The 57,671-nt window shown below is 69.4% G+C and carries 37 protein-coding genes, 1 tRNA gene and 1 pseudogene (1 of these 39 running past the window's edge); 18 read left to right on the top strand and 21 right to left on the bottom strand.

Annotation, left to right across the window (positions count from 1 at the left end; translation table 11 throughout):
- A protein-coding gene (locus ACLJRL_RS16100; protein ID WP_410656973.1) for a GlxA family transcriptional regulator crosses the window boundary here: on the top strand, positions 1–751 show its 3' portion. The gene continues 245 nt to the left of window position 1, outside the view; 751 of the gene's 996 nt are visible here — the last part of the coding sequence; its start codon lies off the left edge, out of view; the stop codon is at positions 749–751.
- On the opposite strand, the gene ACLJRL_RS16095 is transcribed toward ACLJRL_RS16100, so the two are convergent.
- Positions 748–1,548, bottom strand: coding sequence for a phytanoyl-CoA dioxygenase family protein (locus ACLJRL_RS16095; protein WP_410656972.1), 801 nt, complete (start codon positions 1,546–1,548; stop codon positions 748–750). The genes ACLJRL_RS16100 and ACLJRL_RS16095 overlap by 4 nt on opposite strands.
- 417 nt (positions 1,549–1,965) lie before the next feature.
- Positions 1,966–2,448, bottom strand: a complete 483-nt coding sequence (locus ACLJRL_RS16090; RefSeq protein ID WP_410656971.1) for a pyridoxamine 5'-phosphate oxidase family protein — start codon at positions 2,446–2,448, stop codon at positions 1,966–1,968.
- Between the two features lie 141 nt (positions 2,449–2,589).
- Between ACLJRL_RS16090 and ACLJRL_RS16085 the strand changes: the two genes are divergently transcribed.
- The 4 genes from ACLJRL_RS16085 to ACLJRL_RS16070 are packed head-to-tail and all read left to right on the top strand — an operon-like array spanning position 2,590 to position 14,946.
- Entirely contained in the window at positions 2,590–5,364 is a 2,775-nt protein-coding gene (locus tag ACLJRL_RS16085; RefSeq protein ID WP_410656970.1) for an amino acid adenylation domain-containing protein, read from the top strand.
- Positions 5,364–8,525: a non-ribosomal peptide synthetase gene (locus ACLJRL_RS16080; protein WP_410656969.1), complete on the top strand. Its 3,162-nt coding sequence runs from the start codon at positions 5,364–5,366 to the stop codon at positions 8,523–8,525. The genes ACLJRL_RS16085 and ACLJRL_RS16080 overlap by 1 nt, the downstream gene beginning before the upstream one ends.
- A complete protein-coding gene (locus ACLJRL_RS16075) occupies positions 8,522–14,755 on the top strand; it encodes an amino acid adenylation domain-containing protein (protein ID WP_410656968.1) in 6,234 nt (2,077 codons plus the stop codon). The genes ACLJRL_RS16080 and ACLJRL_RS16075 overlap by 4 nt, the downstream gene beginning before the upstream one ends.
- On the top strand, positions 14,752–14,946 hold the full coding sequence (locus ACLJRL_RS16070) for an MbtH family protein (RefSeq protein WP_410656967.1): 195 nt from the start codon (positions 14,752–14,754) through the stop codon (positions 14,944–14,946). Before ACLJRL_RS16075 ends, ACLJRL_RS16070 begins: the two co-directional genes overlap by 4 nt.
- Positions 14,947–14,980: 34 nt before the next feature.
- Here the strand turns inward: ACLJRL_RS16070 and ACLJRL_RS16065 are convergent, their stop codons facing one another.
- On the bottom strand, positions 14,981–16,270 hold the full coding sequence (locus tag ACLJRL_RS16065; RefSeq protein ID WP_410656966.1) for an MFS transporter: 1,290 nt from the start codon (positions 16,268–16,270) through the stop codon (positions 14,981–14,983).
- Between the two features lie 201 nt (positions 16,271–16,471).
- Between ACLJRL_RS16065 and ACLJRL_RS16060 the strand changes: the two genes are divergently transcribed.
- Positions 16,472–23,572: an amino acid adenylation domain-containing protein gene (locus tag ACLJRL_RS16060; RefSeq protein WP_410656965.1), complete on the top strand. Its 7,101-nt coding sequence runs from the start codon at positions 16,472–16,474 to the stop codon at positions 23,570–23,572.
- 624 nt (positions 23,573–24,196) lie between these two features.
- Here ACLJRL_RS16060 and ACLJRL_RS16055 read toward each other — a convergent pair.
- Positions 24,197–27,034 carry a BTAD domain-containing putative transcriptional regulator gene (locus ACLJRL_RS16055; protein ID WP_410656964.1) on the bottom strand — a complete coding sequence of 946 codons (2,838 nt, stop codon included), beginning with the start codon at positions 27,032–27,034 and terminating at the stop codon, positions 24,197–24,199.
- 222 nt (positions 27,035–27,256) lie between these two features.
- Here ACLJRL_RS16055 and ACLJRL_RS16050 point away from each other — a divergent pair, with 222 nt between their 5' ends.
- The 4 genes from ACLJRL_RS16050 (at position 27,257) to ACLJRL_RS16035 (ending at position 30,534) form a co-directional block, all read left to right on the top strand.
- Positions 27,257–27,823 carry a hypothetical protein gene (locus tag ACLJRL_RS16050; RefSeq protein ID WP_410656963.1) on the top strand — a complete coding sequence of 189 codons (567 nt, stop codon included), beginning with the start codon at positions 27,257–27,259 and terminating at the stop codon, positions 27,821–27,823.
- 251 nt (positions 27,824–28,074) lie between these two features.
- Entirely contained in the window at positions 28,075–28,314 is a 240-nt protein-coding gene (locus ACLJRL_RS16045) for an RGCVC family protein (protein ID WP_410656962.1), read from the top strand.
- Positions 28,315–28,593: 279 nt separating this feature from the next.
- Positions 28,594–29,907: a hypothetical protein gene (locus ACLJRL_RS16040; RefSeq protein WP_410656961.1), complete on the top strand. Its 1,314-nt coding sequence runs from the start codon at positions 28,594–28,596 to the stop codon at positions 29,905–29,907.
- Between the two features lie 207 nt (positions 29,908–30,114).
- Positions 30,115–30,534 carry a hypothetical protein gene (locus tag ACLJRL_RS16035; protein ID WP_410656960.1) on the top strand — a complete coding sequence of 140 codons (420 nt, stop codon included), beginning with the start codon at positions 30,115–30,117 and terminating at the stop codon, positions 30,532–30,534.
- A 414-nt stretch (positions 30,535–30,948) separates the two neighbouring features.
- On the opposite strand, the pseudogene ACLJRL_RS16030 reads toward ACLJRL_RS16035, so the two are convergent.
- The 5 genes and pseudogenes from ACLJRL_RS16030 to ACLJRL_RS16010 form a co-directional block, all read right to left on the bottom strand.
- Positions 30,949–31,578: pseudogene (locus ACLJRL_RS16030) on the bottom strand (alpha/beta fold hydrolase); the annotation flags it as partial.
- Positions 31,579–31,617: 39 nt separating this feature from the next.
- Complete coding sequence (locus tag ACLJRL_RS16025; RefSeq protein WP_410656959.1) at positions 31,618–32,301, bottom strand: glycosyltransferase; 684 nt, start codon at positions 32,299–32,301, stop codon at positions 31,618–31,620.
- Positions 32,302–32,309: 8 nt separating this feature from the next.
- Complete coding sequence (locus ACLJRL_RS16020; protein WP_410656958.1) at positions 32,310–33,590, bottom strand: PIG-L family deacetylase; 1,281 nt, start codon at positions 33,588–33,590, stop codon at positions 32,310–32,312.
- Complete coding sequence (locus ACLJRL_RS16015) at positions 33,587–34,582, bottom strand: acyl-CoA dehydrogenase family protein (protein ID WP_410656957.1); 996 nt, start codon at positions 34,580–34,582, stop codon at positions 33,587–33,589. The genes ACLJRL_RS16020 and ACLJRL_RS16015 overlap by 4 nt, the downstream gene beginning before the upstream one ends.
- A gap of 14 nt (positions 34,583–34,596) precedes the next feature.
- The gene (locus ACLJRL_RS16010) at positions 34,597–36,672 is read right to left on the bottom strand and encodes a catalase (RefSeq protein WP_410656956.1); all 2,076 of its coding nucleotides are present in this window, start codon (positions 36,670–36,672) and stop codon (positions 34,597–34,599) included.
- Positions 36,673–36,752: 80 nt separating this feature from the next.
- On the opposite strand from ACLJRL_RS16010, the gene ACLJRL_RS16005 reads away from it, so the two are divergent.
- The 3 genes from ACLJRL_RS16005 to ACLJRL_RS15995 are packed head-to-tail and all read left to right on the top strand — an operon-like array spanning position 36,753 to position 39,619.
- Entirely contained in the window at positions 36,753–36,887 is a 135-nt protein-coding gene (locus tag ACLJRL_RS16005) for a hypothetical protein (RefSeq protein WP_410656955.1), read from the top strand.
- A 37-nt stretch (positions 36,888–36,924) separates the two neighbouring features.
- The gene (locus ACLJRL_RS16000) at positions 36,925–38,001 is read left to right on the top strand and encodes an NAD-dependent epimerase/dehydratase family protein (RefSeq protein ID WP_410656954.1); all 1,077 of its coding nucleotides are present in this window, start codon (positions 36,925–36,927) and stop codon (positions 37,999–38,001) included.
- A 25-nt stretch (positions 38,002–38,026) separates the two neighbouring features.
- The gene (locus ACLJRL_RS15995) at positions 38,027–39,619 is read left to right on the top strand and encodes a phytoene desaturase family protein (protein ID WP_410656953.1); all 1,593 of its coding nucleotides are present in this window, start codon (positions 38,027–38,029) and stop codon (positions 39,617–39,619) included.
- Here the strand turns inward: ACLJRL_RS15995 and ACLJRL_RS15990 are convergent.
- The gene (locus tag ACLJRL_RS15990) at positions 39,610–40,071 is read right to left on the bottom strand and encodes an SRPBCC family protein (protein ID WP_410656952.1); all 462 of its coding nucleotides are present in this window, start codon (positions 40,069–40,071) and stop codon (positions 39,610–39,612) included. The two genes, ACLJRL_RS15995 and ACLJRL_RS15990, sit on opposite strands and share 10 nt — an antisense overlap.
- 445 nt (positions 40,072–40,516) lie before the next feature.
- The gene (locus ACLJRL_RS15985; RefSeq protein ID WP_410656951.1) at positions 40,517–40,909 is read right to left on the bottom strand and encodes a winged helix-turn-helix transcriptional regulator; all 393 of its coding nucleotides are present in this window, start codon (positions 40,907–40,909) and stop codon (positions 40,517–40,519) included.
- 123 nt (positions 40,910–41,032) lie between these two features.
- Here ACLJRL_RS15985 and ACLJRL_RS15980 point away from each other — a divergent pair, with 123 nt between their 5' ends.
- Positions 41,033–41,866 carry an enoyl-CoA hydratase/isomerase family protein gene (locus tag ACLJRL_RS15980; protein WP_410656950.1) on the top strand — a complete coding sequence of 278 codons (834 nt, stop codon included), beginning with the start codon at positions 41,033–41,035 and terminating at the stop codon, positions 41,864–41,866.
- A gap of 256 nt (positions 41,867–42,122) precedes the next feature.
- On the opposite strand, the gene ACLJRL_RS15975 is transcribed toward ACLJRL_RS15980, so the two are convergent.
- Positions 42,123–43,244 carry an epoxide hydrolase family protein gene (locus ACLJRL_RS15975; protein WP_410656949.1) on the bottom strand — a complete coding sequence of 374 codons (1,122 nt, stop codon included), beginning with the start codon at positions 43,242–43,244 and terminating at the stop codon, positions 42,123–42,125.
- 499 nt (positions 43,245–43,743) lie between these two features.
- Here ACLJRL_RS15975 and ACLJRL_RS15970 point away from each other — a divergent pair, with 499 nt between their 5' ends.
- From ACLJRL_RS15970 to ACLJRL_RS15960, 3 genes are all read left to right on the top strand, one after another.
- Complete coding sequence (locus tag ACLJRL_RS15970) at positions 43,744–44,328, top strand: CGNR zinc finger domain-containing protein (RefSeq protein ID WP_410656948.1); 585 nt, start codon at positions 43,744–43,746, stop codon at positions 44,326–44,328.
- Between the two features lie 331 nt (positions 44,329–44,659).
- Positions 44,660–45,946, top strand: a complete 1,287-nt coding sequence (locus ACLJRL_RS15965) for a HEAT repeat domain-containing protein (RefSeq protein WP_410657432.1) — start codon at positions 44,660–44,662, stop codon at positions 45,944–45,946.
- A 145-nt stretch (positions 45,947–46,091) separates the two neighbouring features.
- Positions 46,092–47,153 (top strand): LysR family transcriptional regulator, encoded by a 1,062-nt coding sequence (locus ACLJRL_RS15960; RefSeq protein WP_410656947.1) that lies wholly within the window; start codon positions 46,092–46,094, stop codon positions 47,151–47,153.
- Here the strand turns inward: ACLJRL_RS15960 and ACLJRL_RS15955 are convergent.
- The 5 genes from ACLJRL_RS15955 to ACLJRL_RS15935 are packed head-to-tail and all read right to left on the bottom strand — an operon-like array spanning position 47,146 to position 52,271.
- On the bottom strand, positions 47,146–47,964 hold the full coding sequence (locus tag ACLJRL_RS15955; RefSeq protein WP_410656946.1) for a carbohydrate ABC transporter permease: 819 nt from the start codon (positions 47,962–47,964) through the stop codon (positions 47,146–47,148). The two genes, ACLJRL_RS15960 and ACLJRL_RS15955, sit on opposite strands and share 8 nt — an antisense overlap.
- Before the next feature lie 9 nt (positions 47,965–47,973).
- Positions 47,974–48,912, bottom strand: coding sequence for a carbohydrate ABC transporter permease (locus ACLJRL_RS15950; protein WP_410656945.1), 939 nt, complete (start codon positions 48,910–48,912; stop codon positions 47,974–47,976).
- A gap of 7 nt (positions 48,913–48,919) precedes the next feature.
- The gene (locus tag ACLJRL_RS15945; protein WP_410656944.1) at positions 48,920–49,759 is read right to left on the bottom strand and encodes a metallophosphoesterase family protein; all 840 of its coding nucleotides are present in this window, start codon (positions 49,757–49,759) and stop codon (positions 48,920–48,922) included.
- Positions 49,756–51,138, bottom strand: coding sequence for an ABC transporter substrate-binding protein (locus ACLJRL_RS15940; protein WP_410656943.1), 1,383 nt, complete (start codon positions 51,136–51,138; stop codon positions 49,756–49,758). Before ACLJRL_RS15940 ends, ACLJRL_RS15945 begins: the two co-directional genes overlap by 4 nt.
- A gap of 26 nt (positions 51,139–51,164) precedes the next feature.
- Positions 51,165–52,271, bottom strand: a complete 1,107-nt coding sequence (locus tag ACLJRL_RS15935; RefSeq protein ID WP_410656942.1) for an ABC transporter ATP-binding protein — start codon at positions 52,269–52,271, stop codon at positions 51,165–51,167.
- A 540-nt stretch (positions 52,272–52,811) separates the two neighbouring features.
- On the opposite strand from ACLJRL_RS15935, the gene ACLJRL_RS15930 reads away from it, so the two are divergent.
- The gene (locus tag ACLJRL_RS15930; RefSeq protein ID WP_410656941.1) at positions 52,812–53,084 is read left to right on the top strand and encodes a GlsB/YeaQ/YmgE family stress response membrane protein; all 273 of its coding nucleotides are present in this window, start codon (positions 52,812–52,814) and stop codon (positions 53,082–53,084) included.
- A 289-nt stretch (positions 53,085–53,373) separates the two neighbouring features.
- Here the strand turns inward: ACLJRL_RS15930 and ACLJRL_RS15925 are convergent, their stop codons facing one another.
- The 4 genes from ACLJRL_RS15925 to ACLJRL_RS15910 form a co-directional block, all read right to left on the bottom strand.
- Positions 53,374–54,648: an amidase family protein gene (locus ACLJRL_RS15925; RefSeq protein WP_410656940.1), complete on the bottom strand. Its 1,275-nt coding sequence runs from the start codon at positions 54,646–54,648 to the stop codon at positions 53,374–53,376.
- Positions 54,649–54,775: 127 nt separating this feature from the next.
- Positions 54,776–54,849, bottom strand: a tRNA-Pro gene (locus tag ACLJRL_RS15920).
- Positions 54,850–54,988: 139 nt separating this feature from the next.
- Positions 54,989–56,158 (bottom strand): alginate lyase family protein, encoded by a 1,170-nt coding sequence (locus ACLJRL_RS15915; protein ID WP_410656939.1) that lies wholly within the window; start codon positions 56,156–56,158, stop codon positions 54,989–54,991.
- Positions 56,159–56,314: 156 nt separating this feature from the next.
- Positions 56,315–57,340 (bottom strand): lactonase family protein, encoded by a 1,026-nt coding sequence (locus ACLJRL_RS15910; protein ID WP_410656938.1) that lies wholly within the window; start codon positions 57,338–57,340, stop codon positions 56,315–56,317.
- Between the last annotated feature and the right edge of the window lie 331 nt (positions 57,341–57,671).

Genomic DNA, 57,671 nt, shown 5'->3' with positions numbered 1-57,671 from the left:
GGTGCCGGACGAGGTACTCAGCGAAGGCGCGCCGGTCTCGCCCGAGCTGATCAGCGCGTTGCGCCGCGCCCACGCAGCGGGGGCCCGGATGGTGTCCCTGTGCTCTGGCGCCTTCGCGCTGGCCGAGGCCGGGCTGCTCGACGGCCGCCGCGCCACCTCGCACTGGATGCACACCGCCGCGCTGGCCGAGCGCTTTCCGCAGGTCGAGGTCGACGACTCCGTGCTCTACGTGGACGACGGCGACGTGCTCACCAGCGCCGGCATGACCGCCGGTCTCGACCTGTGCCTGCACCTGGTCCGCCGTGACCTCGGGGCGCATGTGGCCAACCAGCTGGCCCGCCGGATGGTCGTGCCCGCGCACCGGACCGGCGGTCAGGCTCAGTTCATCGATCTCTCGGTCCCCGCCACCGACGATCAGGGGCTGGCGCCGGTACTCGACTGGGCAAGGGCGCACCTCGACCGCCCGCTGACGATCGAAGATCTCGCGCGGCGCGCCATGATGAGCCGCCGGACCTTTTACCGGCGCCTCCAGCAGGCCACCGGTACGACACCACTTCAATGGCTGCTCGCTCAGCGCCTTTCCCAAGCGCAGAGCCTGCTGGAATCGACCGACTTCCCCGTGGAGCGGATCGCGGAGCTCAGTGGTTTCGGCACGGCGAACAACCTGCGCCACCACTTCCTCAAACAGGTCGGCGTCTCGCCGGGCGCCTACCGGAACGCGTTTCCGAGGCAGCCTCAAATCGCCGGTTAGAGAGGGCTCGTGTCGGGATCCACCAGGAAATCCGGCCTCGTCGCGTGCGTCGGCGCGTTATCCACCGAGTTGTAGGTGACGAAGAGGATTGATCGCCGGTCGTTCGAGTGGTTGTTCGACGAGGAATGCACGATGCACGGATGGAACGCGGTTATGGTGCCCGGCAGGCCGGTGAACTGGGACATCGGATAGTCGGCCAGCAGGCCGCCGATCAACTCCGGCGGAACGGCATGTGACAGGTTCGACGACACATCATCTTTCCAGTTCGATGTCCGATTCTCCTTCCGGCTCACCGACTCGAGGACGCCGAGCCGGTGGGTTCCGTCGAGGACTCGCAAGGGCCCGTTGCTCTCATGCGCCTCGTCCAGGTTGATCGCGATGGTCACCGCATCCGGCGACGGCATGCCGTCCTCATGCAACCAGAAGGCGAAGTCCTGGTGCCACGGCCACTCACGGCCCTCGCGTGCCGCCTTGATGTTGGCTTTGAACTGGTAGACATAGACCCTGGAGCCGATCAGGGTCTCCGCGAGGTCGACCAGGATCCGGCTGCGCACCAGGGCGGCGCAGGCTTCGTCGTATCGGTGGCAGCCGTGCACTCCACGCGCGACATCGCTGCCGTCCTCATACACGACCTCCGGCTGACGCAACCGCGAAATCTCCTCGATCCGCTGCTTGACCTCAGCGAGCAGGTCGGCGGGGAAAGGCTGCCGATATTCGCACCAACCCTGATTTTGGTAATCGAATGCGGCCCGTGTCAGGGTATCCGCATTGCTCACTTCATTCTTTACCGGGGACATGAGACGTCCTTTCTGTGTGCGAGCGGAGGTAAAGACTTCGGCGAGTGCCGGACCGCCGGCCACCGCCCGGTGCTCTGGTACGGGTGGCCGTTCGGGCCTGCCGAATGTCAACTCCCGCTGTTTCCTCCTCATATAAGGACGCACTCATCACGTAATGGGTGAAATTCCGACACCCATACTCCAGTGATCTTCCGGGATCCTCTTCTCCCTGCGTGCGGTGCGGTTCGCACTACCGAAACGCGCCCTGCCGGACAGCATTAATAGGGATGTGCGTCCTGTCGGATTGCGTTTTCGGGCATAGCTCGAGCGCGACGGCCGCTTTCGCGGTGGTCAGGAGGGGTGGTTCAAGCTGGAGTACGTGAAGGCCACCTTGAGGGACTCAGAGTCCCTCAAGGTGGCCTTCACGACACGCGACAGCTAGAGGCGCACCGACACACGGTGGTCGGAAGTGCGGCCGTGCACGGAGCACGGCTCACTGGACGCTTGTGGACAGAGCATGAAATGTTCGGTCACCGTTGCCCGGTACGCCCGGTAGCGGCCAGGCGGCCGGAAAACCTCCGGTCCCTTGCTGAACGGCGCCGCGCCCAGGTAGATCTCCAGGCCCCGGTCCAGTTCGGCTCCGGTCAGCTCACCCGCGGTGGCGGCCATGTACACCGCCTCGTCGGAGCCCGGCTCCTGCTGTGAGTTGAACACCACGATGCCGACCTGGGGCCGCACCGCGATGTTGCGGACCTGCGTCGCCTCGGGTGAGGAGATCCAGTAGAACGCCGAGTAGCCGTCGGCCACGTAGAAGACCGGCGACGCCCAGGGCTCGCCGTCCGTGTTCGCGGTTCCCAGTGTCATAAAGCGGTTGCCGTCGATGATCGCCCGACCCTTGGCTTCAAGATCCCCGGTGTCCATGGCGTAAACCGTACAGCCGCCGTGGACGCGCCGGGATCAAACAGCCTCCGGGGCGGCGCCACATGGTCAGCAGCACGAGAGAAGACCGCGGGAACTCCTCGCGCGACGATCAAGGCTCGAAGAGATGCGGAAGGAAACGCGGTGGATGTACGGCAGGCCGTCTCTGGGGGCCAGAACGATCCGGACGGCGGCGCGCGCCCGGTGCACGAGGCGGTGGCGCACTGGAGCAGGCACGCCCCGAACGCCCCCGCACTCACCTGTGCCGACGGCACCCTCTCCTACCGCGACCTCGACGAGCGTGCCAACCGGCTCGCCCACCATCTCCGTGGCCTCGGCGTGGACCGCGGCGTCATCGTCGCGATCCATCTCGAGCGGAGCCTGGATCACTACGTGGCACTGCTCGGCGTACTCCGCGCCGGCGGCGCCGCGCTGCCGCTGGACACCGGCTATCCCGTCACCCGCCTGCGGTACATGCTCGAGGACAGCGGTGCGCGGACACTCATCACGCGGGGCTCGGCACTCGCCGAGGGGCCGTTGACGGTCGTGAACCCCCACACCGACGCCGCGGACATCGCCGCACACCCGGCCACGGAGCCACCCGAGCGAGCAGGCGCCGCGGACCTGGCGTACGTCATGTACACCTCCGCGTCGACGGGGGCGCCGAAGGGCGTCCAGCTCGAGCACGGTGGAATCACGAACCTGTGCCGCCGGCACGTCGCCGCACTCGGGCTGACCGCGGCCGACCGAGGCTCGCTTGCCGCTCCGCTGAGCTTCGACGCGTCGATCCTCGACCTGTGGCCGCTGCTCTCCGTGGGCGGGCACGGCATCGCGGTGTCCGATGAGGACCGGGCCGATCCGGAAAGACTCGTCACGACGTTGCGGGACAACGAGGTGACGTTGTGCTTCCTGACCACCGCGCTCGCCGAGATCCTGCTGGCACAGCCGGACCTGACAACGCTGTCCTTGCGGTACCTGGTGACCGGGGGAGAGGCGTTGCGCCGACGGCCACGGCCAGGCCTGCCGTTCCGGTTGGTCAATATCTACGGCCCGACCGAGACGACGGTGTACGTCACGTCGGCGGTGGTCGCCGACTCCGCGACGGGCGACGGGCCGATCCCCATCGGCCGTCCGCTCGGCGGCGTGGCCGTGCGGCTGCTGGACCCGCACGGCCGGCCGGTGCCCGACGGCGAGACAGGCGAGATCGTCGTCGCCAGTGCCGGTGTCTCCCGCGGTTACCTCGGTCAGCCCGCGCTCACCGCGCGGCGGTTCGGTGTGGACGGTGCGCTGCGGACCTACCGGACGGGCGATCTCGCGAAGCGGAACGCCGAAGGTGACCTCGAGTTCGTCGGCCGCGTCGACCGGCAGGTCAAGATCCGCGGGCACCGCATCGAACCCGACGAGATCGAACGTGTCCTGCTGCGGCACCCGAGTGTGCGGCAGGCCGCCGTGGTCGCCGTGCGGCCCTCGCCGGAGACCGCTCAGCTGGTCGCCTACATCGAGCCGGATCCGGGCCGGGCGCCGGCCCGGGCGGGCTGGTCGACGCAGCCGGGCCCGGCCGGGAGCGAGGTCGCGACCGTGGCCACGGTCCGGGCGTTGGCGGCGGGTTCGGTGCTCGAGATCGGCCCGGGTGTGGCCGGGCTGAGTGCCGCGTGCGACTCGCATGAGCGGCTGGCGTCGCTAGCCGGACCGGCGGCGATGTCCCGAGAGGGCGTGGATGCCGTGCTCATCGACGCCCACGGACCGGGGCTCGGCACGGTGGACGACCTGCTCGGTGCGATCACCAGGGCGACGGAGCTGACCTCGGACGGTGGCACGGTGGTACTCACCGGTGTGCGTTCGTTGCCCGTGCTCCCAGCCGCCTGCTGCGCGGCCGAGCTGTCGGTGGCCCCGGACGACATGACCACGGACGAACTCCGCTGGCGGGTGCGTGGCCGGCTTCACGCCGACGCCGCGCCCGCGATCCATCCCGCGGCCTTCCTCGCCCTCGACGCGGGTTCGGTGGACATCGTCCCGCGCTTCGACCGGGAGGGGCCGGGCCGGTTCGACGTGCTCGTCCGGGTGGGTGAGGTACCGCCCGCGCCGGAGTTCACCTGGCTCGACTGGCAGGACGACGGGCTGGACCTGGCCGCGATCCGGCGGCTGCTGCGCGCGGGCACAGCGCGGGCACTCGGCGTTCGGTCCATTCCCCATGCGGAGGTCTCGGCGTGGTTCGCCGCATGGCGGGGTACCGAAGAGCAGGCGTGCGCCGGTGATCTGAGGCCCCGGCTGCGGCCCGTCGCCGGTGCGCCGTCGCCGGTCGACCTCCGCGCGCTCACCATCGGGCTCCCTTATCGCGTGCGGTTGAGCTGGGCGGCCGGTCGGGCGGACGGCACGCTGGACGCGGTTTGGCTGGCCGACTCCGTGCCGGAACCCGTCCGCGTGCCGTGGCCGGCTCCGGCCTCGGCATGCGACGCGCTCGCCAAGAGCGCGCCGGACGAGCAACGCGACGAGGCGCTGCGGCGCGAGTTGCGGGACGCGTTGGCCGCCCGGTTCGTGCAGCACGAGATGCCGGAGCTCATCGTCGTGCTGGACCGGCTTCCGCTGACCCCGGTGGGCAAGGTCGACCGCGGCGCGCTGCCGCCACCGCACTGGCTGGGTGGGCGACGGCAGTCCTCGGCCGAACCGAGGACGCCGAGGGAAGAGGCGGTGACCAGGCTGGCGGAGCAGGTGCTCGGCCGTGCGGGCGTCGGCCGCGACGACGACCTCCGCTCGTACGGGGCGCACTCGCTCACACTGGCGCAGCTCTCGGCACGCCTCATGGACCGGTTCGAGGTGCGGGTCTCCGTCCGGGAGCTGCTCGCGGAGCCCACCGTCGCGGCGATCGCCGGCCGGCTAGAGAGTCTCCCGGCCGGACTCGACCGGCTGAAGGTGGCGTGATGGACGCTCCGCTGTCTTTCGCGCAGGAGCGGCTGTGGTTTCTCGACCAGCTGCATCCCGGCGCCACCGGCTACAACATCCCGTCCGCGCACCGGATCCGCGGTCCGCTGGACGTGGACCTCCTGACCCGCGCGCTGACCGAGGTGGTCCGACGGCACGAGGTGATGCGGTCCACTGTGGACGAGGGACCTGGTGGCCGGCCGGTCCACCGGGTCGCGCGGGCCGAACCCGTCAAGCTGCCGGTCACGCTCGTCGACGTCGACACGCCCGAACGGCTGCCGGCGCGGGTGGCCGAGCTGGCCAGGGAACACGTGCTCCAGCCGTTCGACCTGCGCCGCGGACCGCTCATGCGTGCCGAGCTGTTCCGGCTCGACGAGGACGACCACGTACTGCTGGTGTGCCTGCACCACCTGGTTTCCGACCACTGGACGCTTTCCCTGTTGCTCCGCGAACTGTCCGAGCTGTACACGGCATTCCTGCTCGACTTCGGTTCGCCGCTGCCCGAACCGTCCGTTCAGTACGGCGACTTCACGCGGTGGCAACGGGAAGCGGTCAACGAACCGGTGCTGGACGCGCAACTGCGGCACTGGCGCGAACGGCTGTCCGGGTGCGAACCACTCGAACTGCTCACCGATCGCCCCCGGCCGCCGGTGCAGTGCTGGGACGGCGCCCGCGTTCGGCACCGCATGCCCGCTCGGGTACTCGACGGTGTGCGGGACATGGCCGTGAGCCATGACGTCACCCTCTTCGCCGCCGTGGCTGCCGGGTTGTCGGCGCTGCTGGCCCACCACACCGGTCAGACCGACATCGTGTTCGCCGCGGCCATGGCCCATCGCGACCGCCCCGAGTTCGAGGATCTGCTGGGGTTCTTCGTCAACACCGTGGTGTTGCGTAACGACCTGACCGGTGATCCGGCCTTCGGCGAGCTACTCGGCAGGGTCCAGGAAACGACACTGCAGGCGGGGGAGAACCAGGACCTGCCGTTCGAGCGGCTGGCGGATCTGCAGGGAGCCGACCGCGACCTGAGCAGGCCGCCGCTGGTCAATGTCGTGATCTCGTTCCTGAACACCCCGGCCGATCCACTGCGGCTGCCCGGTTCGGTGGTCACCGAGTTCGTGTTCGACCCCGGTGTCGTCAAGTTCGAGCTCGACTTCATGGTGTTCGAGGCGGACGGCGAACTGGTCGTGGACGTCGACTATCGCCGGGACCTGTTCGAGCGGTCCACAGTGGAACGTCTGCTGCTGCACCTGGAGCGCGTTCTCGTCGACGCGGCCCGGGATCCGTCCCGGCCGGTGTCGGCGTTGTCGCTGCTGCCCCCCGAGGAGGAAGCCCGACTGCTGGTGTGGGGCAACGCGTCCACCCCGCTGCCCGCCGCGTCGGCGACCATGGTGGAGCTGTTCGCGGAGCAGGTCGCGATCCGGCCGGAGGCCCCCGCGGTGCGGTGCGGCACCGAGGCACTGAGCTATGCCGAACTCGACGCGCGGGCCGCGCTGGTCGCCGACGCCGTGCGTGCGCACGCGACCGAAGGGCCGTTGTGCGTGGGTGTCTGCCTGGACCGTTCGATCGACCAGGTCGCCGCCCTCCTGGGCATTCTCCGGGCGGGAGGCCACTACCTGCCGCTCGACCCGGGTTATCCGGCCGACCGGCTCGGCTATCTGCTCGGCGACGCCGGCGCCGGCGTGATCGTCACCAGCACCGAGTTCGCGGACCGGACGGCGGGCTGGGGCGGGCCCTCGGTCCTCCTGGACGACTTAGACGACCTCGCCGACCTCGCCGACCTCGACACCGTCACCGAAGGAGTTCCCGCGGTGGCGCAGGGCCCGGAAGACCTGGCGTACGTCATGTACACCTCCGGTTCGACCGGGCGGCCCAAGGGCGTCCGGGTGCCGCAGCGCGCGGTGGTGCGACTCGTGCACGAGACCGACTTCGTGCGACTCGGCCCGGGTGACCGAGTCGCCCACAGCAGCAGCATCTCCTTCGACGCCGCGACCTTCGAGATCTGGGGCGCGTTGCTCACCGGCGCCGAGCTGGTCATCCTGCCCAAGGACACGGTGGTCGAGCCCGCGGCGCTGGCACACGGGCTCCGTGAGCACCGCGTCACGGTGCTGTGGATGACTTCGTCACTGTTCAACCACACGGTCGGCGAGGTGCCGGACGCCGTCGCAGGGGTCGGCACGGTGATCGTCGGCGGCGAGGCACTCGACCCCGCCGTGATCCGGGCCGTGCTGTCCGCCGGGAACGCGCCGGGGCGGTTGCTCAACGGCTACGGCCCCACCGAGAACACCACGTTCAGCACCACCCATCTGATCACCCACGTGCCGGAGGGCGCCGTCTCGGTGCCGATCGGCAGGCCGATCCGCGGCACCCGTTGTTACGTGACGGACTCCGAGCTCGGGCTGGTGCCCGTAGGTGTGCCGGGCGAGCTGTGCGTCGCGGGCTCCGGCCTGGCACAAGGCTATGTCGGTGCCCCGGAGCTGACGGCGGACAGGTTCGTGCCCGATCCCCACGGCGCGCCCGGTGACCTGCTCTACCGCACCGGCGACCTGGTCAGGTGGCGAACCGACGGGACACTGGAGTTCCTCGGCCGGCGCGACGACCAGGTCAAGATCCGGGGGTACCGCGTCGAACTGGGCGAGATCGAGGCGCGGCTGACGGCCTGCCCCGGCGTCCGCGCCGCGCTCGTCCTCGTCCGGCCGTCGGACGGCGGGCCACGTGTGGTCGCCTACGCGGTCGCGGCGGACCTCGCGGCCACTCTGTCCACAAAGGACCTTCAGGACGGCCTGGCGGAGACTCTGCCCGGCTACATGGTGCCGAGCGACATCGTGCTGCTCGACCGGTTCCCGTTGAACGCCAACGGGAAGGTCGACCGGGCGCGGCTGCCGGAGCCCGCGCTGGCCGAACGCCCGACGGACTTCGTCGCACCGCGGACCGAACTGGAGACGACGGTCTGCCAGGTCTGGGCGGAACTCCTCGGCGTCGCCGAGGTCGGCGCCACCGCCAACTTCTTCCGTCTGGGCGGCAATTCTCTGCTCGCCACCCGCACGGTCAGCCGCCTGCGCCGCGAGCTCGGCGTGCGGATGAGCGTGCGGACGCTGTTCGACCATCCCACAGCCGCGGAGTTCGCCGCGGCCGTGCACGAGATCAGGGAGCTACGGACATGAGCGCGACGAAGGCCGGCGGCACCGCCGCGCACGACGTCCCGGCGGCGAGCACCCAGGAACGGATGTGGTTCGCCGAGCGGATGGAACCCGGGGACGGGCTCTACAACATGCCGGTCGCTTTCCGGGTGCACGGACGCCTTTCGGCGGAGGCGCTGGAGCGGGCCGTCGCGGTGGTCGTCGAACGCCACGAGATCCTGCGCACCTCCTTCGCCGAACGGGACGGCCGGCTCCACCAGCACGTGGAAGACCCGTGGGCCCCCGCGGTCGAGCGGGTCGACCTCCGCGGAGAACCCGCGGCGGAGGAGAGGCTTTCCGCGTGGCTGCGGGACTTCGGGCGCCGCCCGTTCGACCTCGACCACGCCCGCCTCTTCCGCGTCGGGCTGGCCGACCTCGACGACCGGCAACAGGTGCTGGTCGTGTGCGCCCACCACATGGTCTGGGACGGCGCCTCCACCCGGCTCTTCCTTCGCGAGGTGGAGGACTGCTACGACGCGGTGGCCGAGCCGCTCACCGAAATCCCCCGGGTCGCGGAGGCACTCCCGCTGCCCACACTCTTTCTCGGCCAGGCGGCGAAGACTCCCGACGAGACCGCCGTGGTCTTCGCGGACACCTCGCTGCGCTACGCCGAACTCGACCGGCGCGCCCGTGCCGTGGCGGGTTCCCTCACCGGCCGCGGCCTCGGCCGCGGCGACCTGGTCGGGGTCTACCTCAACCGCTCGGCGGACCTGGTGCCGACGTTGCTCGGTGTGCTGCTCTCCGGCGCGGCCTACGTGCCGCTGGACCCGATCTACCCGCCCGGGCGCATCGCCGGGATGATCGAGGACGCCGAGGTGAAACTGCTCCTCACCGACGGGCCGCTGCCCGCCGAGATCACCGCGACCGCCGTCGAGACGGCCCACGTCGACGACGTGCTCACCGGCCCGCCGGTCGCCGACGCCGCCGTCCTGACCGGCGACGACATCGCCTACGTCATCTACACCTCGGGCTCGACCGGACGCCCCAAGGGAGTGCGCGTCACCCACCGAGGCCTGGCGAACCTGCTGCGTTCGATGGCCGACCGGCCGGGGTTCGGCGACCAGGACACGATGCTGGCCCTCACCACCGTCTGCTTCGACATCGCCGCGCTCGAGCTGTTCCTCCCGCTGATCACCGGCGGCACGGTCGAGGTCGCGAGCGCGGAGGCCGCCCGGGACGGCGAGCTGCTCGTCCGGCACCTGGAGCGGTCGAGGCCGACCCACGTACAGGCGACACCCGCCACCTGGCGCATGCTGCTCGCCGCGGGCTGGCAGGGCGACCGGGGACTGACCGTCTTCTGCGGCGGTGAGGCACTGCCCCGTACGCTCGCCGACGACCTGCTCCCGCGCGCCCGTGCCGTGTGGAACCTCTACGGGCCGACGGAAACCACCATCTGGTCGACCGCGAGCCGGGTGACGGCCGGCCCGATCACCCTCGGCGAGCCCGTCGCCAACACCACCCTGCACGTCCTGGACGAGGGCATGCGGCCGGTGCCCTCCGGTGAACCCGGCGAGCTGTGGATCGGCGGCGACGGCGTCGCCGCCGGCTACCTGCGGCGCCCCGAGCTGACCGCCGAGCGGTTCCGCGAGGACGCGGCCGGCGACGTGCTCTACCGCACCGGGGACCTGGTCCGGGTCCTGCCCGGCGGGCACCTCGAATACGTCAACCGGGTGGACAACCAGATCAAGCTGCACGGGTTCCGGATCGAGCCCGGCGAGATCGAGTCGCTGCTGCGGGGCCATTCCGGGATCGCCGACGCGGTGGTCCTGCTCGACGAGGGCGACAAGCTGACCGCCTACCTCGACTGCGCTGGCCCGCCGCCGACCGCCGTGGAACTCCGCTCCTTCCTCGGCAGCGACCTGCCCGAGTACATGATCCCGGCCGCCTACCGCGTCGTGGACGCGTTTCCCTTGACCCGTAACGGAAAGGTCGACCGGAATGCGCTACGCGCGCAGGGCGGGCAGCTCCCGGCCGCCCCGCGCGCCGAGCTCGAGACGCCGACCGAGCGTCTGGTCGGCGACGTCTTCGCCGCGGTGCTCCAGTGCCCGGCGCCCGGCGCGGACGAGTCGTTCTTCGAGCTGGGCGGGCATTCGTTGCTGCTGGCCCGCTTCACCGCCGAGATCGCCGCCCGAACCGGGATCGCACTCTCGATCGCGGACGTGTACCGCCTGTCCCGGCCCCGGGAGCTGGCCGCCCACCTGGACTCGGTGATCGGCGACGAGATCGCCGCGCCCATCGCCTCGTCCACCGCGCCGGGTACGCCGGCGTCCAGCATGCAGGAACAGATGTGGCTGGCCGAGCAGATGGACACCACCGGCCCCGCCTACAACATCCCGCTCACCTGGCGGATCACCGGTGACCTCGATCCCGATGCCCTGCGGGCCGCCTTCGCCGCGGTGATCGAACGGCACGAGATCCTGCGGTCGGCGTTCCAGCAGCACGGCGGGCGGCTCCACCAGGTGGTCACCGAACCGTGGATCCCGGACATCGAGGTGACCACGCTCGGCTCGTCCGTCGCGGAGGAGATCGCCGCGCTCGTCGACAAGGAGGCGGAGACCCCCTTCGACCTCGCGGCCGGGCGGCCGCTTCGCGCGCGCCTGATCTCCACCGCTCCCGCGGAACACGTCCTGATCCTTTGCCTGCACCACATCGCGTTCGACGCCCAGTCGCTGCCGGTGCTTCAGCGCGACCTCGACAACGCGTACCGGGGCGCTCTCGGTCTCCCCGTCGACGACCTTCCGTCGCCGGTCCAGTTCTCCGAAGTCGCGCAGCGGCAACGCGAGGAGCTCGGCGACCCCGACGGTGAGGACATGCTCGGCTACTGGGCCGAGCAGCTCGCGGGCGCGCCGGAAACGACCGATCTCGGCGTGCCGCCACGACGTCCCGAAGCGCACGGCACCGTCCACGTCCCGTTCTCCGCCGACTTCGTCGCGCGCACCGCCGAGCTCTGCGACGAACACCGCACGTCCTGGTACATGGTGGCCGTGGCGGCGGTGGCGACATGGCTGCACGGCAGCGCGAACCACGACGACGTCACCTTTGGTCTGCCCGTGGCCAACCGTCGGTCCGAGGATCTCGAGGACGTGCTGGGCCCGTGCCTCAACACGGTGCTGCTGCGTTCGCGGACCACGGCGGGCGCGACGTTCGCGGACGTGCTGAGCGACGTCCGCGACAGCATGCTCGACGCCTTCGAGTACGAGGCGGCACCGCTGCCCGCCGTCCTCGACCGGCTGCGCCCGCGGCGCCGAGAGGGCCACACCCCCTTCCTCGACGTCATGCTCAACCTCGTCTCCGGCCGTCTCACGGGGCACGCGCTCGGCCCGGCCACGGCGACCCCGCTGCCGTTCGACCGTTGGCACCACGAGACGAAGTTCGGCCTCACGGTCACCTTCGTCGAGGAGGACGACAAGCTGACCGCCGTGCTGACCTATCGCGGCGACCGGCACCCGGCGGCGCGGGCACGACGCCTGGCGGCTCGGCTCGGCCATGTGCTCGACCGGGTCGACGCGCTCGTGGACCGGCCGCTCACCGAACTGCTGCCGTCGGGCCGCGCCCAGTTCCGCGACTTCGCGCTGAAGCAGTCCGACGAGCGGGAAAGCGTGGGCGGCCGGGCAGATCTCGAACAGTGGACGACGCGACTGTCGGGCGCGCCGGTCTTTCCCGCGCTGACCCCGCCCTTGTTGGAGGCGCGGCCGGGATCGGTGCCGATCCCGCTGAAGCCCGCGGCGCTGGATGGGCTGCGGTCGGTGCGCACCGAGCACGGCGTGTCCTGGTTCATGGTGGCCGCCACCGCGCTCGCCGCTCTGCTGCATCGCTGGACCGGTCAGGAGGACGTCACCTTCGGCTGCCCGGTGGCCGACCGCGTCGAGCTGCCAGACGTACTCGGGCCCTGCTTGAACACCGTCGTGCTGCGCTCGCAATTCGACGAGGATTCCTCGCTGGCCGACCTGCTGCATGCCATGCGGGACACCGTGCTGGACGCGTTCGAAAACCCGTCGGTGCCGTTCGAGGACATCGTCGACCGGTTGAACCCGCCCCGTCGCCCCGGCTGGACACCCTACGTCGACGTGATGCTCGCGGTGACCGCCGGCGCCGACGAGCCGGTGACGATCGGCGGGCTGGGACTCGACCCGATCGAGCTGGATCACGATGGCGCGGGCTACGCCGGAAAGTTCGCCCTGACGGTCGGCTTCGAAGAGATCGGCGGGCAGCTGCGGGGCACGATGCTGTACCGGGGCGACCGGATCACCGGGGGCGAGGCGCGGCGGATGGCGGGCTGGCTGGGCCGGCTGTTCGACTCCTTCGCCGACGTCCTGCACCAGCCGGTGCGCACCCTCGATGTGGTCGACGATCACGAGCGAACCGAGCTGCGGCGCTGGGAGCAGGCGGCTCCGGCCGGACCGGCGACCACGGTGGCGGCGCTGTTCGCCGACCAGGTCGCCGAGCGCCCGCAGGCCCCGGCGGTCCGATCCGGTAAGGGCGTGCGCACCTACCGCGCGCTCGACGACCGCGCCGAGGCCCTCGCCGCGGTGCTGCGGCCGCACGCCCGTGGTGCGCGGCCGGCGGTGGCGTTTCTGCTGCCCCGCGGTGAAGATCTGATCGTGTGCCTGCTCGCGGCGTGGAAGGCCGGGTTCATCCCGTGCCCGCTGGATCCGGTGTACCCGGCCGGCCGGATCGGCTTCATCCTCGGCGACCTCGACGCGTGCGCCGTGGTGACCGACGATCCGGCGGCCGCCGGGATTCCGGACGGCGTCCCGGTGATCGACATCGCGACCGTGCCGGTGGCCACCGATCAGCCGGCCTCGGCGCTACCGGATCCCGACTCGACGGCCTACGTGCTCTACACCTCGGGTAGCACCGGGGAACCGAAGGGCGTGGAGTACAGCCACCGCGGTCTCGCCGAGGTGACCCGCTGGCACATCACCGAGTTCGACGTGCGGCCGGAGGACCGGGTCAGCCAGATCCACAGCGTCGCCTTCGACACCAGCCAGCACGAGATCTGGCCGACCCTGTGCGGGGGAGCGGAGCTGGTGCCCTACGAGCGCTCGGTGGTCGCGCCCGAGCTCGCGACCTGGCTCGACGAGCTCGAGGTGACGATGTTCTTCGTGCCGACCCCGCTGGGTGAGGCGCTGTGGGCGGCGGGTGCCGAGCTGCCCGCACTGCGATGGATGATCTTCGCGGGCTCGCCGCTGACCCAGCTGCCGCCCGAGACGGGGTACCGGATCTGCGACGCCTATGGCCCCACCGAAACGTTCATCACGACGTCACACCTGCTGGAGCCGTCCGCGGCCACCGTGCTCAACTGCATCGGCCGTCCCACCCCCGGGGTGCGCACCTACGTCCTCGACGACGCCGGGCAGCGGTGCCCGATCGGCTTCCCGGGGGAGTTGTACGTCGGCGGCTCGACTGTCGCAAAGGGATACTGGAACCGCGAAGAGCTGACACAGCAACGGTTTTCCACGCACAACCCGGATGGTGAGCCGGACTGGGTGTACCGGACCGGGGACCAGTGCCGGTGGCTGCCGGACGGCACGCTGGAGTACCTCGGGCGCGGCGACCGGCAGCTCAAGATCCGTGGCTACCGGGTCGAGCCCCAGGAGATCGAGGCTCAGCTGCACCGTGATCCGCTGGTGGCCAAGGCGGTGGTGCGCGGTTACCCGGGTGAGGCCGCGCCGCTGGTGGCCTACCTGATCGCGGCCGACGGTCAACCGGCCGACACGCAGGCGGTGCTGGCCAAGCTGAAGGTCCAGCTGCCCGAGTTCATGGTGCCCAACGCGGTGGTCTGGCTGCCCGAGCTACCGATGAACTCCCGGGGCAAGCTCGCCACCGACCAGCTGCCCCGGCCGGGCCGCGACGAGCTGGCAGGCCAGACCCCGTGGATGGCACCGGAAACCGACCTCGAGCGGCGCGTCGCCGCGGTGTGGTCCGGTGTCCTCGGCATCGAATCCGTTGGCGCCCAGGACAATTTCTTCGACCTGGGCGGGAACTCGCTGCTGCTGGCCACCTTGCACACACGCCTGCGGAACGAGCTGGAGATGCCGTTGTCCATCCGGCAGCTGTTCGAGTACCCGACCGTGCACGCGCTCGCACGGGCGCTGACGGCGGGCGAGCCGGCGACCACGTCCACAGTGGACGTCCGACGCCGCGCCGAGCGCGCGCAACGGGCACGCCGGGCCAGGCCGGTCCGTCCGGAGCGGAACGAGGACGTGGCATGACGAACCCCTTCGAGGATGAAGACGCGACGTACCTGGTCCTGCTCAACGACGAGGGGCAGTACTCACTCTGGCCGGCCACCACCGCGGTCCCGGACGGCTGGCGGAGCGTGCGCCCGGCGGACAGCAGGCAGAACAGCCTGGACTACGTCGAACGGCACTGGACCGACATGCGGCCCGTGCCCGTGCGCTGAGGGAAGGGTGACGGGGGAGCGACCTCCGTCACCGTCATGCGGCGGTCTTCATCTCGGTGTGGGGACCGGTCGCCTCTTCCTTCCGCTGTTCACGCATCGACCAGCGGCCGGCGAGCGGCAGCCCGACGCCTGCCGCGACGAACAGGGCGCCGAGCAGGAGCCAGCCCGCCACCCCCCAGCCGCTGAGCAACGCCGTCAGCAGGCCGGGCGCGAGCATCATGGCGGCTCCCGTCCCCGACGTGAACATGCCCTGGTACTCGCCGTGCGCGTCCTCCTTCGTCATCCCGACCGCGAGGCCGTACGTGCTGCTGACGAAGAAGAGCTCGCCCACCACCTGCACCGCGGCGGCGACGAACAGCAGGACGATCACCACGGTGCCGGTTCCACCGTCCGTCGTCGCGAAGACCACGCACGACGCGCCGAGGGTGACCCCGGCGAGGATCCCGAGGCGGCCCGCCCTCGGCACGGTCGACGCGGCTTGGGTGAACCGGTTGAGCAGGAGCACGATCACCACACCGTTGAACGCCATCAACGCGCCCATCGTCCAGGGCGGCGCCTGCGTGTGCGTGGTGAGCCAGACCGGCAACCCAGCGTCGAGCATTCCCCAGTTCAAGGCCAGCACCCCGCTCAGCACCGTGAATACGAGGAACGGGCGGTCACGCAGGACCAGCACCTTGCGCCTGATCTTGCGTTCGCGCAGCGACTCCACGTGCGGGACCCGCGACACCAGCAGGGCGAAGACCAAGTGCGCCGCACCGCAGAACGCCACCAGCGCCACGTAGGCGGGCCGGCTGTCGAAGAAGAGCACGAACCCGCCGACCAGTGAGCCCGCGACCGCGCCGGTCTCCTTCATGATGTGGCAGTTCGAGATGGCCTTGAGCCGGCCCGGTCCGCTGGTCAGGCCCGACACGACCGCGATCCGGATACCCGGCCCGGCACGCTCGGCCATCACCACCGCACAGGTCACCAGCATGACCGCCCAGAAACCGCTGATGAACGCCAGCGCGATCGTGGCGAGCCCCTGAACCACCGAAAGGACGATCAGTACCTCGCGCGGGCCCACCCGGTCGGCCAGGTAACCGAACGGCATCCCGGCGAGCATGCCCACCACTCCCGCGGCGGTGACGCCGATGCCGAACTCGGCGGGGGACAGGCCGACCGATCGCAGGTAGAACAGCGCCCAGCAGGTGTACCAGGCGCCCCGCCCCACGGCTTGCACCAGTGTCGCGACGTAGATCGGCCCGATCGGCGCCTGCCAGAAATCCGACCTGGTCCAGCCGGGCCTGCGCGGCCGACGGGTCCCCTGCTCCTCGCGCGCGTCCACAGTCCGCCCCTTCGACGATGTCGGGTCAAGCCTCATGCAGCCGGGCGGCCCGGTCATGTCCGGTCGTGCTCAATCCGCCGGCCGCCGCGAGAGACCGGCGTGACTGCCCGCGGTTGGCAGGCGGGAAGAGGACAGGGCCGAATCGCGGCCGCGAAGATCCATACAGGCCCGCCCGTCCTACCCGTACCGGAGAGATACCGCATGAGTGAAAGCAACTCGATCGCGATCGTCGGGATGGCGTGTCGCCTGCCCGGTGCGACGAACGTCGGGCAGTACTGGCGGAATCTGCGTGGCGGGGTGGAGGGCATCAGCCGGTTCGATATGCCGACGTTGCTGGCGGCGGGGGTGGATCCGGCGCTGGCCCGGCATCCGAGGTATGTGCCGGCGCGTGGCGTGCTCGCCGGTGGTGAGTGTTTCGACTGGCGGTTCTTCGGCTACAGCCCGGCCGAGGCGGCGGCCATGGACCCGCAGCAGCGGGTGTTCCTCGAAGCGTCGTCTGTGGCGTTGGACGACGCGGGGATCGACCCCGGGCGGTTCGGCGGCTGGATCGGGGTCTATGCGGGTTGCGACATGATGAACCCCGCGCTGCAGGGCTCCGGCGACGGCTTGTCGGGGCTGATCGACTACGACAAGGACTTCCTCGCCACCAGGGTCGCCTACAAGCTCGGTCTGCGTGGTCCGGCGATGACCGTGCAGACGGCCTGCTCCACCTCGCTGGTCGCGGTCCACCAGGCAGCGCAGAGCCTGCTCAACTACGAATGCGACGCCGCGCTCGCGGGCGGAGCGTCGTTGTGGCTGCCCCAGGTCACCGGTTACCTGTACGAAGAGGGCTACATCGAGTCCGCGGACGGGCATTGCCGCACGTTCGATGCCGCGGCCACCGGCACGGTGGGCAGTAGCGGGGTGGCGGTGGTGGTGCTGCGGCGGCTGGAAGACGCGCTGGCCGACGGTGACCACGTTGTCGCGGTGATCCGGGGCTCGGCGTTGAACAACGACGGTGGCTCGAAGATCGGCTACAGCGCACCGTCGTTCGCCGGGCAGCGTGAGGTGATCCAGTTCGCGCAGGCGCAGGCCGGGGTGACCGCCGACGACATCGCCTATGTCGAGGCGCACGGCACGGGGACCAGGGTGGGTGACCCGATCGAGGTGGCGGCGTTGTCCGCGGCTTTCCGGGAGTCCACCGACCGCGTCGGGTACTGCCGGCTGGGGGCGGTGAAGAGCAATATCGGGCATACCGGTGCCGCGGCGGGCGCGGCCGGGTTGATCAAGACCGCCTTGATGCTGCGGCATCGGGAACTGGTGCCCACTCTGCATTTCCGGGAGCCGAACCCCGCCTTGGAGCTGGACAGCTCGCCGTTCAGGATCGCCGTCGAACCGGGCCCGATGCCCGCCGAGGGTGCGTTGCTGGCGGGGGTGAGCGCGTTCGGGGTCGGTGGTACGAACGCGCACATGATCCTGGAGTCACCGCCGGTGTCGCCGCGGCGGGTGGGCCGGGAGCGGGCCCGGGTGTTCTGCCTGTCGGGGTCGACTCCGGCGGCGGTGCGCACGATGGGCACCGAGCTGGCCGAACAGCTGGAGTCCCCGGAATTCGCGGAGTCCGCTGGGGAGTCGCTGGACGCGGTCGCGTACACCCTCGCCGCGGGACGGCGGAGGTTCCCGCACCGGCGCGCCGTCATCGCCACCGATCGCGCCGCGGCGGCCGAGGCCTTGCGCGAGGCGGGCGCGCCGCCGGTGCGGATCTCCGACCAGCGCGACACCGCGTTCCTGTTCCCCGGCACCAGCGTGCTGCGGTCGGGGTTCGGCGGCGCCGCACACCGTTACCTGCCGGTTTTTCGTGAGGTGTTCGACTCCCTCGCCGCCGAGACGCGCGACCGGTTCGGTATCGACATCAGCACCGTGCTGCGCCCCGATACCGACCTGAACTGGTTGCGGAGCCTGGTGAACGAACAGCTCGCGCTGTTCGCTCTCGGTTTCTCCTTCGCCAAGCAGTTCCAGGAGTTCGGCATCCGTCCCGCGGCCATGCTCGGCCACAGCGCCGGTGAGGTCGTCGCCGCCGCCGTCGCCGGGTTGTGGACCCCCTCGGACGCGTTGCGGCTGGTGCACGAGCGCGGCTCGATCCTCGGTGCCGTCGACCCGGGCAAGATGCTGGCGGTGAACGCCGCACCAGAAGACGTGCGGGCGTTGCTGGCCACCAGGCCGGGGCTGACCGTGGCGATCGAAGCGCCGCACTACTCGGTGCTGGCCGGGCCGATCGAGCTGATCGAGGCACTGCGGGCCGACGGGATCGGTGACCGCGTGCTGGACCTCGGCGGCGCCTACCACACCGCCGCGATCCGGCCCGCCGCCGAGCTGCTCGGCCGCGTCGTGACCCAGATCCCGACCACGACACCGACATCGCCGTTCGTGTCCAACCTCACCGGCGATTGGGCCGACCCCACCCGGATCACCGGCGGGGAGTACTGGGCCGACCACGCGGCCAGCACCGTGCGGCTGTCCCGCTGTGTGGACACGCTGCTCGCCAGCCCGTGCCGGGTGTTCATCGAACTCGGACCGGGGTCGACGATGATTCGCATGCTCCGCGGTCACGACGCCTGGACGCCGGAGCACCTGGCCGTGCCGCTCGGCGGACGAACGGAAGGCAGCGAGGACGAGCACCTGCTCACCGCGCTCGGCAGCCTCTGGGCACGCGGGTTCGACATCCCCCTCGAGAACCTGGTGGACCAGCCTGCCCGCTGCGCTCTCCCGCCGCACCCGTTCGCGCCGATCGACTGCGAAACCACCCGCCACGTCCAGACCTCCTCCGGGAAGGTGCCCCGCGAGCACGACGTCCTCGTGACCGTCGGGGACATCCCGGCCCCCGAACTGGTGGCAGCCATGGTCGGGGACTCGACGGGCCTTCGTCCCTCCACTATGGACGATGCGCTGGCCGTGACCACCGGCGCCGTGACACCGGCGGTCGCGGTGGCCGTCGGCGAGGACGCGGGCGAGGACTTCCTCGCCGGACTCGAAACGCTGGCGGAGCAGGCGGCGCCCGCCGGGGTGCGGCTGATCCTGCTCGGCAGCGGCTTGCTCGGCGAAGGTGTCGTGCCGGAACTGGTGGAACGCCTGCGCCAGGCCGCGCCGATCACCGTGTTCGACCTCGACGACGGCGAAGCCCCTCTGCGGCCGCCGACGGCGACCGGAGTGAACTCCTGGCGTGGTGGCCGCTGGTGGACGCTGGACGAGGAACCCCGCGCCGCCGACCCGGTTCCCGAACCCGGCACGCCCGACGAGGCCGACGAGGTTTTCGACGCACCACGCGACGAGACCGAAACAGCGATCGCCGAGGTCTGGCGGGGACTGCTCGGGCTGGAACGCATCGGGATTCACGCCAACTTCTACGAACTGGGCGGGCATTCGCTGCTGGCAACTCAGCTCGCGTCGCGGCTCCGTGTGCGGTTCGAAACCGAGATCCCGCTCGAAACCGTGCTCGACAACCCCACCGTGGCCGAGCTCGCCCGCGCCATCGGCGACTCCACCACCGCCAGGAGGGCGAGCATCGTCGCCCGCCCCGACTCCGGCGAACCGCTCCCCGCTTCGTTCATGCAGCGGCGGCTGTGGTTCGTCGACCAAGCGGGCGCGGAGAACGCCTACGCCATACCGCTCGTGCTGGACCTGGACGGCGCGCTCGAGGTGGACACGCTGCGGGCCGCGCTCACCGAGGTCGTGCGGCGGCACGAGATCCTCCGCACGGTGCTGCCCGAGCACGACGGCGAGCCGGTCCAGGTCGTGCTTCCGGCCGCGCCGGTGGACATCCCGGTCGTCGACCTCTCCGGCGACGCCGGGCGTGAGGTGGACGAGGCGCTGCGCGCGGACCTGGGGCGGCCGTTCGACCTCGCCACCGGCCCGCTGCTGCGCGCGACCCTCTTCCGTACCGGCGAGGACAGCCACGTCCTCGCGATCTGCATGCACCACATCATCGTCGACGGGTGGTCGATCGACATCCTCTGCGACGAGCTCGGCGTGCTGTACAACGCCTACCTCGAGCACCAGGAACCCTCGCTGCCCGAGCTGCCGGTCCACTACGGCGACTACACCCTGTGGCAGCGGGATCGCCTGCGCGACGTCCTCGACGAGGGTCTGGCGTACTGGACAGATCACCTGGCGCACGCACCCGCCGGTCTGGAGATGCCGACGGACCGGCCACGGCCGCGAGTGCAGACCTACCGCGGCGCGGTCGCCGAACGGTCACTGTCCGCCGGGCTCCGTGACGACGTCGAACAGCTCGGCCGCCGCCACGACGCCACGCTGTTCATGACCCTGCTCGGCACCTTCGAAGCGCTGCTGCACCGCTACACCGGCGCGACGGACATCTGTGTCGGTACGCCGGTCGCCGGCCGGACCGAGTTCGAGCTGGAACGGATGATCGGGTTCTTCGTCAACACCCTGGTACTGCGTACCGAGATCGACCCCCACCTGTCCTTCGCCGAACTGCTGGCCCGGGTAGGGGAGACGGCGCGGGGAGCGTTCGCACACCAGGAGATTCCGTTCGAGCTGCTCGTCGAGGAGCTGAACCCGCCCCGCGACCCCAGCCGCAACCCGCTCTACCAGGTGATGTTCAACCTGTTGAACTTCAACGACAATCCGCTGAACCTGACCGGGCTGCAGGTCCGCGACCGGCCGAACCCCGGCCTCGACAGCGCACAGGTCGACCTGACGCTGCACGTGTACCAGCGCGACGACGGCCTGCTGTGCCGGCTGGAGTACAACACCGACCTGTTCGACGAGACGACCGCCGACCGGATCCTGCGGCATTTCGAGACGCTGCTGACCGGGTTCGTCGCCGCCCCGGAGACCGAGCTCGGCCACTGTGCGCTGCTGTCCGAAGCGGAACGGCACCAGGTCCTCACCGAAGGGAACGACACGGCGCGCACGTTCGAAATCACCACCGTGCCGGAGTTGTTCGAGCGCCACTCCTCCTCACGAAGCCTCGCCGTGGTGGCAAGGGACGGCTCGCTCACGCACGCCGAACTCAACGCACGCGCCAACCGGCTCGCCCGGCGGCTCGCCGGCGCCGGTATCGGGCCGGAGGACAAGGTCGCGCTGATCCTGCCGCGCACCACCGATTTCGTGGTCGCGATCTTCGGTGTGCTCAAGGCGGGAGCGGCCTACATCCCGATCGACCCGAACCTGCCTCAGGATCGCATCGACGCGATGATCGAGGACGCCGCACCCGCCATGGTGCTCACCCGGATCGACGAGGAACTCCTGTCCGGAGAGGACGACAGTGACCTCCGCCAGGACGAGCGCGTACGGCCGCTGCTGCCAGAACACCCGGCCTACCTGATCTATACGTCCGGCTCCACCGGCAAGCCCAAAGCGGTCGTGGTGGAACACCGAAGCGTGGCGAACCTGTACCACGCACTCCAGGCCATCATGTTCGAGCCGGTGGCCGCGCGAGGCCGGCCGGTCCAGGCGGCTGTCACGGCGTCGTTCTCCTTCGACGCGTCGTGGGATCAGCTGCTGTGGCTCCTCGACGGGCAGACCCTGCACGTCATCGACGAGGAGCTCCGCGCCGACACGGACGCGCTCGTCGCCTATGTCGTGGCGAACCGGATCGAGTCCCTCAATGTGACGCCGTCCTACGCGAAACTGCTGCTGGCCGCCGGGCTGCTCGACGAAAGCCATCACACGCCCGCACTGCTCACGCTCGGCGGGGAGGCGGTCGACGCGGCGTTGTGGGAGGAGATCGGTGCTTCGACGCGCACCTTGGGTCTCAACCACTACGGTCCCACCGAGTGCACAGTGGACACTCTGCGAAGCCCGATCTCAGCCGGCGCTCCGATCTCCCTCGGCCGCCCGATCGCCAACACGCGGGTGTACGTGCTGGGCCCGGATCTGGCGCCGGTGCCGCCAGGGGTGGCGGGTGAGCTGTACGTCGCGGGAGCGCTTCTGGCCCGTGGCTACTTCGAGCGGCCCGGCCTGACCGCCACCCGGTTCGTCGCCGACCCGTTCGGCGAGCCGGGGACGCGGATGTACCGGACCGGCGATCTGGTGCGCTGGCAGGCCCACGGCACGCTCGACTACCTCGGCCGCACCGACGACCAGGTCAAGATCCGGGGATTCCGCATCGAACCGGGCGAGATCGAGTCCGTGCTCACCGGCCATCCGGACGTGGCGCGCGCGGCCGTCGTGGCCCGGGAGGACCGGCCGGGCGACCTGCGCCTGGTCGCGTACGTAGTGCCGGCGGATGGCACCGAACCCGATCCCGGCGAGCTGCGCGCGTACATCGCCGGGTCGGTACCGGACTACATGGTGCCCGCCGCGGTCCTGCCGATCGACCGGATCCCGCTGAACCACAACGGGAAACTCGACCGGAAAGCACTGCCGGCGCCGAACCTCACGATCACCGGTCGTGCCCCGAGGACCGCACGTGAGGTGGCGCTGTGCGGCCTGTTCGCCGAGATGCTCGGCGTCGAACGCGTCGGGATCGACGACGGTTTCTTCGAGCTCGGCGGCCATTCACTGCTGGCGGTCAAACTGATGAGCCGGATCCGCTCGGCGCTCGGCGCGGAGCTGACCATCCGCACGCTCTTCGCCGCGCCGACCCCTGAGGCACTGGCACGGCGGCTCGACGAGACGGAGGTCCCGGAGACGGCCGCGGACGTGCTGCTGCCCATCAGGACCACCGGGACCGAGCCGCCGCTGTTCTGCGTGCATCCGATCTCCGGCCTCAGCTGGTGCTACGCCGGCCTGCTGCCGTACCTGCCCGACCGCCCCCTTTACGGCCTGCAAGCCCGCCGGACCATCTCACCGTCCGATTTGGACGCCCTGGTGGACGATTACCTGACCCAGCTCAGAACCGCCCAGCCCACGGGCCCGTATCACCTGCTCGGCTGGTCGGCGGGCGGGACCATCGCCCACGCCATGGCCTGCCGGCTGCGCCGCGACGGCGAGGAGGTGCGGTTCCTTGCCCTGCTGGACTCCGTGCCCGGGAGTGACCACGAGGAGCTGGACCGCGAGTCGATCGCCGAGGCCATCGGCGACGATCTCGGCGTGATCGGCGCGGACCTCGCGTCCCTCGTGGAAAGCGGTGTGCACACCCACCGGATCATCAGGCAGGCACCGCCCGGACGGTTCGACGGGGACGTCGTATTCCTCACCGCCGCCCGTGACGCCGTCGCGGCGGCCGCCGGCTGGCGCGAGTACGTCCACGGAGACCTCGACGAGTACCAGATCGACTGCCACCACACGACGATGATGCGCCAGGGGCCGCTCGCCGAAATCGGCCCGATCATCGCCACCGAACTGAAGCGACCATGACGAGAACCCGACGCCAAGGCGCACTCCCGTATTTCCTAGTAGTCCGTCGCGGCTTAATCGTGGTGGAGCTGAAGGGGGAAAGTCGTTCTGTGACCTGTTCTGAGTGGGGTTCGATGCGACCGCAATGTCAGGAACTTGAGGCGATGGCACCTGAGACGCCCGGCTGTCCACAAAGGACAAAAATCGGGTAGAAATGTCTGATTGATTATTATTTGCCCGTATTTTCAAGGTTGTGAGGGCCTCCTTGAGGGACTCAGAGTCCCTCAAGGAGGCCCTCACAACCTTGCCAACCCTCCCCGGTGTCCCGGTCGCCGAGGACAAGCGGTCCACGTCGCGGCCGGGGCGGGCCCGCCAAGTGTTCCGCGTCCCATCACGCAAGTTCTCCGGCTGGACACGCGTGATCTCCATCCAGTCACGCGTGACCTCCCTAAGAACACACGACAACCAGGGGAATCCTTTCGCGTGGCCACCAATTCGCCAACAGCATCATGCGATGCGGGTAAAGCGCCCTTCACCGCGCGAGACGAGGGAAAGTCCCTTCAGCTCCCCACAACTAAGCCGCGACGGACTACTAGTGCGTGAGGGCCACCCTCACGCGCCTAACGGCCTTTCTCGGTGCGGTGCTCACCCTGGCGCGGGCGTTGAGGTCGTCACCAGGCGGGAAGAGCGTGGAACCCCGGGGTGGTCGAGGTCGCTGAGGATGGCGAGCGCGTGGTTCCAGGTGGTGTGGGCGGCGTCGGGGTTGTCGGTGGCGTGGTGGGTGTTGCCGAGGTGGGTGAGCGTGCCTGCTTCGTTGTAGCGGTCTCCGAGTTGGCGGAACAGCCGGAGCGCGTGCTGGTAGCAGGCGGTGGCGTGCTGCGAGGCGCCGAGGTGGTGGTGGGCGTGGCCGAGGCTGTCCCAGGTATGCGCTTCGCCGGCCCGGTCGCCGAGTTTTCGGTGCAGGGCAAGGGCTTGCCGGCAGTGGGAGAGGGCTTGGTGGTGGTCGTCCAGTTGGGCGTGACACCAGCCGATCTGGTTGAGGGCCCTGGCCTGTCCGTCCTGGTGGCCGGTGGCTGTGAACAGGCCGAGGGCTCGCGAGGCATGGCCGAGCGCCTCGGCATGCTGGCTTTGTCGTTCGAACAGCCAGGCGAGGTCGAGGTGGGTGTGGGCTTGTCCGGCTCGGTCACCGAGCCGGGTGAACAGGGCGAGGGCGGATCTCAGGTGAGTGTGGGCGTCGGCGTATCCGCCCAGCCGGATCTCGGCGCCCGCAAGGTCCTGATGGGCTTGGGCCTGGGTGTGCCGATCGGCCAGCCGCCGGGCGGCGGCGAGTGCGGCGCGCTGGGTCGCGGCCAGGTCGTGCCAGTGCCCTTGCCGTTCGAGGAAGGTCGAGAGGGACCAGGCCAGCCGGCAGGTGTGGGTGTCCGCTCCGGCGCCGACGGCCGTGCCGAGGACGGTCAGGATGGCGGGGCGCTCGGTGGTGAACCAGGCCAGCGCCTCCTCGACGTCGGCCGGCTGTCCGACGGTGGTCCCGGCTTCCGGTGCCGTCAGGGCGAAAGGGTGGAAGCGATGCGGGTGGAGCAGCAAGGCCGCGGCGTGCGCGGTGTGCAGGTAGTGATCGAGCAGCCGGCGCAGGACCGTATGCGGCCGATCGTCGGCGTCGTGGACGGTGGCTTGCTCGGTGGCGTAGGCACGGAGCAGGTCGTGGAGGCCGAAGCGACCGGGGGAGTGTTCGGTGAGGAGGTTGGCTCCCGTCAGTTCGGCCAGCAACGTCCGTGCCTGCCGGAGCGGGATGCCGGCGAGGCTGGCGGCGGCCGCCGTCCCGATATCCGCGCAGGGATGCAAGCCCAGCAGGCGGAACATCCTCGCGGCCGGCGTGCTCAACGCGTGATAGGACCAGGAGAACACGGCCCGGACGTCGGTGGCCGGGTCGCCACCGCGGAGAGTGTCCAACGCGCTGGTGGCGTCACGTAGCTGTGCCACCAGCGTGGCGAGCCGGAAGCCGGGGCGGCTGGTGGCCTGGGCGGCGGCGATGGCCAGGGCCAGCGGCAACCGCGCGCATCCTTCGATGATCGCCTCGAGCGCCAGCGGTTCGCTCGCCACCCGGTCCGGCCCGAGACGGCGAACCAGTAGGTCTCGTGCTTCGGCATGGGGCAGCAGACCCAGGTCCAGCGCGTGAGCGCCTTCGACGGCGACCAGGGGAGTGAACCGGTGGCGGCTGGTCACCACGACCAGGCAGCCGGGAGATCCGGGCAACAGGGAGCGGACCTGCTCAAGCTCTCCCGCGTTGTCCAGCACCACCAGTACCTGCTTGCCGGCGAGCACACTGCGGTACAGGCCGGTCAGCGCGTCACGATCCACCGGGAGCCGTGCCTCTGGAACGCCGAGAGCGCGGAGGAACCCTCGCAGCGCGTCAGCGGGGTCGAGCGCGGACCCGGCCGTGCCGAACCCGCGCAGGTTCACATACAACTGCCCGTCCGGGAACCGGGCGGCCACCCGATGTGCCCAGTGCACGGCCAGTGCGGTCTTGCCGACCCCGGCGGTCCCGGACACGATGGCGATCGCCACCGGTGCGGTCTTTCCCGGCAGCACTGCCTCCAGTTCGGTCAATTCACTACCGCGGCCGGTGAAGGAGCGCACGGCCGGTGGCAATTGCGCCGGCCGGGCCGCGGGCGCGCCGGCCGGAAACGTGACGGGGGCGAGGAGCAGACGCGAGTCCTGGGCCAGGACCTGCCGGTGGATCTCGGCGAGCCCGGCAGAGGGTTCCAGGCCGGAGCCCTCGATGAGCACCTCGCGGGCCCGGTGGAACGCGCTCAGCGCGTCGGCTTGGCGTCCGGCTCGGTACAGGGCCGTCATCAGCTGGCCCCAGAGCCGCTCGTGCCCGGGGTGCCGTGCGAGCAATCCTTCCAGTTCGGCGACCAGTACCTCGTTCTTCCCGGACGCCAGATCCGCGGCTATCCGATCCTGCACCGCGGTCAGGCGGAGCCGCGCCAGCCGGGTGCCTTCGGCGTGGAGCGCGACAGAGTCGGTGAATTCGCCGTACGCCTCGCCGCGCCACAACGCCAGCGCCGAGGCCAACCGTTCGGCGGCGGTGTCCGGCTGCCCCGCGTCGAGAGCCCGCCGCCCGGCCGCGGCCAGCCGTTCGAACCGTCGTGCGTCCAGCATCTCCGGCTCCCGGCGCAGCGCGTATCCGGGCGGGCGCGTCACGATCAGGTTTTCCGCGGCGGCGTCGGCCTGCCGCAGTGTCCTGCGCAGGCGCGAGACATAGGTGCGTGCCGTCCGCGCGGCGTCCGGCGGGGCCTGTGTCCTCCACAGGCTCTCCACCAACGCCGCCACGCTCACCGCTCGGCCCGCGTCGGCCGCCAGCAGCGCAAGTACGAGACGTAACCGAGGGCCACCCAAATCCTCGACGACCCGGCCGTCCACGGCGACTTCCAGCGGGCCGAGCACTCCGACGGTCCACGCACCGTGCCCGACTTCTTCCACGGCCCCGCACCACCCCGCCCTGCTCTGTCGAGACACGCGCCAGTGACATGAGTCGCGGTGGCGACGCCCAGATACGTCGAATCGTCCGATCGGCCAGGTCCGGCCACCCGGCGAAGGACTGTCGACCAGATGTCGACGGCTTGTCGACACTCCCTGCCACGGTGAATCCCGGCCGGGAAAAGACCAAGTCCGGCAAGGAAACAGGGATAAGGGGAGAATGCCATGCGAAAATCAGTGATCGGTATCGGTGCGATGGCGGCCGTCTTCGGGTTGTCCGTCGCACCGTCCGCCGTCGCGTCACCCGGTTCGGCGGGGCAAGGGGGAGTCGGCACGCTCGCGTCGGTGGTCATCCCGGCCAAGCGAATCCCGGTGGACAACCGCTTCATCCCGCCGCGGATCGGGGGCGACACCGAATTCAACGGGCATGGTCCGGACGTCTTCGCCAGCGCGACGCTGGAGGGGGTCGGGACGAATCGCTTGCGGGTCAGGATCTTCATGGACGCGATCGAAACGAGGTCGGATTTCACTCACGTTCGCGGAACATCGCCCGATTTCCTGATCTACGTGGCGCCGGCGGGTCAGTGCGTCCAGAGTGTCAGCCGGGGCGGTTATGAGGAGATCCGTTACCGCGACACCGATCACGCGGTCGACGCGTTCGGAGGTCAGGTCACGGACAGTTTCGTCAGTGGCTGGTCCTTCGTCGGGGACACCGACGGTTCGGAAGCGGGCACCAGAACGGGTGCGGCCTTGACCACCTTCAGTTTCGTCGCCAACGTACAGCCCTGCTGAGGCCGGATCGATCCGGCTGATCGCGGTGTTTCGCCGCCGGGGGCACACCCCGAACCGGGCGTGCCCCGGCGGCGTTTACCAGGTCGCGATATCGAGAGTAGCCTGGGTGTTGCAGTCCCGGTCCCGGCGAAGCCGCCCAGAGTCGATGCGTTCCTACCGGACCGATCACTGACCAGCCAGGCCTCCTGACGAGATGCCGTCTGCGACAGGGTCATCGGACACCGCGAGCCAACCATGCAGAGGAACAGACGATGCCGACGACCGACTTGCTGATGGATCATCTGCAGCACGACGCCACGAACCAGGCTGGGATGCCCTGCCCTGCGTGTCCCCATCCGACGAACGTGCACGACGCCCTCGCCCGGCGCTTCTGCTCCGCGACCGAGGCGGGCGAACTGACCCGGGGTTGCCTGTGCTCGGGTGAGTCGAGCGGTGCGAGCTACGGCAAGTCAACCAAGAGGGACATCAGCGACCGGGCTGGTCGTCCCTGACACCGACGCCCGAATCGAGGACCCCGACCGGCCCGGAGCGCAAGAAACGCAACCACGTCCGTCAGCGGGAAGCCCTCGGCTATAAAGTCACCTTCGAACCCGCCGCTTGACCCACGCCGACCAGCGTGGCTCTGCCGCGCTCCGCTGAGACTGCTCACCTGCTACAAGGGTCCGATTTTCGGATTAGGTGAGGACACCACGTCGGTGAACCGCCCCTGACCTTGGCGGCACCGCGCCTGCCCGACACGGTTGACGACGCCCGTCATGGCGAGATTCCCGTTGCTGGTGCTCGCGGGCGTCGATCGGCCAACGCTTGTCGTCGCTCCCCGGATCTTCCCGCATGCCACAGCCGGTTCTGGCCGGTCCGACTCACTTCACAGGAGATTCTCCATCAGCGTTCCAGTCGTTCTGCCGCACGCCGTCAGCGCTCCTCGTTCTCTCACCGATGTGTACGGTCCGGGTATCGCCGTCTGCGCCCGGCCCGAACTGGCCGCCGCCGAACCAGCGACCAGGCACCGCCACAGCCGCGACGTGGTCTCCGCGCGACCGATCGCCGTCGCGGCCGACACGCCGGTGATCTGCAGCGCCGGGGGCACGGACCCGGATTTGCTGGCACACCTGCGTGACAGCGGCCTGCCGGTCGGCACAGACCTGCGCGAGTTCCGGAGCGAAAGGGAATTCGCCGCCCGCGTGACCGAAGCGATGTCCGACGGCCTGCTGATGTCGATGGAATACCCGCAGCCGACCACGCTGTGTCCAGACGAACGCGCGCTCAAAAGCGCGCAACTCGTCGGCTACTTGAACAACAAGGCCAGCATCACCACGTTGGTCGATCCACGTTTCCAAGCGCTCCGCAGTGTCGTGACTCGCGGGCAACTCGCCGAGGCGGCGCCAACGGAGAAGTCGTGGGTGCTCAAGGCCGCGACCAACGACGCGCACGGCGGCAGCCTCGATGTGTATCTGCACCGGGCCGACGAGCAGATCACGCTGCCGGCGTTCACCGATGTGCTCAACGAGTTCGTCGTCGAGGAGTACCTGCAGATCCTGCGTAACTGGGGCCTGCAGTTCTACGTGGGAGCGGACGCACGGGCTCGCCTGCTGGCCGTGACCGAACAGCGCGTCGACGCGATCGGGGTCTATGCCGGTGGCAGATTCGGTGCGGTCACCACTCCTCCTGCCGAACTGCTCGCCGAATGCCTGGCGATCACCCAGCGTGCGGCCGATGTCGGCTACCGCGGTCTGTGCAGCCTTGACTGCGCCCAAACCCAGGATGGCCAGCAGGTCGTGCTCGACCTGAACTTCCGGATCACCAGTGGCTCGATCCCGTTGCTGGCGATGCAGTCCGTCCGGCCCGACGCCCTTGACCGCCCCGCCGAGTCCGTGAAGCTGACCGTCGCCGGCGCACTCACCGACCTGCTCGCCGAGATACGCCCGGCTTTGGCCGCCGGGGGCCTGCTCATCGTGGCCGGTCATGACACCGGCCACACGGACAATCCCATCAGGCAAAGCACCTTGCAACTGCTCGTCCTCGGGGACGACCCCGACGAGGTGACCGCTCGACGCCGTACCCTGGAAGAGAAAATCGGCCACTGACGCTCGTCATGCCGCAGAGCGGCTCCGCCACGTTCGACAGCCGACGGGCCCCGGCCTCGGCACACCTCCGCGTCCGTTGGCCGACGCCGCCGCCTTGTCCGGGGCCCGTCACGGAAAGTGGCGGAGATTGCCTCCGGACGGGGTGTTTCGGAAGGATCGAGGTAGGGGCGCCGATCCTCGTCGCTTCGTAAAACCTGGAGGTAGATTTTGAATCTCACCACTAAGGCGGCGGTTGTTGCCGGGGCAGTGCTGGCGGTCGGAGTCGCGGTGGCGGCACCGGCTTCTGCGGCATCGTTCGGTCCGATCTGGATCGGCGGTGGGGCCTACAGTTACAACGACGGCCAGGACCTGATCTGCGCCACGGCCACGAATTCGAGCGCGACGCCCAAGGTCAAGCGCTATATAGAGGTGAACGCGTGGCCGCTCAACTCGTCGGACGGGCCGTCACGTCAGTTCCGCGACTACAACAACGCCTTCTCAGACGGCTCGGGCAACACCTGCCGCAGCCTGGCCACGGCCTACGAGGATTCGTCTTACCGCGTATCGGCCATCGCATTTGAGTGGAACACCGAATTTGGACAATGGGTAAGAGCGAGTCATATAGACGTCAGGGACTTCTACAGCTGAAAACCGTCGCGCCAGAGGAACGCCGGGTGGGCTCCGCAGCGTGCCGCCCGGCGTTCTCGCGTGCCGGACAGAGGTCGAGCTGGAGGTGGACGACGGTCTGCTGAGCTGTTCGATTTGGCATCAGCCCGCCTAGGGGACTGGGCGATTCCGTGAAGTCGGTGTGAGCGGGCCTGCTGCATGCTTGCCCCCGGCCGATCGAGGCGACCGCAGACGAGTCCGTGAGGGCCACCTTGAGGGACTCAGAGTCCCTCAAGGTGGCCCTCACGGACTCGCGAATAAGGATATACAGTAGCTAATCGGACATTTTGGTCGAGCAAGCGTCCTTTATGGACGGACAGAGAGTCCTCGCACTTCACGCGACCTTCACGGATCACTCATCTAGGGGAATGGGCTCGCGCCGTGGCCAGGGGCACCTCCGGCAGCTTTGTCGGTGTCGTCGGCTTCGCGGTCGGGACCGAGGCCGGCGCGGTAGTCCTCCAGCATCGCGTGGACCGTCTCGGGATCATGGATCGCGCGCAAGAAGTCGGCGTGGTTCTCGGCGCCCATCGCTTCGGGATCGCCGCCGTACCAGGCGTCCGGATCGGCGTTGATCACGCGCTCGGCGGGTTTCGCGAGCTGGCCGAAGAAAAACCAGTGCCACCACTCTCGCGCGAACTTCGCGTCGGCCCGGCGAAGGTGTTCGCCGATCGGCAGGCCGTCCAGGACGGCGAGTTTCGTGACGGCCGCCGGATGGTCGAGGGCAAGCCGGTAGGCGACCGAACTACCACGGTCGTGGCCGGCGACGGCGAAGCGTTCGTGGCCGAGGTGCCGCACGAGTGCGACGATGTCGCCGGCCATGGCGCGTTTCGAGGACTGGCCGTAGCCGCGCAGATCCGGGCAGACGACGGTGAACGCGTCCGAGAGCCGGGGCGCGACGTCGTACCAGGTGGTGTGCGTGCGCGGGTGTCCGTGCAGGAGAACGAGGGGCGGCCCCGACCCGCCGTGGCGGACCCTCAGGCTCACTTCGCCGACATTGACTTCTTCGAGCACGAAATCGTCGAACATTCGCTTCCATCCCTGTGCATGTGAAAGGTCTTCGAGGGTTCATGAGGCTCGGGCGAGTGCACGCAGCAGCGTCGAGAGCCCGTTCGGCGCTCGGCCGTTCAGCCGGGCGCTCGTCAGCACTTTCGCTTCCTCGGCATAGGCCAGCCGGAATCCGGCGTGGGCGAGGCGGCGCCACAGGTCGTGGTCCTCGGCGGTCCGGATCGGGAGGAAGCCGCCGACCGCGTGATAGGCGCTCGCCCTGATCGACAGGTTGGCTCCGTAGACGTTCCCGTGGCCCGCGGGGCTTCGCGTGTTCGCCAATAGCGCCTCGTAGCGCGGCTGCGCGGCGGCTGACAATCCGGCGTTCAGCTCCGCCGTGCCGGCCACGGCGTCCCAGCCCGCATCCGCCCTGCGGACATGCCGGACCGCCCAGTCGTGGTCGACCACGGTGTCCGCGTCCGTGCTCAACAGCACGGTACGGGCCGATACGTGGTGATCCAGCCCGCGAAGCACATGCTGTGCGCCCAGCGCCCGGATCGCTCCTATCGGCAGGTCGCAAGCGTTGACGAGGACCTCCGCTCCCGCGCCCCTGGCCAGCTTGGCGGTGTCGTCACGACAGCGGTCGGCCACCACACAGACACGCCGCTCCAGCTCAGGGGGCAGTTCGCGCAGGGCGACGGCGAGCGCGCGCAGGCATGCCGGGAGGTCGGTTTCCTCGTCGCGCGCCGGGATCAGCACACCCACGGACGTGATCAACGGCGTGCCAGAACGTCGACCAGGAAGTCGGTCTCGCTGTGCGTCACCAGACTCCGCAGACCTGGATGCGCCCGCAGCCGTTCGTGGACTTCGGAGCCGTGGTGCGGTGCGTCCGGCGCTTGTGGGCGCCAGTGCACGGCCAGCACCTGCCCGTCCGGTCGCAGCGATGCCACGGTGCGGTCCAGCGTCGCCGTCTGGTCCGCCTCACTCAGGTAGTAGAGAATTTCGCTCAGTACCACCAGATCCGCCGGGCCCCGGACATCGTCCGGCAGCGAACCCGCGAACAGCTCCACAGTGGACAGATGGGCCAAGCGATTCCGGGCGGCCGAAAGCGCCGCGGGCACCGGGTCGAAGGCGTGGACCTGATCGCAGCGGCCGGCCAGTTCCATTGTCAGCGCTCCTGTGCCGCACGCGGGTTCCACGGCGAAGTCGTATCGCTCGCGAGGCAGAGCGGCCAAGGCGACCGTCCTCTTGCGACGCTCGTACCAGCTGTCCATTGTCCACGGATCGGGCTCGCGGTAGAGCGACTCGAATCTGCTCACCGGCGTTGATGCCGTCCTCGGTTCGCGGAACAGGATCTCCCGGTCGTGCGCGAAATGTTCCAGTACCTCCGGCGTCAGGATCGGATCTTCCCCTCGCGGGCCCGGCTCCAGCTGTGACTGGAAGACTTGGATGGCTTTCGCCTTGACCGCCGCGCTCGTGTCGTCGAGCCGGACTTCCGCGGCTCGTGCCCAAGGGACGACCGGGTCTTCCGGCGCCATCATGTGCCACAACCAGATCGGATAGGACCACCTGTGCGCGCCCAGCGGCGCGGCGCGGAACGCGGCCCGGCCCGCCACCCGATGGTCCGGATGAGGGTCGCCCGGCCAGGGCGCCAGGCACAGCTCGCTGTCCGTGGCGACTTCATGGATGACGTCGGTCAGTTCTGACTCGTGGTCGATCAGCGCCGAGTCGGGAAGACCAGCCCATATCGGTTCCACGTCGTCCATCCCTTGGCACCGCAACGCTTCCAGGAGCTCCACTCGCCGTCGAGCGCCGAGGGCCCGGCGCTCGACGGCCGAGGAGCCGGGGAACGCGGCCTCCCCGTCGGTGGCGACGATCAGCCGGATCTCGGCTCCACGGGCATGCAGTCGCTGGATGAGCCCGGAAGCGCCCAGGGTCTCGTCGTCCGGGTGCGCGGCGACGACGCATACGCGGCGGACATTCTCGGCCGGGAACGGGGGGAGCGGCGCCGGCGCACGCCTGCCGGCTTCGGTGTGGAAGGGGCCCGTGGTCACCGGCGGCCGCCCTTCAGGAGTTCGACGCCCAGGGCCGCGAGGTCGCGGGCACCGTGGTGCTGGCGGACGTAGACCATCAGGTCGGCCAGCTGCCGGGGGAGCCGTCGGTCGCGGCAGAGTGCCGTCGGCCCGGTGATCTCCGGCGCGACGTCCAGGACCTGCCGGGCCGTGTGCTCGACGGCGGCCCGGCAGATTCCGGTCAGCAGGGGCAGGTCCTCGTCCGGTTCGGCGTCGACGACTTCCGCCGTCCGCACGAGCAGCGCGTCGGACTGGTGGATCGCGGTGTGGAGCGCGCCGAGGTGGGCGTGCTGGTGGTCGTCCGCCGCGCCGCGTGCGCGCAGGTACGCCGTCACGGAGTCCACGACGGCCGCGCAGCCGCCGAGCCACACCGCGGCGACGCCCGCTCCGCCGAGGGCGAACCCCGGCCGGGACACGTACCAGCCCGGCTCGGCGACGATATGTGCCGAGGTCACCGGGACCCCGTCGAACCGGACGTCACCACTGTCGGAGGCGTCCATCCCGATCGCCTGCCACGTCTCCGGCAGCGCTTGGACGCCCGGCTCGTCCAGGCCGATCTCCAGCAGGATCGGCGGCCCGTCTTCGTAATCCGCCACCACCAAGGCGCGGTCGAGGACCTGAGCACCGGAGCAGAACCGGACGGTACCGGTGAGAGCGCCGCCCACGACGGCCGCGCCGGTACCGCCCGAGCGGGCGGCCCAGACGCCGTACAGCGCGCCCGGCACGGGTTCACGGCCGGCTTCGGCGAGGATCGCGACGGCGTCGGTGTGGCCTTCGGTGAGCCGCCCGAGCACCAGGTCGCGGCGGCCGAGCCCGGCGAGTGTCGTCCAGCGGCCCCACGTGTCGCCCTCGCCGGGGCGAGGCAGGTCGAGGACGCCGTTCTCCATCAGCAACCGCGCGGTGCCGGTGATGGTTTCGACGGATCGCGGCCCCGGCAAAGGTTCCGGTGCGGCCGGTTCGAGCAGGGTCTTCATCAAGGTCCGAATCCTCAGTCGTTCATCACACGCTCGGCCCGTTCCCAAACGCGGTGCAGCCCCACGGACTTCACCAGTTCGGCGGAGAACGGTTTGGCGACCTCGTCGGCGAGCACGATTCCCGGTGCGTCGGCGTCGATCCCGGCGTCGGTCAGCACTTGGCGTCCGTCACCCCAAGCACCGATGACCTTGCAGTGGCGGAACATCTCCTGCAGCAGAACGGTCAGCTTGATGTCGTGCAGTCCGGCCGTGCCGCCGGCGACCACCACCGCGTCGAATTCGATGGAACGGGCGGTGAGGAAGGTCCTCGCCACCGGCTGTTGCCCGCGTCCCCGTTTCAGGGTTCCCCCGACCGGCGCGAGAACCCGCAGGATCGCGCCCTGGGCCTCGACGGTCCGGCGGAGTTTGCCGATCCCGCCGAGGTCGGCGCCGGAAGTCGCCACCACCCCGACGATGCGGCCCGCGATCGGGCCGGGTCCCGCAGGGATCTGTGACAGCGCGGCCGACGGAGCGACGTCTTCAGCCGGGGTGCCCTGCGGAGCGGGCAGCCCGAGTCCTTCGGCGACCGCCGCGCACAGTTCGGCGTCGACGTGGGCGAGCGACTCCAGGACACGTGCCTGGATCGACTGTGCGAAGCACTTTCCCAGCTCGAACGTGAACGCTTCGATCACGTGGACCTTCTCGATCCTGGACAGGCTCTTCCAGAAGAGCGTGGCCTGCGAGAAGTGATCGTCGAACGACACCGGGTTGGCCCTGATCTTGGGGCCCGCGACCTCGATGGGCCGGTGGACGTAGGCACCTTCGGCTTCCGTCGCCGTCGTCGGCAGAGCGTCGTCGACGCTGTTGGGCAGATACGGGGCCTGTCCGTGGTGGATGAGGGTCTGGTGCATCCCGTCGCGCAGGTTGTCGTTGACGGCCACGTGCGGGCAATTGATCGGAAGTTGCGTGAAATTGGGGCCGCCGAGCCGGGTGAGCTGAGTGTCCAGATAGGAGAACAGCCTCGCCTGCATCAGCGGGTCGTCGGTCACTTCGATGCCCGGCACCAGGTTGCCGGTGTGGAAGGCGACCTGTTCGGTCTCGGCGAAGTAGTTGGTGGGGTTCCGGTCCAGCGTGAGCTTGCCGACCAGCTGGACCTCGGCGAGCTCCTCCGGGACGATCTTGGTCGGGTCCAGCAGGTCGATCCCTTCGAACATCTCGTCGTCGGAGTCCGGCAGGACCTGCAGGCCGAGTTCGTATTCCAAGGGCGCCCCGGCGTCGATGCCGTCGGCCATGTCCCGGCGGTGGAAGTCGGGATCGGCACCGGCGGCGATCTGGGCCTCTTCCCAGACCAGCGAGTGCACCCCGGCCACCGGTTTCCAGTGGAACTTCACCAGGCTGGTCTCACCTTCGGCGTTGACCAGCCGGAAGGTGTGCACCCCGAAACCCTCCATGGTCCGATATGACCGGGGGATCCCGCGGTCGGACATGGCCCACATGACGTGGTGCGTCGCCTCGGTGTGGAGGGAAACGAAGTCCCAGAAGGTGTCGTGCGCGGTCTGCGCCTGCGGGATTTCCCGGTCTGGATGGGGCTTGCCCGCGTGAATGACGTCGGGGAACTTGATGCCGTCCTGGATGAAGAAGACCGGCATATTGTTGCCGACCAGATCGAAGTTTCCCTCGTCCGTGTAGAACTTCACCGCGAACCCGCGGACGTCCCGAACGGTGTCCGCGGACCCTCGCGACCCCAGCACTGTGGAGAACCGCACGAAAACAGGGGTCTCTCGGCCCTTCCCCAGAAAACCGGCCTTGGTCACCGACGACGCGTTGCCGTAGGCGTGGAAGGTGCCGTGTGCCGCGGCCCCACGTGCGTGGACCACGCGCTCCGGGATGCGCTCGTGGTCGAAGTGGGTGATCTTCTCGCGGAGGTGGAAATCCTCCATCAGGGACGGCCCCCGCGGGCCGGCCTTCAGCGAGTGATCAGTGTCCGGCAGCCGGACCCCCTGAGCGGTCGTCAGGTAGTCGCCGAGCTGTCCCTCACCCGACCGGCCGACGGTCGCGTTCGATTCGCCTTCAGCCGATTCTGCCCGTGCGCGGTGACGTTTCGGAGGCATGATTCTCCTTGCCGTGAGTGGTGGTGCGCCGCGAATACCCCGCCCTCGCCGTGTTTAAGCGATCCGTATGGAACCCGTTCGTGTTCAGCGCCCGGGGTGTGCGCGGTACTGATCGCCGCGCTGCGGCAGTGCCGGGCGAAGAGGTCGCCCGGAAGGTTCTCGAACTCCCGGACCGGAACATCGCGCTGCCCGAGTTGCCGGACCTGCGTCACTAGGCGTTTCCACCCTTACCCGGCCGGGTAAGCCCTCCTTGTGCGGATTGTGATCACCGGGGCCACCGGCAACGTGGGGACAGCGCTGCTCCATGCACTCGAAACCGGCGACGACGACTTGGTGGGCGTGGCCAGAAGGCTGCCCGACACCACGGCTGTGCCGTATCGCGCGGCGGGCTGGTCGGCCGTGGATCTCGGGGACGACGTCGGCCGCGCGAAGCTGACCGACCTGGTGGAAGGCGCGGACGCGGTCGTCCATCTCGCTTGGGCGATCTCGCCGGCGCGCGACGATCCGCCGATGTGGCGGACCAACGACCACGGCACCAGGAACGTACTCGCCGCCGTGGCGGCGGCCGGTGTGCCGCACCTGGTCGTCCTGTCGTCGGTCGCCGCGTACGGCTTCGCGCCGAGGTGGGAGAAGGTGTCCGAGAGCTGGCCACGTGACGGCATCGCGACCAGCGCCTACAGCCGTGGCAAGGCCGCGCTCGAGAGCCTGCTCGACCGGTTCGAAGAGAACCACCCGGACATCGCGGTGGCACGGTTACGGCCGTGCGCGATCCTGCAGCGACAGGCGGCGGGGGAGTTCGAGCGCTGGCTGCTGGGCCCCGCCGTGCCCGCCGGCATCGTGGGTCGACGATGGCTGCCAATTCCACTGTGGACAGACCTGCGGGCGCAGGCGGTGCACAGCGCCGATGTCGCCGAAGCCATCCGGCTGGTGCTCGAGAAGCGCTTCACCGGAGCGGTGAATCTCGCCGCCCCAGGCGTTCTCCAGGCCGACGCGCTGGCTGATCTGCTCGGCGGGATCCGCATCCCGGCGCCGCGTTCACTCGTCCGCGTGGCCGCGCACGCCGCGTGGCGGACCGGCGCCTTGCCGCTGCACCCCGGCTGGCTCGATCTCGCCGACAACGCTCCGCTCGTGGACACCACGCTCGCCGAGACCACGCTCGGATGGAAGCCCCGGTACGACGCCGCGAGTGTGCTCGCCGAACTGGTCGCCGGACTCCGGTCCGGCGAGGGCGCGGCCAGCCCACCGCTTGTCCCACCGCGCGGCGACGGACTCCTGCCCCGGCTCCGTTCACTCGCCCGTGTCAGGCCGAGCCACCAATCGCAATCTTGACGACCCTGACGATCGGGAGGCTCGGATGAGCACGGAAATCTTCGACGCGGTCGTCATCGGCGCCGGCCACAACGGCCTGGTCGCGGCGAACCTCCTGGCCGACGAGGGTTGGTCGGTCCTGGTGCTGGAACAGGCGGACGAGCCGGGCGGCGCGGTGCGGACCGAAGAAGTCACCGAGCCGGGCTTCCGCAACGACCTCTGCAGCGCCTTCTTCCCGCTCACCGCGGTCTCGCCGGTGATCCAGGGCTTGCGTCTGGAGGAGCAAGGCCTGCGCTGGCGGCATGCTCCCGAAGTACTCGCGCACGTGTTGCCCGACAACCGATGCGCGGTGCTCTCACGGGACATCGAGCGCACGGCGGCGTCGGCCGACGAGTTCGCACCGGGTGACGGCGCCGCCTGGAAACGTCTTTTCGCGCAGTGGCAGGACATCCGCGAGCCGTTGCTCAACGCCTTGTTCACGCCGTTTCCGCCGGTGCGGCCGGCTCTACGGCTGCTGCGGCATACAGGGACCGCCGACGCGCTGCGCCTGGCCCGGATGCTCACGTTGCCCGCACGCCGTTTCGGGGAAGAACTCTTCGACGGCGAGGGAGCGCGGTTGCTGCTGGCCGGAAACGCGGCGCACAGTGATCTTTCCGTGGACAACGCGGGCAGCGCGGTGTTCGGCTGGCTGCTCGCCATGATCGGCCAGGACGCCGGCTTTCCCGTACCGGTCGGCGGGGCGGCGGAGCTGACCGCGGCCTTGGTACGACGGCTGACGGCCCGCGGCGGAGAGGTCCGATGTCGTTGTCCTGTCACCGAAGTCCTCGTCGCCGGCGGACGGGCGATGGGGGTGCGGGATGGCGCGGGCGACCCGATCCGGGCCCGCAAGGCGGTTCTCGCGGATGTACCGGCGCCGACGTTGTACGGCGAGATGATCGCGTCGGAATGGCTCCCGTCCCGGCTGCTCGAGGATCTCGGCCGGTTCCAGTGGGACAGCGCCACGGTGAAGGTCGATTGGGCGCTGTCCGGACCTGTTCCGTGGACGGCCGAAGCCGCGCGGGGAGCGGGTACGATCCACCTCGGCACCGACCTGGACGGCTTGTCGGCGTTCGGCGGCGATCTCGTCCGTGGCCGAAGCCCGCGCAATCCTTTCCTGCTGTTCGGGCAGATGACCACGAGCGACCCGGACCGGTCGCCACCGGGCACCGAGGCGGCCTGGGCGTACACGCACGCGCCACGCGGGGCCATGGAAAGCAGGAAGGCACTGGACCGGCAGGTCGCGCGGATCGAGAAGACGGTCGAGGCGAACGCGCCGGGCTTCACCGACCTGATCCTGGGCCGGTACGTCCAAGGTCCGCTCGAACTGGCGGGCCACGATCCGGGCCTGGTCGGCGGCGCGATCAACGGCGGCACCACGGCCATCCACCAGCAGCTGTTCTTCCGCCCGGTCCCGGGCCTCGGCCGTGCGGACACCCCGGTGGACCGCCTGTACCTGGCGGGCTCGGCGGCCCATCCGGGAGGAGCGGTCCACGGCGGCCCCGGAGCCAACGCGGCCCGCGCCGCGCTGGCGCGGGCCGGTCGGCTCGGCGGGGGCTACGCGGCGGTGATCCGCGCGGCGAACCGGGCGGTCTACGACTGAGCGTTTTTCCGGTTCGCGTGCTTCCCGGTCACCAGATCGGCCAGCCGGGCGAGCGCTTCGGTGTTACGAGGCTTGGCGACGAGCGCCTGAACCGCCTCCGGCAGCACCTTGCCAGGACCACGAGTGACCTTTTCCGCCATTCGGATCTCGGTCTTACCTTCGCCGCGGGGGAGCAGGGTGAGCTCGACGTCCGCCGCGCCCAGCGGCCACCCTCTCGCCTCCAGCGAAAGGGAAACCCCGGGCTCGACGGCCTTCACCACCGTGACGTCCTGGATGTGCAGGGGCCATGGCCCGACGCTGTGGTGGATCCGGGAGCCGACCGCGGGCCAATCCTCGTCGACGTCACGGATGTGAGAGCTGCCGACCACCCAGCTCGCATAAAGCCAGCCGTCGGCGAGCACGGCGAAAACCGCCTCCGGCGGTACATCGACGATCCGGCTGACTTCGCTCACGGTGTCCTCCTGTCTCGGGGTGCACAGCCCGAGTACCCCGTTGGCACGGCTTGAAGCCTTACGGTTCGTGACTCCTTTTCGCGTCACCAGCGCCCGCGATTCAGGGCACCTAGCAGTTTCCGCTGTAGCTGACGAGGTGGTCATCTAGTGGTTATCTGCACGCGGAAGTGTGTTGATCGCCGATGACTGCGCCTTCTTCCACGGTTACATCGTCCCCGGACCACACTTGCTGCCGCGCCTGGGCGTCACTCCACGCTCAGCACCAGGTGAAGCGCCCGACTGACCACGAGAACGAGGGATCAGCGCTGTCGCAAGGCAACCAGCGTCACGACCAGTCCGCGACCCCCGGAACCGCGTCGATGGTTGGAGCTCTATGGCAGCGCGGTGTCCGGTGGGTGCGGCTGTTGAGGCTGTGGTCAGAAGGTGGGTCGCACCAGGTGGCGAACTACAATCGTTCGGCGTGACGACGCTCGTCGTAGCCCTGCTGGCACTTCTGGATTTCGTCTGCGTGGGCGGTCGTCCAGTCGTACAAGCGGCCGAAGGGTTCGCGCAGGGATTCGCCGAGCGGGGTAAGGGAGTACTCGACTCCGACCGGTGAGGTCGGCAGCACGCGCCGTTCGATCATTCCGTTGCGTTCCAGGCGGCGCAGGGTCTGGGTCAGGACCCGCTGGGTGACGCCTTCGAGGTGGCGCTTGATGTCGTTGAACCGGCGGGGCTTGTCGAGGACGGTCATCACCATCATCGACCACTTGTCGGCGATCTGGTCGAGAATCGGGCGGCTGGGGCAGTCGGCCCGGTAGACGACGCCCGTGTCCGTGCCGGTGCCGGGAATGGTCATGTCGGTATCCTCCACGATCCTTACGATGCCGAAAGTGCGTTATTGACGCCGGTCTCCCGCCGCTTCAGTCTAGGTATACATCAGGAACTTAGCTGCCTGACAGGTACCGAACGGAGATTCTTCGTGCACCACGAGGCCTACGCGACCCTGCGAGTGAGCCACGAGGCCGGCATCGCCCGTGTCACCCTCGACAACCCACCGGTCAACGTCCTGGACGTCGCCCTCATGACCGACCTGCGGCGGCTGTTGACCGGGCTGCGGGATGACGACTCGGTCCGGGTGATCGTGTTCGACAGCGCCGATCCGGACTTCTTCATCGCCCACGTCGACATGTCACTCGTCGACGCGCCGGACACCTTCGACGAACTCGCGGCCGACACACCCGACGGCGTCAACGTCTTCCAAGCCCTCGGGGAGTTGCTCCGGCACCAGCCTCAGGTGACGATCGTCAAGCTCGCGGGCCTGGCGCGCGGCGGAGGGGCGGAGTTCGTCACGGCTGCGGACATGGCATTCGCGGCGATCGGTCGCGCCGGGATCGGCCAGGTCGAGGCCCTTATGGGCATCGTCCCCGGCGGCGGAGGCACCCAGTACCTCGCCGGCCGGATCGGCCGCAACCGCGCTTTGGAGGTGGTGCTCGGTGCCGAGCTGCACGACGCGCAGACCGCCGAACGCTACGGCTGGGTCAACCGGGCCGTCCCCGCTGATGAGCTCGACGACTTCGTCGACCGCCTGGCCCGCAACATCGCCGCACTGCCCGAGGGCGTAGTCGCTGCGGCCAAGCGTGCCGTCGTCCCTGCTGACCTGGCCGAGGGCCTCCTGCGAGAACACGACGCCTGGGCGGGACAGATCGTCCTGCCCGCGGCCGAACGGTTGATCCGAGCCGGACTGGCCCACGGTGCCCAGACCCGCGACGGCGAACGCGATCTGGAGGGCTTGCTCCGCAAGCTGGCCGGCTGATCAGCGGGCCGGCCGGGTATTTCTTCCACGACAATTGATGCGCCTTGGCCCCGACTTCGCGTCGAGTTCCTGTGGTGAATACTTTCCGTGCGCGAGGGAGCAAAGGTGAACGAGAACACCCGGCTCGCGTTCATCGAGGACCTCCATCGGGAGAACGAAGCGCTGCGGGAGAAGTGGGCGAAGATCACCCAGGAACGTGACGACTTCAGGCGAGCCATCCCCCTGGGCCCGGGCTTCCCAGGGGTGGCACGGACAGTCAGCGGAACAGGCGGAAGAACCCGCGCACCTGCTTGACCAGCGACTCCGGCTGTTCCAGCGCGGCGAAGTGGCCACCATGCGGCAGTTCCTCGAACCAGCGCAGGTCGGTGAACCGCAGCTCGGCCTCCCGCCTCGACGGGCGGGTTATGTCGCGCGGGTAGACCGACAGCCCGGATGGCGCGGTCACCTTGTCCCGGAAGTCGGCGAAGCTCTCCCAGTACAGGCGCGCCGACGACGTGGCCGACGCGGTGAACCAGTAGACCGAGATCTCGTCGAGGATCGTCTGCCGCGACAACGCGTCCTCGGGATGGCCGTCGTTGTCCGTCCACGCCCAGAACTTCTCGGCGATCCAGGCGGCCTGCCCCGCCGGGGAGTCGGTGAGGCCGTAGCCGAGCGTCTGCGGCCGGGTCGCCTGGATCGCCGAGTACCCCCGGCCGGTGCGCTGCATCTTCTTCTCGGCCTCGAGATTCGCCAGCTCCGCGGGCGTCGGGTCGTCGAACGTGCCCGCCGCAACGGATCCCAGGTTCAGGTGCACGCCGGCGACCCGCTCAGGCGCCACCTCGCCCAGCGCCGCGGACACCGCCGAACCCCAGTCGCCGCCCTGCGTGCCGTACCGTTCGTAACCCAGCGAGACCATCAAGGTGTCCCAGGCGCGCGCGGTGCGAGTGATGCCCCACCCGGTCGTCGACGGTTTGTCACTCCAGCCGTACCCGGGCAACGACGGCGCGACCACGTGGAACGCGTCCGCCGGGTCACCGCCGTGCGCGCGCGGGTCGGTCAGCGGGCCGAGGACCTCCAGGAACTCGAGCACCGAACCCGGCCACCCGTGCGTGAGCACGAGCGGGAACGCGTCCGGCTCCGGCGAGCGGACGTGCAGGAAGTGGATGCCCTGCCCGTCGATCGTGTCGCGGTACTGCGGGAACACGTTCAGCCGCTCGGCGAATCCGAAGTCGTAGTCCTCGGCCCAGCTGCGGCACAGCTCCTGCGCATACGCCAGCGGCAAACCCTGTGACCAGTCGTCCACCGGCTCGCGCTCGGGCCACCGGGTCCGTCGCAATCGTTCACGCAGGTCCGCGATCTCGGCTTCGGTGATGCTGACCTCGAATGGCTCGGCGGACATGGCAAGACTCCTTACTGGTCAAGGCGTAATCGGATCAGATGCAGGTGGACCGTCATCGCGGCTCCCACGCGTGGCGTCGGGTTCTGGGCGGGTCAGGCCGAGGACGAGTCCGGCCAGGGGGAGTGCCGCGAGCACGGCGAGGGCCACCGGCGAACCCGCACACGGTCGACGCCGTGCTGACACGGCGATCACGGTCGCGCCCGCCCCGGCGCCGCCGATCAGTCGGCCGACGATCACGACGGACCCCGAATGGCACCGCGAGTGCGCGGCCGATGGCCCGCAGGCCCACCGACGGCGCTCCCAGTGCCACGTACATCGGCAGCACCAGCATCCCCGAAGTCAGCCCCAGCCGACGCCCGCCCGGGGCGTGGTCCGATCCCCGCCGGGGGCTCCTACGGCGGAGATCGGCTGCGGCATCGTCGCCTCCTCCCCGGGTACTTCTGTAACACGTCAAAGCTACTATGGATGTCACACTACGAACGGTGAGGAGACACGTCAAATGCTTGATGCGTGTTACACCACCTCGGCGGTCCAGACGGCCGTCGACCTGGCCAACACCTTGAGGCCGGTCAAGGGAGAGGACGCGCTCGAGACCGTGGAGCAGCTCCGGGACTTCCTTGACGACCATCCCGCGGCTGAGTCTCCGAGTTCGGTCGCGAACCAAGGGACCGGTCCGCGGCATCTCACCCGCGCCGACCTGGCGGAAGTCCGCGCGTTGCGCGAGACGGTGCGTGAGGTGCTCGAACGGGCGAACGCGGACGCGGTCGAAGCGGCGGCTCTGATCAACGACGGTCTGCGCCGCAGCCGCGTCACCCCGGTACTGCGCCACGAGGACGACCGCTGGTGGATCGAGGTGACCTCCGACACCGGCCGCTGCCCGGCGCACCTTGCCGCGACCACGCTCAGCGCACTGGCCTCCGTGATCGCCACGCTCGGTCCCGCTCGCCTCGGCGTCTGTGCCGGGCCGACCTGCCGGGCCACCTTCGTGGACCTCTCGCGCAACGGCTCGAAGCAGTACTGCACCCGAACCTGCGCACACCGGGCCAGCGTCGCGGCCTACCGGAGCCGGAACAGCCCACGCTGAGCGCGATACGATCTACATCGCCGCGAAAGCCGCAATGCAGACTGGGCCGAGCGGCTGCTGTGCGGCCACAATCTCACCGCCCATCGGGCCGGTCCGCTGCTGCGCCGCCATCGTGCTGATCCTGCGGGCGAATTTCGGTGGTGCGGCCGGGGACACTGGAAGTTATGCGCGAACATCGGGATTCGGTCACCGCCATCGGGGAAGCGTTGGTCGACCGGCTGGTGGTCCTCGAACCGATCGAGCCGGAAGGCTGGCCGGCGGCGCGCATCGAGGCGCATGAGGCGCTCTACCAGCACGCGCACACGATTGTGTCCGAGCCGGCCGGGCCTGCCTGGCTGGCTCGGACACCCTGGCGGCCCATCCGAACGGCATGGTCCGCGCCATCGCGGTCAGAGCCCTCGGTTCCGGCCACGATCCCGCCTATCAGCCGATCCTCGTGCAGGCCCTGTCCGACCCCGCCGTCAACGTCGTCCAGGCCGCTGTGGAGGGCCTTACCGCGCAGTCCTCGGGCGAGGTGTTCGACCTGCTGGTGACGCTGCTGAACGACACGGACCGCGACGGGGCCTTGATCGGCCGCGACGCCGCCCGGCGCATCGCCGAGACCAGCGACCCGAGACGGCTGGACGTCCTGGCCGACGCTCTAGGGCAGGAACAGCATGGCGCAGCACATGACATCGCCCGCGCACTGAGCCGGGCCGGTGACCTTCGGGTTGCTCCGGTGCTGATCGAGCACCTCCGCCACCGCCGCCCGGGCCGCTTCGCGGCCGCGGAAGTGCTCGGCAACCTGCGCGTCGCCGAGGCGACCGGCCCGCTCATCGACGTCCTGCGCGAGTCCGACGGCCCCCAGTCGCTGCCCTTGATGGAAGCACTGGGCAAGCTCGAAGCGCTGGACGCCGCGCCTGCGATCCTGCCGCTGCTCGACCACAGTTCGTCCCACGTTCGCGAGAGCGCCCTGCTGGCCCTGAACCGGATCGGCGGGCCGTTGGCGACTCCCGCCGCCCTCAAGGCCACCGACGACGTCCACCCCGTCGTCCGTGCACGGGCCTTTCGCGTCCTGGCCAGGCACGGCGACCACCGCGCTCTCGGCCGGTTGGCCGCCGCTTGCGACGGTCGGCACGTCCACACCGCCCTCACCGGCCTGGTTCGCCTGGCCGACGACGACTCGGTCGCGCTCACCGTGGTGCGGGTGCTGCTGAGCACCGACGAGCGGCGTGTCCGCAAGCTCGCCGGACGAATCCTCGCCCGCATCGGCACGCGGCACTACCTGCCCGGCCACGATCCCGACCCGCTCGTCCGCCGCGCCATCGTCTGGGTCATCGGCCAACGAGCCGACCCGTCCTACATGTGGACGCTGACCAACGCGCTCAAGGACGACGACGAGTTGGTCCGATCCCGCGCCGCCGCGGCACTCGGGCGGATCACCCATGAGAAGACGCTCCCGCTGCTGACCGAGGCCCTACGCGACCCCAGGCCACGCGTCCGGGCCAACGCCGCGACCGCCCTGGGCCGAACCGCCGCCCCTGACCGTCTGCGCTCCCTCCTCGCCGACGCCCTGGTCGATCCCCACCCGGCCGTCCGGTCCGCCGCCGCCGCGGCACTGCGAGCAACCGCTCACTGACTGTCCTCTGTGGACGACGGGTCGATGAAGGGATCGCGTATCGCCGAACTCCGCGCCACCTTCGACAAGCTCAGCGGTGGACCGGACGGCGGATTCGAGTGTTTCTAGCTGGGCGAACGGCTCACCGTCCTGGACGGCGAGCCTGATGGCACGGTGGAGCGCCGCCGTCGGCCATCCGATCGCCCGCCGCTCGGCAGGCGTCGTTCACCGTACGTTCTCCGTGGTCGGCGAGCCTGACGGGAGTACCCGGGCGGAGGACGCGATGGAGTTCCGGCACCTCGAATCGTTCCTGGCGCTCGCCGACGAGCTGCACTTCGGGCGGGCGGCGGCGCGTCTGCACCTCACCCAGCCCTCGCTCAGTCAGCAGCTGCAACGGTTGGAGCGCGGCCTGGGCGTCGAGCTGGTCGCACGGACGTCGCATGAGGTGCGGTTGACAGCGGCGGGCCACGTGTTCCGGAGGCAGGCAAGGCTGATCGTCGCGCAGCTCGAGAAGGCGGCACACAGTACCCGGGAGGCAGCCGCGGGCCGGGCGGGCACGGTCAACGTCGGGTACAACTTCCCGGCGGGCCAGCATGTTCTGCCCGCGGTGCTGGCCCGGATGAACGCCGAGTATCCCGGCGTGACGGTCGCCCTGTGGGAGAGGCGGACCGGTCCCCAGCTCGCGGCGCTCGCGGAGGGTGAACTGGATGTCGCCCTCGTCTACGGGCACCCGGTGTCGTCGCGGTTCCGGTTCCGGCGGTTGCTGCGGGTGCCGATGGTGGCCGTGGTCGGGCAGGGACACGAGTGGGCCGGCCGGTCGGCGGTGTCGTTCGCCGAGCTCGCGCATCACCCGTGCGTTCTCTTCGCCCGGGAGCAGTGCCCGGCGATGTACGACGCGATCCTGGGCGCCGCCGAGCAGAGCGGGATCACGCTGAACGTCTCGCAGGTGGTCGACGACCCGGGCGCCACGGCCATCGTCGTGTCGGTCCACCCGCTCGTCGGGTTCGCGTCGGAGACTCGGGGCACGTCCGTCGGTTCGGTGTCCGGCGGTGTCCGGCCGGTGCCGGTGCGGCTGACCGACCCGGTCCCGGCGGTCGAGCTCTACGCGGTCTGGCGCGCTACCGAGCCGAGCCCGTTGGGGGAAACCTTCTTGCGGTGTCTCGACGAGGTGCCCTCGTTGCCGGGGCCGTCGGACGGTCCCGCCGAACCTCCCGTGCGGGTCACTTGAGGCCGGAGCGGACGAAGCCGTTCACGATATGCCGCTGCAGCACCAGGTAAAGCGCGAAGACCGGCAGGCACGCCAGCCCGGCCAGCGCCATCAGCGGACCCCAATCGTCGCCTTCCGTGCCCATGAAGCTCCGCAGCCCCAACTGAAGTACGGAGTTGCTGCGCTGCAAGACCATCGCGGGCCAGAAGTACTCGTTCCAGGCGTTGACGAAAAGCAGGATTCCCAGCGCGGCCAGCGCGGGGCGCAGGTTCGGCACCACCACCGTCCACAGCGTCGTCCAGGACGAGCGACCGTCCATGGTGGACGCTTCGAGCAGTTCCTTGGGGAAGCCGGCCAGGTGCTGGCGCAGCAGCAGGACACCGAGCGCCGAGCACAGCGTCGGGATGATCACCCCGGCGAGGGTGTTGAGCAGGCCGAGCCGGGAGAGCAGCACGTAGTTGGGCAGCATCGTGACCTGGAACGGGACCAGCCATGTGCCCACGAACGCCAGGTACAGCAGCCGGGAGAAGCGGAACCGCCAGGCCGCGAACGCGTAGGCCGCCAGAAGGCCGGTGAGCAGCTGGCCCGCCGCCGTCAGCAGCGCGACGAGCGTCGTATTGCCCAGGAGTCCCAGAACGTCGACCTTGTCCGCCGCACCGGCGTAACTCTCCAGCGAGAGTGGCCATGGAAGCGGCGACAGCGAATAGATGTCTCCGGGGCGCCGCAACGACGTCGCGTACAGCCAGTAGATCGGAAAGATGCAAAGCAGGCCCAGCACGGCGAGCACGACGTGCCCACGTACCCGGCGCCACCGGGAATCGACGGTTTCCATCACCGGCTCCTAGTCGTCGTGGAAGGTCAGGCGTTCGGTCAGCCGCACCAGCCCGGCCGCGACCAGGCCGAACCCGGCGAACAGCAGAATCCCCGCCGCCGCGCCGAGTCCCGCGTCGAAGCTGTGGAACCCGTAGTCCCACAGCAGGTAGTAGACGTTCGTGGTGGCGCCGGCCGGGCCGCCTTGGGTGAGCGTGTCGATGAGGGGGAACGTCCACTGCGCCGAAAGCAGCACCGTCATCAGCGTGAGGAAGACCAGCGTGGGGGACAGCAGCGGCAGCGTGATCCATCGGGTGATCTGCCCGCGTGACGCGCCGTCCAGCTGAGCCGCGTCGGCGTAGTCGGGATTGATGCCGGCGAGCCCGGCCGACACGACCAGCACGGCGAAGCCGAGTACATGCCAGCCGGTGATTCCGATGATCGACAGCTGCGACGGTGCGGTCTCGTGCAGCCAGTTGAGGTCGACGCCGAGGACGCGGTTGACCGCGCCGCCGCCGGGATCGAGCAGCCATCGCCACACCGCCGCGCTCGCCACCGGGGCGACGAGCATCGGCGCGAACACCAGAGCCTGGTAGACCACGCGGGCCCGGCCACGCACCGCGCGCGTCATCAGCCCGACCATCACCGGGATGCCGATGGAGAAGGGCAGCAAGCCGAGGATCACCACCACCGTGCGGGTCACCGACCGGCCGAGCTCCGGCAGGTCCAGCAGCTGTTCGTAGTTGGCCCAGCCGCCCGGGGTCATCGGGGTCGTGGGCAGCAGGTTCCAGGAGTAGAACGACAGTTGCACGGTCTGTGCCAGTGGCCGGTAGGTCCACACCACCAGCAGCGCGAGCCCCGGTGCGAGGTAGAGGTACGGCGGCGCGGCCCGAGCGATCCGGCGGGCGAGCGATGGCCGGGCGGCGCTCGGTACCGGCAGTGCGGCCGGTACGGGAATCTCGATGAACATCCGGCGCTCACCCGGCCTGTGACGTGTGCTCGGCGACCAACCGCACTCGCGTCGCCTCGTCCTCGTCGTAGACCGGCATGGCCGCGCCGACGTCGACCGCCGTGGCCACGAACGCCCCGTCGATCAGGTCGATCCGGCTCAGGCCGCTCGCCGCGGACCCGACCAGTCGCGCGCGGGGCGGCAGCGCCTCGACGCGGTAGGCGAGCGCGGGCGAGACCCAGACCGGGATCCCGGCCAGCGCGCCGCATCCGGTGTGGTGCGCGTGGCCGGTGACCACCAACCGGACATCACTGCCCGCCAGGCTCTCGGCGAGCCGCCCGGCGTCCCGCAGTCGCAGCAGGTGCACGGTCGGCACCGGTGAGGGCAACGGCGGGTGGTGCACGACGAGGACGGTGCCGCGCGGTGCGGGCTTGACCAGCTCGGTGCGCAGCCATTTCAGCTGATCGTCGTCCAGGTGCCCGTCGTGCCTGCCCGGCCGGGTGCTGTCGAGTACGACGATCCGTACCCCGTCGATTTCGTGAGTCGCGTGGTACGGCTCGGAACCGGGCTTGCCGAGCAATTCGCTGCGGAAGGCGGCCCGGTCGTCGTGGTTGCCCATGGCGTAGACGATCGGGACGCCGAGCCGCTCCACCGCGGCGCGCAGCCGGCGGTAGGCCACGGGGGAGCCGTCGTCGGTGAGGTCTCCGGTGAGCAGGAGTCCGTGCACCTCGGCGCCCGACCGCGTCACCGTGTCCAAAGCGGACTCGAGTACGGCGAGGGTGTCGACGCGCCCGTGCAACCGCCCGCCAGGGTCGGCGACGATGTGGGGGTCGCTGAGCTGGATCAAGGTCAGCTCGGGCCTGCTCATTTGCCACCGCCCGGCAGGAGCTGCGTGCCGCGCGCCTTCGCGGCGTCGAGCGACGCCTGCGGGTCGGCGCCTTGGTAGACGGCTTCCTCGACGGCCTCCATCATGCCGTCCCGGATCTGCAGGTAGCTCGAACCGGGGAAGGACACCCACGGCTCCATGTTCTTCAGCTGCGCGAGATTCGGCTTCACCAGCGGGTTCTGCCGGACCCAGTCCCGGAGGCCGGCCGGGTCGTCGGCGAGCCCGGATCGCAGCGGCAGGTAACCGATCTTCGTGGCGATCGTGCCGTAGGCCTGCTCAGCGGTGAGGAACTTGATCAGCTCCCAGCCGGCGCGCTGCTTGGCCGGGTCGGTGGCGAAGACGAACAGCGAGGCCCCGGAATTGGTCGGCACGACCGGTTTTCCGGTGAACGCGGGCATCGGCGCCGATCGCAGGTCCCACTTGTCCTTGGCGCCCTTGACGAACGTCGCCTGTACGGCGCTGCTCTCGAGGATCATGCCGATGTCGCCGCGGGCGAAGGTCTCATAACCCTGCTTCTGCGCGAGCTTCGGGCTTGCCCCGGTGCCGACCAGGCTCTGCGCCATCTTCACGACCTCGACCGACGGCTGGTCGGCGTAGCTGAGCGACCTGCGGTCCGCGGCGATGACCTGCCCGCCGTTGGAGCGGACGAGGCTCTGGAAACACCAGTCCTTGGCTTCCTTGGTCAGGCAGTCGAGGTAGACGCCACCTTTACCGGTGGCCTTCTTGATCGCGTCGGCGGCGGTGCGCACCTCGTCCCAGGTGGCCGGTGGCCTGGCCGGGTCGAGGCCTGCTTGCTGGAACAGCGAGGCGTTGTAGTAGAGCACGGGAGTGGAGAACACGAACGGCACGCCGTAGGTCTTGCCATCCCAGTCACCGAGCGTGCGGGCGGTCGGCGCGTACGAGTGGGTCGCCCCGGTGAAATTGGCCTGCACGGCGTCCTTGCCGACGAGGTCGTCGAGCGGCTTGGCGCCGAGCTGGTGCACAGTGAAGTCGAGGTCGCTGAAGCCGAGCTGCGCGACGTCCGGCGGGTGCCCTGCAGCGGTCTGGCTCTGGACGCTCGACACGGTGTCCGTCGCCGGATTCGGGCTGTTGCCCTGCGGCTTCTGCGCGGTCACCTTGATATTCGGGTGCGTCTGCTGGAACTTCGCGAGCAGCTCGTTGAACGTATCCGTCCAGGCACCGGCCTGGCCGAAGTTGTAGGTTTCGAAAATGAGCGAGACCTGCTGCCCGGGTTCCAGCTCGGGCACCTTCGCCACGGTGGCGGCCTGCGTGGTCGCGGTAGTGCCCAGTCCGCAGCCGGCCGTACCGAGTGCCAGGATCACACCCAGCGCGACGCCGGCCTGGAAACGGTTCTTCTGCATGGGAAATCGCTCCTGGAGTCAGTGGGTCAGACGGGGGCGGCATCGAGGCGGGCGGGCACGGGCTGCCAGACGAGGCGCCGGCCGGAGTGGCGGTCGAACAGGTGCAGGTGCTCCGGAGCCGCGGTCAGGCCGACACGGTCACCGGTGACGAGGCCGAGCGGGCGCGGCCCGCGGAGGCAGATCTTCGCGGCACCGACAGTGCAGTGGGCGAGCTCTTCGCTGCCCAAGTTCTCCACGAGCCGCACGACGGCCTGCAGCGCGGGGACGCCCGCGGTCCGGACGAGGTGTTCGGGCCGGATCCCGAGCACGACCTCCCGCGTGGGCGCGTCACCGCCGACGCCGAGCGGAACGTCGGTTTCCGTAGCCACAACGCGGAGTTCGCCGCCGCGGCTGACGACCTCGGCGTCGAACAGGTTCATCGCGGGCGAACCGAGGAACCCGGCCACGAACGCCGACGCCGGTTCGTCGTACACCTGCGACGGTGTGCCCAGCTGTTCGAGCCGTCCCTCGTTGAGCAGGGCGATGCGGGTCGCCATCGTCATCGCCTCCACTTGGTCGTGGGTGACGTAGACGAAGGTCGAACCGAGCGTGCGGTGCAGCTGGGTGAGTTCGGATCGAGTCGCTGTCCGCAGTTTGGCGTCCAGATTGGACAAGGGCTCGTCCATCAGGAAGGCCCCGGGGTCACGCACCAGCGCGCGGCCGAGCGCGACCCGTTGCCGCTGGCCGCCGGAGAGTTCCTTCGGGCGGCGGGAAAGCAGCGCGCCGAGGTCGAGTACATCGGCGACCTCCGCGACCTTGCGCCGGATCTCGGCTCGCGGACGCCGTCGGGCACGAAGCGGGAACCCGATGTTGCGCTCGACCGAAAGGTGCGGGTACAGGGCATAGCTCTGGAACACCATGGCCAGGTCGCGTTCGCGGGGCGGAGTGTGGGTGATGTCGGTTCCGCCCAGCAGGATCCGGCCGCCGTCGAGCGGGCTGAGCCCGGCGACGGCGCGCAGCAGGGTGGACTTCCCACAGCCGCTCGGCCCGAGCAGCACGAGGAAGTCACCGTCGGCGACGTCGAGGCTGACCGCGTCGACGGCGGTGACCGGGCCGAACCGTTTGGTCGCGGCTTCGATCTGGATCCGGCTCACGGGTTTCAGGCCTCCTCGGCGCAGGAAATCGGGACGTCGGAATACCAGCAGCCCGCAATGGCGGCGAAGTGAACGGAAATCGAACGGTGGAGCCGGAAAGCCACAGATAGGAGCGTTGTACAGGGACTATCGGCAGGTCGGGTCCGGCGATCGGAAGAACCAATCGGCGAGCGGCCGGGCTTACCCTTTCGCGGCTACAGCGTGCCCGTGGTGTCGGCATGGAAGCGTCGACGTCGTCAGTGGCCGGCCAGGTCCATCGTGAACAGAACCAGCGCGAAGAACAACTGGAGTGCGGCGATGCAGACGCCGGCGACGACGAGTCCGTCCAAGCGATACTGGCGGTCAGTCAGCATCGAAACCATCCCTCCGGCAATGCCGAGCGAGCCTTTGCTCCGGGGCGGTCACCAGGTGCCAGTCGTCGAGTCACAGTGCCTGGAGTCCCTCCGCTTGTCCTCATGATTGATGGCTGCCACCAAGCGGCCCCCTGCGGTTCTCCCGTACTGTGAGGCCGCCCCGCTCGCCCGACCACGAGGTGAAGAGATGTTCTGGACCGTCCTAGGCTGGATTCTGTTCGGCCTGATCGCTGGTTTCATCGCGCGAGCCGTCGTACCGGGCAAGGACGACATCGGTCTGCTGCGGACGATCGTCCTGGGCATCGTCGGCTCGGTCGTGGGTGGCCTGCTGTTCGGCCTGCTCACCGTTGGCTTCCGTGGCTTTCAGCCGGCTGGATGGATCGGGTCCGTCATCGGCGCGATCATCGTCCTGGTCATCTACAACAAGGTGACCGGGCGCAAGACCCGCCCGCGCGCCTGACTTTGCGGGCTCTGCTGAGACCGAGGTTCCGCAGAGGTCGCGGGTGCTGCAGTCGCACCGGGAGACGGACCTTGCCGGTCGATTTCCAGAGATCTCCTTTGAACACGCGTCGCGATAGACGATTTGCACATCCATTGTCCACCTCAAGAGCGGCCGGTCCGCTGTTTAGCTTGGGATGAACAGCCAACCGGTGGGTGCGCGGGGTGTTCGGCTCATTCGGCGGCTGCGCTGGCGCCGTATCGGCGGAGCATCTTGACGAACGCCCACTCTCGCACCGTTTCGACGCCGGTTAGGCTGTCAGGACCTGTTCGACGAAAGCGCCGGCCGCCAACAGTTTCCGATCGCCGCCGACTGCGCCGTCGAGGGCCAGCCCTGCGGGCAGGCCACCGCGGCCGTGTCCCATCGGGACGGTCAAGCCGGGAACACCCGCGACGCTGCCGGGCTGGCAGTTTCGGATGAAGGTCGGGAAGGTCGGGACCGCGCGTCCACGGTGGATGAACTCTTCGACGGCGGAGAAGTCTTGGGCTGTGGCCGGTGTGGTGGGGAATCCCAGTGCGTCGATGCCGGTCTCGCCGAAGATCTTCGCGTAGGCGCCGCGTAAGGCCGAGCGGTTGGCGAGGGCGGCCTCGTAGACTGCCGGCTCGATGCCGGGCACGATCGACGCGGCGAAGATGGCTCGGACGTCGGCCGCGGCGACTTCGTCGACGAGTCGCTCGAACGAAACCTCGGGCACGTACTTGGCGAGGTACGCCCGTAGCCCGGTGCCGGCTTCGTGGATCACCAGCGGCATGCCCTGATCGGTGACGAGTTCGGCGAGGGGCGTGTCGTCGACCGGCACGAGAGTGACCCCGGCCGCGCGCAGGCGGATCAGCGCGGTCGTCCACAGTTCTTCGACGTCGTCGGCCAGGTCGCCGGTCAGGAAACCGTGCGGCACGCCCAGCCGGATCGGCGGGAGTTCGCGCAGGGGTTCGGGTTCCTCCGCCGCGAGGGCGGCGTCGAGGAACGCGAGATCGGTGACCGTGCGGGCGATCGGCCCCACCGTGTCCCGGGTGCTGCTCAACGGTGTGATGCCGTCGGACGGGTAGCGGCCCGTGGTGGGCCGGAAGCCGCAGACCCCGTTGAGCGCGGCGGGCACGCGCACCGAACCCCCGGTGTCGGTGCCCAGGCCTGCCGGGACGATGCCCGCCGCGACGGCCACGGCGGTTCCGCCGCTGCTGCCCCCGGCGAAGCGGGACGGGTCACGGGCGTTGCGCACCGGACCCAGTGGAGTCGTGTCGCAGGTGATGCCGAACGCGAGTTCGTGCATGGCCGCCTTGCCGATGACGGTGGCGCCCGCGTCGAGCAGGCGCCGGACCACGCCCGCGTGCTCACGCGGAACGTAGTGCGCCAGTGCCGGGGTGCCCGCGGTGTTCGGCATGCCCGCGACATGGATATTGTCCTTGACGACCACCGGAAAGCCTGTCGGCGGCCCGATCGGCTCCGGCGCGAGGTGGCTGATCGCATGGAGGTCCTGGACCTCTTCCGCCCGCGTGCGGCATTCGGAGGCACTCCGAGTTCCCTTCACCGGCGGCACCTCCAGATCGCGGGCGGCCAGCTTAGCGTGAGCGCTAAGCGTGGTCGTCCGCGAAGGGAGCACGAAAAAGCCCGCTGACCTGGATTTTCACCCAGAGCCAGCGGGCTCGTCGTTCCGGTCGGGCTGACAGGATTCGAACCTGCGACCCCTTGACCCCCAGTCAAGTGCGCTACCAAACTGCGCCACAGCCCGGACCCGTACTCCGTGGAGTGCGATGTGAGTACTTTAGCGGGTCCCGGAACTGGCCGTGTCACCAGGGGTCACTGTGTGTTTGACCAGCCAAAACGGACCGTGAGGGCCGCCCTGCCGCAATCAGGCGGCCCTCACGGAGTCACTGCGGGTTGTCGGCGTGGGTGAGCGTCTGCCAGGACACGAACAGGTTGTTGGTGCCTGCTGGGCGCTGGCGGAGGGTGAGGGTCTCGGTGTTGCTCATGGTGTTCCCGAGGCGGGTGTGGAGGTGGTTGTAACCGACCTCGGTGATCGGGCCGAGGCCGAGCTTCAGGCTGCCGCCGCACAGCCACGACGGGACCGCTGTGCCCAGTTGGTACTTCGCGTGGAAGCCGAGGCCTTCACGAAGACGATCGGCGATTTCGGGGTAGAGGTCCTGGCCTTGGATGCGGGTGGTCTCGGCGAAGTTCGCGATCGCGGCGAGTCCGTAGCCGGTGTGGGTGAAGTCGCGGCAGGTCTCCTGGGAGAGGCCGTTGACGAAGGTCGTCTGGCCCTGCCAGTACTTGACGATCTTGTCGCGGGTGTTCAGGCCGCTGCCGGCCGCGGTCTTCGGTAGCGCGCCGTCGCTGGTCAGGTAGATGTAGGCGGGAACGCGGGAACGGAACTTCGCGACGGCCTTGTCGTAGCTCGCCTTGTCGTCCAGGAAGACCGAGATGCCGATCGCGGCCTCGGTCATGCTGAGTTCCCAGTTTCCGTTGCTGTGGCTGCCGTTGATCACCTCGGGCAGGTACACGTTCCGCAGCATGGTGCCGAATCGGCCGGAGTTCGGCCAGTTCGTGTAGGTGTGCTTGATGATTTCGGCCGCGCGCGGCCAGGAGGACGCCGACCACGCCGACTGCAGGGGAGCGTTGCTGTTCGTGTGGTCCTTCAGGACGGCGGACCAGGCGTCCATGATCGCGATCGCCTTTGTCGCGTATTTCGCGTCTCGCGTGATGTACCACGCGAGAGAAAGTGTGTAGGCGGCGATCGCGTCTTGCCGTTCATCGGTACACCCGATGTTCGGATTCGAATAGGAGCCGCATTCGACGACGGCGCGTGGTTTCGGTGTCCGTGACAGTGACGCGTACGAACTCGACATCATCGCGTCGTAGGCTTGTTTCCACGGTTGCGCGCCGGCCTGGACCTTCGCGCGCACCAAGTCCAGTTGTGGGCGGCTGACCAGTACTCCGGGATGGGTGAACGTGGCGGGTGCGGCCGGGGCGGGTGCGCTGAAAAGGCCCAGTGCCAACGGAATGAGCGCGGTGAGGGTGAGCAGTTTCCTCGGTAGGGACATGGTTCTCCTCGGGCTGGTGTGAGCCAGGTCACCGGCGGCGTGCGGTTCAGTGTCATGGTCTGAACCAGTTGCGTCAAGACCTTAATTCGCCTCGAAAAGAAAGAAGGGCCTCATTTGTTCAGCGGGCCGAACCTCGCGTTCAGCCCGCTGAATGAATCAGCGCTGCCAGGCCGTCACGAAAGCCGGGCTGCCGATCGGATAACCGCCGATGAGGGTCCATGTCGCCAGTTCGTAGGCCTGGACGATGTCGCTGCTCTGCGACGCGACATAACAATGGTCACCGACGATCGTGAAATGTCGTGGCCATTCGGCGGTCGCGTGGTCGGCGACGGCCTTCGGGAGGACGCCGTCGAGGGTGAACTCCGTGATCGCTTCCGGGCCCCGGTTCGACAGGAACAGCCGATCCCCGTGCAGCTCCAGTTGCGCCGGCTGGTTCTCGCCACCGGGTTTCAGCGTCGCCGGAGCCGAGTTCTCGACGGCGAAGGTGCCCGGCGGGTCCTCGCGCACGGTCATCACCGAAGCGGCCAGTTCGCCGACGACGTACGCGTGGTTCGTGCCGGGACGCCGGACCAGTTGCCGCGGCCCGGTGCCGGCGGGCAGCGTCGACACCGCGACGGGGATGAGTTCACCCTCCTCGCCGAGGTGGTAGCTGCGGATCTCGTCGGTGCCCAGGTCGACCGCGCTGACCAGCGTCCCTGTCTCGTCCACCACGGCCATGTGCACGTGGGCGGCTTCCTGCCGTTCGGTGTGGGGTCCGGAGCCTTCGTGCCGGACCAGCGCCGTGCGCACCGTGGGCACGCCGTCCGGGCCGAGCGCGAACGCGGCCAGACTGCCGCCGCTGTAGTTGGCGCACAACAGAAACCGGCCGTCCGGGGTGATCGTGAGATGACACGGATCCGCACCACCGGTGGGCAGCGAGTTCAACTCCTCCAGCGTGCCGTCCTCGCCGACCGCCACGGCGGTGATCGCGCCTTCGGCCGTCTCGTTCACGGCGTAGAGCACGGGCAAGGCGGGATGGATGGTCAGCCAGCTCGGCGAGTCCAGCTCGAGCGAGCCCGCCGGGGTCAGTTGCCCCGTCCGCGTGTCGCGCCAGAAGGTGGCGATGCCTTCGCCGTTGCCGTTGCTCGCGGCCGTATAGGAGCCGACGAAGATCAGGGTTCGCTCGTCGTTCGCAGGAGTCACGAGGCACACTGTGCAGCAAGCCGAGGTGGAGGTGAATACCTTTGACCACATCCTGCGTGATCGTTTCGGCAGCGGCGTCCGACGAGGACACGCGGGCCGTGAGCCTTGCCGAGGAGACCTCGGGCGGGGTCGACCCCGCTGCACGAGCTGGACAGGAAAGACTGGGACCGCCAGCTCGACGTCAACCTCGCCGGTGCGTATCTCCTAGGGCGTGTCCTGCGGATCTTCATCGGAGGTGCAGGATGATGCAGGCGAGGATGATCTCGGCGCGGTGGTAGGCAGCTCGTTTGGCGTATCGGGTCGCTAGGCCTCGGAATTGTTTGAGCCGGTT

The organism is Amycolatopsis sp. lyj-112 (assembly GCF_046549055.1).
In the GTDB taxonomy this organism is placed as follows: Bacteria; Actinomycetota; Actinomycetes; order Mycobacteriales; family Pseudonocardiaceae; genus Amycolatopsis.
Note: the sequence above shows the minus strand (reverse complement) of the source record. Positions and strands in the feature narration are given on the sequence as shown.

Excerpts from the sequence above, each read along its gene's own strand:
- ACLJRL_RS16045 (WP_410656962.1), top strand. The coding sequence starts at position 28,075 with ATGCCGACGACCGACTTGCTGATGGATCATCTGCAGCACGACGCCACG.
- ACLJRL_RS15970 (WP_410656948.1), top strand. The coding sequence starts at position 43,744 with ATGCTTGATGCGTGTTACACCACCTCGGCGGTCCAGACGGCCGTCGAC.
- ACLJRL_RS16070 (WP_410656967.1), top strand. The coding sequence starts at position 14,752 with ATGACGAACCCCTTCGAGGATGAAGACGCGACGTACCTGGTCCTGCTC.
- ACLJRL_RS15940 (WP_410656943.1), bottom strand. The coding sequence starts at position 51,138 with ATGCAGAAGAACCGTTTCCAGGCCGGCGTCGCGCTGGGTGTGATCCTG.
- ACLJRL_RS16050 (WP_410656963.1), top strand. The coding sequence starts at position 27,257 with ATGCGAAAATCAGTGATCGGTATCGGTGCGATGGCGGCCGTCTTCGGG.
- ACLJRL_RS16060 (WP_410656965.1), top strand. The coding sequence starts at position 16,472 with ATGAGTGAAAGCAACTCGATCGCGATCGTCGGGATGGCGTGTCGCCTG.
- ACLJRL_RS16080 (WP_410656969.1), top strand. The coding sequence starts at position 5,364 with ATGGACGCTCCGCTGTCTTTCGCGCAGGAGCGGCTGTGGTTTCTCGAC.
- ACLJRL_RS16095 (WP_410656972.1), bottom strand. The coding sequence starts at position 1,548 with ATGTCCCCGGTAAAGAATGAAGTGAGCAATGCGGATACCCTGACACGG.
- ACLJRL_RS15960 (WP_410656947.1), top strand. The coding sequence starts at position 46,092 with ATGGCACGGTGGAGCGCCGCCGTCGGCCATCCGATCGCCCGCCGCTCG.
- ACLJRL_RS15975 (WP_410656949.1), bottom strand. The coding sequence starts at position 43,244 with ATGTCCGCCGAGCCATTCGAGGTCAGCATCACCGAAGCCGAGATCGCG.
- ACLJRL_RS16090 (WP_410656971.1), bottom strand. The coding sequence starts at position 2,448 with ATGGACACCGGGGATCTTGAAGCCAAGGGTCGGGCGATCATCGACGGC.
- ACLJRL_RS16015 (WP_410656957.1), bottom strand. The coding sequence starts at position 34,582 with ATGAAGACCCTGCTCGAACCGGCCGCACCGGAACCTTTGCCGGGGCCG.
- ACLJRL_RS15950 (WP_410656945.1), bottom strand. The coding sequence starts at position 48,912 with ATGTTCATCGAGATTCCCGTACCGGCCGCACTGCCGGTACCGAGCGCC.
- ACLJRL_RS16075 (WP_410656968.1), top strand. The coding sequence starts at position 8,522 with ATGAGCGCGACGAAGGCCGGCGGCACCGCCGCGCACGACGTCCCGGCG.
- ACLJRL_RS15945 (WP_410656944.1), bottom strand. The coding sequence starts at position 49,759 with ATGAGCAGGCCCGAGCTGACCTTGATCCAGCTCAGCGACCCCCACATC.
- ACLJRL_RS15915 (WP_410656939.1), bottom strand. The coding sequence starts at position 56,158 with ATGTCCCTACCGAGGAAACTGCTCACCCTCACCGCGCTCATTCCGTTG.
- ACLJRL_RS15995 (WP_410656953.1), top strand. The coding sequence starts at position 38,027 with ATGAGCACGGAAATCTTCGACGCGGTCGTCATCGGCGCCGGCCACAAC.
- ACLJRL_RS15985 (WP_410656951.1), bottom strand. The coding sequence starts at position 40,909 with ATGACCATTCCCGGCACCGGCACGGACACGGGCGTCGTCTACCGGGCC.
- ACLJRL_RS16010 (WP_410656956.1), bottom strand. The coding sequence starts at position 36,672 with ATGCCTCCGAAACGTCACCGCGCACGGGCAGAATCGGCTGAAGGCGAA.
- ACLJRL_RS15955 (WP_410656946.1), bottom strand. The coding sequence starts at position 47,964 with ATGGAAACCGTCGATTCCCGGTGGCGCCGGGTACGTGGGCACGTCGTG.
- ACLJRL_RS15930 (WP_410656941.1), top strand. The coding sequence starts at position 52,812 with ATGTTCTGGACCGTCCTAGGCTGGATTCTGTTCGGCCTGATCGCTGGT.